The organism is Caballeronia catudaia (assembly GCF_001544755.2).
GTDB classification, from domain to species: domain Bacteria; phylum Pseudomonadota; class Gammaproteobacteria; order Burkholderiales; family Burkholderiaceae; genus Caballeronia; species Caballeronia catudaia.
This window is the reverse complement of the sequence record NZ_FCOF02000002.1, coordinates 282747-340417: the sequence shown is the minus strand read 5'-3', so window position 1 is coordinate 340417 and position 57671 is coordinate 282747. Positions and strand designations below refer to the sequence as shown.

General features: G+C 63.7%; 52 protein-coding genes and 1 other RNA gene (2 of these 53 cut by a window edge). 31 read left to right on the top strand and 22 right to left on the bottom strand.

Features of this window, described 5'->3' with window-relative positions:
- From rpsA to gyrA, 8 genes are all read right to left on the bottom strand, one after another.
- Positions 1-862, bottom strand: partial view of a 30S ribosomal protein S1 gene (rpsA, locus tag AWB75_RS03770; RefSeq protein WP_200822032.1) — the 5' portion only. Its footprint begins 869 nt before the window's first position; only the first 862 of its 1731 coding nucleotides appear in the window; it begins with the start codon at positions 860-862; its stop codon lies beyond the left edge, outside the window.
- Between the two features lie 104 nt (positions 863-966).
- Positions 967-1653, bottom strand: a complete 687-nt coding sequence (gene cmk / locus AWB75_RS03765) for a (d)CMP kinase (protein WP_061122761.1) — start codon at positions 1651-1653, stop codon at positions 967-969.
- A 61-nt stretch (positions 1654-1714) separates the two neighbouring features.
- On the bottom strand, positions 1715-3019 hold the full coding sequence (aroA, locus tag AWB75_RS03760) for a 3-phosphoshikimate 1-carboxyvinyltransferase (protein WP_061122716.1): 1305 nt from the start codon (positions 3017-3019) through the stop codon (positions 1715-1717).
- A gap of 15 nt (positions 3020-3034) precedes the next feature.
- Entirely contained in the window at positions 3035-3955 is a 921-nt protein-coding gene (locus AWB75_RS03755; RefSeq protein ID WP_061122715.1) for a prephenate dehydrogenase, read from the bottom strand.
- Between the two features lie 34 nt (positions 3956-3989).
- Positions 3990-5072: a prephenate dehydratase gene (gene pheA, locus AWB75_RS03750; protein WP_061122714.1), complete on the bottom strand. Its 1083-nt coding sequence runs from the start codon at positions 5070-5072 to the stop codon at positions 3990-3992.
- Positions 5073-5180: 108 nt separating this feature from the next.
- Positions 5181-6263, bottom strand: coding sequence for a 3-phosphoserine/phosphohydroxythreonine transaminase (serC, locus tag AWB75_RS03745; RefSeq protein ID WP_061122713.1), 1083 nt, complete (start codon positions 6261-6263; stop codon positions 5181-5183).
- A 199-nt stretch (positions 6264-6462) separates the two neighbouring features.
- Complete coding sequence (locus tag AWB75_RS03740) at positions 6463-7077, bottom strand: DUF2059 domain-containing protein (RefSeq protein WP_061122760.1); 615 nt, start codon at positions 7075-7077, stop codon at positions 6463-6465.
- A 185-nt stretch (positions 7078-7262) separates the two neighbouring features.
- Complete coding sequence (gene gyrA / locus AWB75_RS03735; protein WP_061122759.1) at positions 7263-9908, bottom strand: DNA gyrase subunit A; 2646 nt, start codon at positions 9906-9908, stop codon at positions 7263-7265.
- Between the two features lie 701 nt (positions 9909-10609).
- Between gyrA and ompA the strand changes: the two genes are divergently transcribed.
- The 4 genes from ompA to ssrA all read left to right on the top strand — a co-directional run bounded on the left by ompA (position 10610) and on the right by ssrA (position 13373).
- A complete protein-coding gene (ompA, locus tag AWB75_RS03730) occupies positions 10610-11269 on the top strand; it encodes an outer membrane protein OmpA (RefSeq protein ID WP_061122712.1) in 660 nt (219 codons plus the stop codon).
- Positions 11270-11465: 196 nt separating this feature from the next.
- Positions 11466-12164 carry a bifunctional 2-polyprenyl-6-hydroxyphenol methylase/3-demethylubiquinol 3-O-methyltransferase UbiG gene (gene ubiG / locus AWB75_RS03725; protein ID WP_061122711.1) on the top strand — a complete coding sequence of 233 codons (699 nt, stop codon included), beginning with the start codon at positions 11466-11468 and terminating at the stop codon, positions 12162-12164.
- A gap of 4 nt (positions 12165-12168) precedes the next feature.
- On the top strand, positions 12169-12933 hold the full coding sequence (gene gph / locus AWB75_RS03720) for a phosphoglycolate phosphatase (RefSeq protein WP_061122710.1): 765 nt from the start codon (positions 12169-12171) through the stop codon (positions 12931-12933).
- A gap of 81 nt (positions 12934-13014) precedes the next feature.
- Positions 13015-13373: a transfer-messenger RNA gene (gene ssrA, locus AWB75_RS03715) on the top strand.
- Between the two features lie 470 nt (positions 13374-13843).
- Here the strand turns inward: ssrA and AWB75_RS03710 are convergent.
- Entirely contained in the window at positions 13844-14113 is a 270-nt protein-coding gene (locus AWB75_RS03710; RefSeq protein ID WP_061122709.1) for a hypothetical protein, read from the bottom strand.
- Between the two features lie 131 nt (positions 14114-14244).
- A complete protein-coding gene (locus tag AWB75_RS03705; RefSeq protein ID WP_061122708.1) occupies positions 14245-15315 on the bottom strand; it encodes a substrate-binding domain-containing protein in 1071 nt (356 codons plus the stop codon).
- Between the two features lie 127 nt (positions 15316-15442).
- Here AWB75_RS03705 and AWB75_RS03700 point away from each other — a divergent pair, with 127 nt between their 5' ends.
- From AWB75_RS03700 to AWB75_RS03685, 4 genes are read left to right on the top strand one after another with little or no spacing between them, the layout of a single operon-like run.
- A complete protein-coding gene (locus AWB75_RS03700) occupies positions 15443-15931 on the top strand; it encodes an NAD(P)H-dependent oxidoreductase subunit E (RefSeq protein WP_061122707.1) in 489 nt (162 codons plus the stop codon).
- Positions 15928-17484 carry a formate dehydrogenase beta subunit gene (locus AWB75_RS03695; RefSeq protein ID WP_061122706.1) on the top strand — a complete coding sequence of 519 codons (1557 nt, stop codon included), beginning with the start codon at positions 15928-15930 and terminating at the stop codon, positions 17482-17484. Before AWB75_RS03700 ends, AWB75_RS03695 begins: the two co-directional genes overlap by 4 nt.
- A 12-nt stretch (positions 17485-17496) precedes the next feature.
- Positions 17497-20418: a formate dehydrogenase subunit alpha gene (fdhF, locus tag AWB75_RS03690; protein ID WP_061122705.1), complete on the top strand. Its 2922-nt coding sequence runs from the start codon at positions 17497-17499 to the stop codon at positions 20416-20418.
- Between the two features lie 3 nt (positions 20419-20421).
- On the top strand, positions 20422-20667 hold the full coding sequence (locus tag AWB75_RS03685) for a formate dehydrogenase subunit delta (RefSeq protein WP_061122704.1): 246 nt from the start codon (positions 20422-20424) through the stop codon (positions 20665-20667).
- A gap of 51 nt (positions 20668-20718) precedes the next feature.
- On the opposite strand, the gene AWB75_RS03680 is transcribed toward AWB75_RS03685, so the two are convergent.
- Genes AWB75_RS03680 through AWB75_RS03670 form a run of 3 tightly spaced genes read right to left on the bottom strand, consistent with a single transcriptional unit; the run spans position 20719 to position 23883 of the window.
- Positions 20719-22455 carry an FAD-dependent monooxygenase gene (locus AWB75_RS03680; RefSeq protein ID WP_061122703.1) on the bottom strand — a complete coding sequence of 579 codons (1737 nt, stop codon included), beginning with the start codon at positions 22453-22455 and terminating at the stop codon, positions 20719-20721.
- 42 nt (positions 22456-22497) lie between these two features.
- Positions 22498-23487, bottom strand: coding sequence for a cation diffusion facilitator family transporter (locus tag AWB75_RS03675; protein ID WP_061122702.1), 990 nt, complete (start codon positions 23485-23487; stop codon positions 22498-22500).
- A gap of 36 nt (positions 23488-23523) precedes the next feature.
- Positions 23524-23883: an ArsR/SmtB family transcription factor gene (locus tag AWB75_RS03670; RefSeq protein ID WP_061122701.1), complete on the bottom strand. Its 360-nt coding sequence runs from the start codon at positions 23881-23883 to the stop codon at positions 23524-23526.
- Between the two features lie 122 nt (positions 23884-24005).
- Here AWB75_RS03670 and AWB75_RS03665 point away from each other — a divergent pair, with 122 nt between their 5' ends.
- The 4 genes from AWB75_RS03665 to arsH all read left to right on the top strand — a co-directional run bounded on the left by AWB75_RS03665 (position 24006) and on the right by arsH (position 28261).
- On the top strand, positions 24006-25865 hold the full coding sequence (locus AWB75_RS03665) for a tetratricopeptide repeat protein (protein ID WP_061122700.1): 1860 nt from the start codon (positions 24006-24008) through the stop codon (positions 25863-25865).
- Positions 25866-25955: 90 nt separating this feature from the next.
- A complete protein-coding gene (locus AWB75_RS03660; RefSeq protein ID WP_061122699.1) occupies positions 25956-26288 on the top strand; it encodes an ArsR/SmtB family transcription factor in 333 nt (110 codons plus the stop codon).
- A 136-nt stretch (positions 26289-26424) separates the two neighbouring features.
- A complete protein-coding gene (arsB, locus tag AWB75_RS03655; RefSeq protein WP_061122698.1) occupies positions 26425-27486 on the top strand; it encodes an ACR3 family arsenite efflux transporter in 1062 nt (353 codons plus the stop codon).
- A gap of 19 nt (positions 27487-27505) precedes the next feature.
- Entirely contained in the window at positions 27506-28261 is a 756-nt protein-coding gene (gene arsH, locus AWB75_RS03650) for an arsenical resistance protein ArsH (RefSeq protein WP_061122697.1), read from the top strand.
- A gap of 14 nt (positions 28262-28275) precedes the next feature.
- Here the strand turns inward: arsH and tcuC are convergent, their stop codons facing one another.
- Positions 28276-29571 (bottom strand): MFS transporter, encoded by a 1296-nt coding sequence (gene tcuC / locus AWB75_RS03645; protein ID WP_061122758.1) that lies wholly within the window; start codon positions 29569-29571, stop codon positions 28276-28278.
- A gap of 97 nt (positions 29572-29668) precedes the next feature.
- On the opposite strand from tcuC, the gene AWB75_RS03640 reads away from it, so the two are divergent.
- From AWB75_RS03640 to AWB75_RS03630, 3 genes are all read left to right on the top strand, one after another.
- The gene (locus tag AWB75_RS03640) at positions 29669-30343 is read left to right on the top strand and encodes a GNAT family N-acetyltransferase (protein WP_407642114.1); all 675 of its coding nucleotides are present in this window, start codon (positions 29669-29671) and stop codon (positions 30341-30343) included.
- Between the two features lie 180 nt (positions 30344-30523).
- The gene (locus AWB75_RS03635; RefSeq protein ID WP_061122695.1) at positions 30524-31558 is read left to right on the top strand and encodes a hypothetical protein; all 1035 of its coding nucleotides are present in this window, start codon (positions 30524-30526) and stop codon (positions 31556-31558) included.
- Positions 31559-31632: 74 nt separating this feature from the next.
- Positions 31633-32352, top strand: coding sequence for a DUF2968 domain-containing protein (locus tag AWB75_RS03630; RefSeq protein WP_061122694.1), 720 nt, complete (start codon positions 31633-31635; stop codon positions 32350-32352).
- 100 nt (positions 32353-32452) lie between these two features.
- On the opposite strand, the gene AWB75_RS03625 is transcribed toward AWB75_RS03630, so the two are convergent.
- From AWB75_RS03625 to AWB75_RS03605, 5 genes are all read right to left on the bottom strand, one after another.
- On the bottom strand, positions 32453-33910 hold the full coding sequence (locus tag AWB75_RS03625; protein WP_061122693.1) for a gamma-glutamyl-gamma-aminobutyrate hydrolase family protein: 1458 nt from the start codon (positions 33908-33910) through the stop codon (positions 32453-32455).
- A gap of 152 nt (positions 33911-34062) precedes the next feature.
- Positions 34063-35820 carry a cation:proton antiporter gene (locus tag AWB75_RS03620; protein ID WP_061122692.1) on the bottom strand — a complete coding sequence of 586 codons (1758 nt, stop codon included), beginning with the start codon at positions 35818-35820 and terminating at the stop codon, positions 34063-34065.
- A gap of 146 nt (positions 35821-35966) precedes the next feature.
- Complete coding sequence (gene glnK, locus AWB75_RS03615; protein ID WP_008342452.1) at positions 35967-36305, bottom strand: P-II family nitrogen regulator; 339 nt, start codon at positions 36303-36305, stop codon at positions 35967-35969.
- Positions 36306-36384: 79 nt separating this feature from the next.
- Positions 36385-38070 (bottom strand): NAD+ synthase, encoded by a 1686-nt coding sequence (locus tag AWB75_RS03610; protein WP_061122691.1) that lies wholly within the window; start codon positions 38068-38070, stop codon positions 36385-36387.
- A 44-nt stretch (positions 38071-38114) separates the two neighbouring features.
- The gene (locus AWB75_RS03605; protein ID WP_061122690.1) at positions 38115-39257 is read right to left on the bottom strand and encodes a GNAT family N-acetyltransferase; all 1143 of its coding nucleotides are present in this window, start codon (positions 39255-39257) and stop codon (positions 38115-38117) included.
- A gap of 153 nt (positions 39258-39410) precedes the next feature.
- Here AWB75_RS03605 and AWB75_RS03600 point away from each other — a divergent pair, with 153 nt between their 5' ends.
- Positions 39411-39704: a GIY-YIG nuclease family protein gene (locus tag AWB75_RS03600; RefSeq protein WP_061122689.1), complete on the top strand. Its 294-nt coding sequence runs from the start codon at positions 39411-39413 to the stop codon at positions 39702-39704.
- 45 nt (positions 39705-39749) lie between these two features.
- Here AWB75_RS03600 and ppa read toward each other — a convergent pair whose 3' ends face one another.
- A complete protein-coding gene (ppa, locus tag AWB75_RS03595) occupies positions 39750-40277 on the bottom strand; it encodes an inorganic diphosphatase (protein ID WP_061122688.1) in 528 nt (175 codons plus the stop codon).
- A 220-nt stretch (positions 40278-40497) separates the two neighbouring features.
- Here ppa and AWB75_RS03590 point away from each other — a divergent pair, with 220 nt between their 5' ends.
- From AWB75_RS03590 to ureG, 15 genes are all read left to right on the top strand, one after another.
- Complete coding sequence (locus AWB75_RS03590; protein WP_061122687.1) at positions 40498-41937, top strand: aldehyde dehydrogenase family protein; 1440 nt, start codon at positions 40498-40500, stop codon at positions 41935-41937.
- A gap of 9 nt (positions 41938-41946) precedes the next feature.
- Positions 41947-42723, top strand: a complete 777-nt coding sequence (locus AWB75_RS03585) for an SDR family oxidoreductase (RefSeq protein ID WP_061122686.1) — start codon at positions 41947-41949, stop codon at positions 42721-42723.
- A gap of 175 nt (positions 42724-42898) precedes the next feature.
- Positions 42899-44215 carry an MFS transporter gene (locus AWB75_RS03580; protein ID WP_061122685.1) on the top strand — a complete coding sequence of 439 codons (1317 nt, stop codon included), beginning with the start codon at positions 42899-42901 and terminating at the stop codon, positions 44213-44215.
- Between the two features lie 231 nt (positions 44216-44446).
- Complete coding sequence (gene urtA / locus AWB75_RS03575) at positions 44447-45754, top strand: urea ABC transporter substrate-binding protein (protein ID WP_061122684.1); 1308 nt, start codon at positions 44447-44449, stop codon at positions 45752-45754.
- Positions 45755-45831: 77 nt separating this feature from the next.
- Positions 45832-47436, top strand: coding sequence for an urea ABC transporter permease subunit UrtB (urtB, locus tag AWB75_RS03570; RefSeq protein WP_061122683.1), 1605 nt, complete (start codon positions 45832-45834; stop codon positions 47434-47436).
- Between the two features lie 3 nt (positions 47437-47439).
- Positions 47440-48633, top strand: a complete 1194-nt coding sequence (urtC, locus tag AWB75_RS03565) for an urea ABC transporter permease subunit UrtC (RefSeq protein ID WP_061122682.1) — start codon at positions 47440-47442, stop codon at positions 48631-48633.
- Positions 48630-49499, top strand: coding sequence for an urea ABC transporter ATP-binding protein UrtD (urtD, locus tag AWB75_RS03560; protein WP_061122681.1), 870 nt, complete (start codon positions 48630-48632; stop codon positions 49497-49499). Before urtC ends, urtD begins: the two co-directional genes overlap by 4 nt.
- Before the next feature lie 689 nt (positions 49500-50188).
- The gene (gene urtE / locus AWB75_RS03555) at positions 50189-50881 is read left to right on the top strand and encodes an urea ABC transporter ATP-binding subunit UrtE (protein ID WP_061122680.1); all 693 of its coding nucleotides are present in this window, start codon (positions 50189-50191) and stop codon (positions 50879-50881) included.
- Between the two features lie 30 nt (positions 50882-50911).
- Positions 50912-51772, top strand: coding sequence for an urease accessory protein UreD (locus tag AWB75_RS03550; RefSeq protein WP_061122679.1), 861 nt, complete (start codon positions 50912-50914; stop codon positions 51770-51772).
- A 122-nt stretch (positions 51773-51894) separates the two neighbouring features.
- On the top strand, positions 51895-52197 hold the full coding sequence (locus AWB75_RS03545; protein ID WP_008342482.1) for an urease subunit gamma: 303 nt from the start codon (positions 51895-51897) through the stop codon (positions 52195-52197).
- Between the two features lie 4 nt (positions 52198-52201).
- The gene (locus tag AWB75_RS03540; RefSeq protein ID WP_061122678.1) at positions 52202-52507 is read left to right on the top strand and encodes an urease subunit beta; all 306 of its coding nucleotides are present in this window, start codon (positions 52202-52204) and stop codon (positions 52505-52507) included.
- Positions 52508-52528: 21 nt separating this feature from the next.
- Complete coding sequence (gene ureC, locus AWB75_RS03535) at positions 52529-54235, top strand: urease subunit alpha (protein ID WP_061122677.1); 1707 nt, start codon at positions 52529-52531, stop codon at positions 54233-54235.
- Between the two features lie 7 nt (positions 54236-54242).
- Complete coding sequence (ureE, locus tag AWB75_RS03530; RefSeq protein WP_061122676.1) at positions 54243-54830, top strand: urease accessory protein UreE; 588 nt, start codon at positions 54243-54245, stop codon at positions 54828-54830.
- Complete coding sequence (locus tag AWB75_RS03525; RefSeq protein ID WP_061122675.1) at positions 54817-55497, top strand: urease accessory protein UreF; 681 nt, start codon at positions 54817-54819, stop codon at positions 55495-55497. The genes ureE and AWB75_RS03525 overlap by 14 nt, the downstream gene beginning before the upstream one ends.
- 8 nt (positions 55498-55505) lie before the next feature.
- Positions 55506-56156: an urease accessory protein UreG gene (gene ureG, locus AWB75_RS03520; protein ID WP_061122674.1), complete on the top strand. Its 651-nt coding sequence runs from the start codon at positions 55506-55508 to the stop codon at positions 56154-56156.
- 17 nt (positions 56157-56173) lie between these two features.
- Here the strand turns inward: ureG and AWB75_RS03515 are convergent, their stop codons facing one another.
- Entirely contained in the window at positions 56174-56980 is an 807-nt protein-coding gene (locus AWB75_RS03515) for an FkbM family methyltransferase (RefSeq protein WP_061122673.1), read from the bottom strand.
- A 195-nt stretch (positions 56981-57175) separates the two neighbouring features.
- Positions 57176-57671: the 3' end of a lipid IV(A) 3-deoxy-D-manno-octulosonic acid transferase gene (gene waaA / locus AWB75_RS03510; RefSeq protein WP_061122757.1), read on the bottom strand. The gene runs 836 nt beyond the window's last position; 496 of the gene's 1332 nt are visible here — the last part of the coding sequence; its start codon lies off the right edge, out of view; it ends in the stop codon at positions 57176-57178.

Below are 57671 nucleotides of genomic sequence, written 5' to 3'. Positions count from 1 at the left end.
GGCGCGAGATGCCTTCCCACGGATCGTCGCCGAGTTGCTTGATGCCGAGCGAGACGCGGTTCTTCTCTTGGTCGAACTTGAGGATCTTGGCGGTGACTTCCTGGCCAACCGACAGGACTTCGCTCGGGTGACGCACGCGGCGCCATGCGATGTCGGTGATGTGCAGCAGGCCGTCGATGCCGCCGAGGTCCACGAACGCACCGTAGTCGGTGATGTTCTTGACCACGCCTTCGACGATCGCGCCTTCCTTCAGCGTCTCGAGCAGCTTCGCGCGCTCTTCGCCCTGCGTCGCTTCGATGACGGCGCGGCGCGACAGCACCACGTTGTTACGCTTGCGATCGAGCTTGATGACGCGGAATTCGAGCGTCTTGCCTTCGTACGGCGTCGTGTCCTTGACCGGACGCGTGTCGACGAGCGAACCCGGCAGGAACGCGCGGATGCCGTTGACCATCACGGTCATGCCGCCCTTGACCTTGCCCGTGATCGTGCCGGTCACGAGTTCGTTGTTGTCGAGCGCTTTTTCCAGCGACAGCCACGAAGCCAGACGCTTCGCCTTGTCGCGCGACAGGATGGTGTCGCCATAGCCGTTTTCCAGCGCGTCGATCGCGACGGAAACGAAGTCGCCCGCCTGCACTTCCACTTCACCCGCGTCGTTCAGGAATTCTTCGAGCGGAATATAGGCTTCGGACTTGAGACCAGCGTTGACGACCACGAAGTTGTGGTCGACACGCACGACTTCGGCGGAGATCACTTCGCCGGCGCGCATGTCCTGCTTGGTCAGCGACTCTTCGAACAGAGCCGCAAAGGATTCGGTATTCGGGGTGGAGGTTTGCAGGTCGGACATAAAAATCGATATTTGCACGGCCTTTGCGCGGTGGTCTCGGTATTGAGACCCGGTGAGGCGCAATGCCATACGGGGTTAAAGGGTTTAACACACGCCCTGCCTCCCGGCAGAGCACCTTTCTTCTACTGCACTACACGAATCTCGCTGTACCAGCCGATGATCTGCTCGACCGCTTGATCGATCGACAAACCGGAGGTGTCCAGCGTCTTCGCATCCGCCGCGGGCTTGAGCGGCGCGGCGCTCCGGTTCATGTCCCGGTCGTCGCGTGCACGCAAATCTCGCAGCAAGTCATCCATATTAGCAGAAAAACCTTTTTGCATCAATTGCTTATACCGTCTGGCGGCGCGCGCCTCGTCGCTGGCGGTCAAAAAGACTTTCAGCGTGGCGTCGGGGAAGATGACCGTGCCCATGTCGCGGCCATCGGCGACGAGGCCGGGGCGCTTGCGGAAGGCCCGCTGGCGCGCGACCAGCGCCTGGCGAACCTCGGGATGGACCGCGATCGCGGAGGCGCGGTTGCCGACTTCCTCGGCGCGGATTTCGCCGGAAACGTCCACGCCGTCGAGCTGGGCGCAACCTTCGCGGAACGTGATATGGAGCGCCTCGATCAGTCTTGCAAGGCCGGCCGCGTCGTCCTTCGCCACGTCGTAGCGCAGGCTCGCCAGCGCCGCGAGCCGGTACAGCGCGCCGCTGTCGAGCAGATGGAAGCCGAGCGTCGCCGCGACGATCGCCGCGACCGTGCCCTTGCCCGACGCCGTCGGCCCGTCAATGGTGATCACTGGAGTGGGGTCGTATGGACGGGTCGGTTTCATCGTGTCCTGGCGTTCTGGCCCGTTATTACGGTTGTTGAAGTCGATGGCATCGCGTTTCACGTCAGGCCTTCACGAGTGTGGCGAACCGGTCGAAATAGTCCGGGAAAGTCTTGTTGACGCACTTCGGATCGTTGATGCGCACCTGCACGCGTCCGAGGCTCACGAGCGAGAAGCACATCGCCATGCGGTGATCGTCGTAGGTGTCGATCGCGGCGTTCGCCGTCAGTTTCGCAGGCGGCGTGACGACGAGATAGTCCGCGCCGTCTTCCACCGTCGCGCCAACCTTGCGCAGTTCGGTCGCCATCGCGGCGATGCGGTCGGTTTCCTTCACGCGCCAGCTCGCGATGTTGCGCAGCGTCGTCGTGCCGCTCGCGAAAAGCGCGGCGACGGCGATCGTCATCGCGGCGTCGGGAATCAGGTTGAAATCCATGTCGATGGGCGCGAGCTTGCCGTCGTCGGACTCGACGCCGCGCACTTCGATCCAGTCCTCGCCCATCATCACGTTCGCGCCCATGCGATTCAGCGCATCGGCGAAACCGACGTCGCCCTGAATGCTCGCGCGCCCGACGCCTTCCACCCGCACCGGTCCGTGGCCGATCGCGCCCGCCGCGAGAAAGTACGACGCCGACGACGCGTCGCCTTCGACCATGATCGCGCCCGGCGACGTGTAGCGCGCGCCCGCCGCCACCGTGAACCGCGCCCAGCCGTCGCGCTCGACGGTCACGCCGAAACGCTCCATCAAGCGGATCGTGATGTCGATGTACGGCTTCGAAATGAGTTCGCCCTCGACTTCGACCGTAACCGGACCGTTGCGGCCTTCGATCACCGGCAGGCTCATCAAGAGCGCGGTGAGGAACTGGCTCGACACATCGCCGCGCACGCGAATGGGCTTGTCGACGGCGATCTTCGCAGCGTGAATCTTCAGCGGCGGAAAACCGTCGTTGAGCTCGTAATCGATGCTCGCGCCGATCTGCCGCAGCCCGTCGACGAGATCGCCGATAGGCCGTTCGTGCATGCGCGGCACGCCATGCACGCGATATTCGCCGCCGTTCACCGCGAGCGCCGCGGTCAGCGGACGCACCGCCGTGCCGGCATTGCCGAGGAACAGTTCCGCCGATTTCGACGCAAACGCACCACCCGTGCCGCCGACGATCACGCGCTCGCCGTCCTCACGGACATCGACGCCGAGCGTCTTGAGCGCGGCGATCATCACGCGGGTGTCGTCGGAATCGAGCAGATTGGTGATCGACGTTTCGCCCAACGACAAAGCCGCGAGCAGCAGCACGCGGTTCGAGATGCTCTTCGAGCCGGGCAGGCGCACCGTGCCGGACGCGCGGGAGAAAGGTCCGAGATCGAGATGTTCCATAGTGTTTCTGTTTCCTTATTTCGCAGCGACGTCATTGGAAGGCTTGATGCCGCCGCGTTCCTGCCATTCCTTGCGCGCGACGCGCGAGCGCGCAAACGCGGCTTCGAGCGCTGCGCCGTCCGATGCCTCGATCGCCGCTCGAAAACGCGCGAGCACAGCGGTGTAATCGTCGAGTTCGGCGAGCAGCGCGGCGCGGTTCGCGACACAGATATCGCGCCACATTTCCGGGCTCGACGCCGCGATGCGCGTGAAATCGCGGAAACCGCCCGCCGCGAACGAGAATTTCAGCTCCGCATCGGGCGTATCGAGAATCTGGTCGACGAGCGCGAACGACAAAACGTGCGGCAAATGGCTCACCGACGCGAACACGCGGTCGTGCTGCGCCTCGCTCATCTGACGCACGCACGCGCCGGTCGCGCGCCACATCGAGGCGATGCGCTCGACATCGTCGGCCGCGTTTTCGGGCAACGGACACAGCACGACATTGCGATCGACGTAGAGATCGGGCAGCGCCGCATCGACGCCGCTCGACTCGCGCCCGGCGATCGGGTGGCCCGGCACGAACTGCGCGACACGCGGGCCGAGCGTGCGCCGCGCCGCCGCGACGACGTCGCTCTTCGTGCTGCCCGCATCGGTGACGATGGTGCGCTCGCCGAGAAACGGCGCGATGCGCGCGAGCAGCGGCTCGGTCTGCGCGACGGGCGCGGCGAGCAGCACCACGTCCGCGCCTGCGAGCGCGTTGGCCAGCGCGGTGTCGTCGTCGAGCGCGGCGGCTTCGTCGATCACGCCGAGTTCGATTGCGCGCGCAACCGACGCCGCTGTTCGCCCGACGCCGACGACGCTGCCGCCAGGCCCCGCGCGCTCACGCAACGCGCGCGCGAGCGATCCGCCGATCAGACCGACGCCGAAGATAACCAGTTTGTTGAATGAGAACATCGATGCAGCCTGAAGCTGAAAACGAAACGGCCGCTCAACGCGCCCGCGGATACGAACCGAGAATCTTCAGGAACGCGGCTTTGCGCCCAAGCTCATCCAGGGCCGCGGCAACCGAAGCATCGTCGCGATGTCCTTCGATGTCGATATAAAAGTAGTACTCCCACGCGCCCGAGCGCGCCGGGCGCGATTCGAAACGCGTCATCGAGACGGCGTGATTGGCGAGCGGCTCCAGCAGCTTGAACACCGCGCCCGCTTCGTTCGTCACCGAGACGATGAGCGACGTCTGATCGTGACCGCTCGAATCGGTCGGCTGCTTGCCGACGATCACGAAGCGCGTGCGATTGTGCGGATCGTCCTGAATCTGCGAGAACACGATGCCAAGCTCGTAGTGCGTCGCGGCGCGGTCGCCGGCGACGGCCGCAACCGTCGGATCGTTGACTGCCATGCGTGCCGCTTCCGCATTGCTCGACACCGCCTGGCGCTCCAGATGCGGCGCATTCGCCGTGAGCCAGCGCTGGCACTGCGCGAGCGCCTGCGGATGCGCGCACACGCGCGTGACGCCATCGAGCGTGCCGGACGCGGTCAACAGATTGTGATGAATCGGCAATGCGAGCTCGCCGCCGATCAGCAGCGACGTCTGCAAGAGCAGATCGAGCGTGCGCGACACCGCGCCTTCGGCCGAATTCTCGACGGGCACGACACCGTGTTGCGCCGCGCCCGCTTCGACCGAGCGAAACACTTCATCGATGGACGGACACGGCAGCCCTTCGATCGAATGCCCGAAGTATTCGAACATCGCCTGTTCGCTGTACGTGCCGACCGGCCCGAGATAGGCGGCGCGGATGGTCTGCTCGAGCGCGCGGCTCGCGGCCATGATCTCGCGCCAGATCGACGCGATGTGCTCATCGGCGAGCGGCCCTTCGCTCATCTCCTGAAGGCGCGCAATGACCTGCAACTCGCGCTCCGGACGAAACACTGGCGCATTGAAATGCTTCTTCACCTCGCCGACTTCGAGCGCGACGGAAGCGCGCTGATTCAGCAGTGCGATGAGCTGCGCGTCGAGCACGTCGATGCGCTCGCGCAGCGGTTTGAGTCTTGAATTGAGATCGTCGTCCATGCGGTGCTTTGGTGTCTGATGCGGTTTAAGCGCTCGTGCGCTCGAATTCCTTCATGTAGTCGATCGAGCGTAGCGACGGGAGTTGGCGCTTTAGCGCTTACTCCCGTCTTATGCGCTTGTCCTCTCGAAATCTTCCATGTATTGGACGAGCGCCTTCACGCCCTCGACCGGCACCGCGTTGTAGATCGATGCCCGCATGCCGCCGACGGACTTGTGGCCCTTCAGTTGCAGAAGCCCGCGCGCCTTCGCGCCGGCCAGAAAATCGGTATTGCGCGATTCGTCGGCAAGGAAGAACGGCACGTTCATCCGCGAACGGTTTTTCCGCTCGACCTTGTTGACGTAGAAATCGCTGGAATCGATGGTGTCGTACAGCAGCTTCGCCTTCTCGACGTTACGCGCTTCGATTGCTGCCAGGCCGCCCTGCTTCTTCAGCCACTTGAAGACGAGCCCGGCGATATAGATCGCATACGTGGGCGGCGTGTTGTACATCGAGTTGTTCTCCGCGACGATCTTCCATTCGAATGCGGACGGGCAAATGGGCAGCGCGCGGTCGAGCAGATCCTCGCGCACGATCACGACCGTCACGCCCGCCATGCCGATGTTCTTCTGCGCGCCGCCGAAGAGCACGCCGTACTTGGCGATGTCCATCGGGCGCGACAGGATATGCGAAGAAGCATCCGCGACAAGCGGGATGTCGCCCAGATCGGGAATCTCGAAGGCCTCGACGCCGTCGATGGTTTCGTTCGAGCACAGATGCACGTACGCCGGATCGTCCGACAACTGCCATTCACTGAAGGCCGGCACGCGCGTGAAGCCCGCTTCGGTTTTGCCGCTCGCCGCGAGATGCGGCGTGCCGTATTTCTGCGCTTCCTTGAACGACTTGGTGGACCACGAACCGGTCACGACGAAATCGGCGGTTTGCTTCTTGCCGAGCAGGTTCATCGGCACGATGGCGTTTTCGCCGATGCCGCCGCCCTGCAAGAACAGAATTCGGTGCGACGCGGGGACCTTCAGCAACTCGCGCAGGTCGGTCAGCGCCGCCTCGTGTATCGACATGAACTCCGCGCCGCGATGGCTCATTTCCATCACGCTCATACCGCTGCCTTGCCAATCGAGCATTTCTTCGGCTGCCTGCTTCAGAACTTCTTCTGGCATGGCGGCGGGGCCGGCGGAGAAATTGAACACGCGCATCTGGAGATCCCGGAATTCCAATTGGCCAGGCGCGAAAGGAACGGCAGATGGAACGATGACCGCGTTTTTCACGCCCGAAAAAGAAATGGCTGCTTGCACTTGCGCGCAAACAGCCATTATCGCACTGTCCTGAAAACCCGCCAATGCACGGGGCGGTGAGCCCCGTCGGCGGATGTCCGTCAGGACGATATCACCGTGCTTACTTGCCCGGCCTGACGCTCGCCACTTCCTGATCGGCTTGCGTGCGCGTCGCCTTGATGGCTTGCGGCATGTACTTCTGCATCAGACCGTTCACGACGTCGCGGCCAACCTGGTCCTGAACCTGGATGAACTTGCGGCCGGTCGGGCTCTTGTAGAAGTTGGTCAGATCCTTGATCTCGTCGGTCGAGTAGTACTTCGCGTACGCGTCGAACTGAGCCTGCATTGCGTCCTTGCGGAATGCGTCGGTCGCGAACACCTGGCCAGCGGAATCTACCAGCTTCGGCACTGCGTTCTTCTGCAGCGCCGGAACGGCAGCCTGCTTCTGCTTGTCGTTCAGCGTCTTGTTCTCGGACAGTGCGTCCGAGAGGATCGCCGGCACGAGCTGCTTCGACTGCATTTGCGCGCTGTTACCGATCGCACCGACCAGCTTCTGTGCGTCGATCGCGTCGAGCAGATCCTTGATCGCGGCTTGCTTGGCCGGATCAACCGGTGCTGCTGCGGCCGGCGCCGGTGCGGCCGACTGTGCAGGCGCCTGATTCTGAAGCGACTGAGCCATCGCGAAAGTCGGCACGAAAGCGGCCAGCAACATCCACTGCTTGAAACGTCCTTGCATCATTACTCCCTGTAAAAAATATCCAGTTCAGCACTGGCGACGAGCTTTTGCATGTCCGTCCGATGCCGGCTTCGCCTGTTGCGAAGCACGAACAAGCACAAACGTCAGCAAGGCGCTCAGGTCGCGCAGCTTAACCAATTCAGGCTTTCAAAAGCGATAACGAGAGGTCCGTGACACAAAAAATATCAGGCGCTTTCTCCACCTTCACCATTCTCCGTGCCACCGTTCCCGCCCGCAGCATCGTCCGAACCGGCGTCGCCTTCGAGCTCGGCCTCGGCTTCCGCTTCGGCGATATGCTGCAGTCCCGACAACTTCGTTCCTTCGTCAAGGCTGATGAGTGTAACACCTTGAGTTGCACGGCCCATTTCGCGTATCTCTGAAACACGCGTGCGGATGAGCACGCCCGAGGTCGTGATCAGCATGATCTCGCTCTCCGGTTCGACGAGCGTCGCCGCGACGACACGGCCGTTGCGCTCGGAAGTCTGGATCGCGATCATGCCCTTCGTGCCACGGCCGTGGCGCGTGTACTCGTTGATCGGCGTGCGCTTGCCGTAGCCGTTCTCGGTGGCCGTGAGCACCGACTGGTTCTCGCCGCCCGCGACCAGCATTGCGATGACCTGCTGTCCGTCTTCGAGCTGCATGCCGCGCACGCCGCGCGCCTCGCGGCCCATCGCGCGCACGTCGTTCTCATCGAAACGCACGGCCTTGCCCGCGTCGGAGAACAGCATGACGTCGTGCTCGCCGTCTGTGATTGCCGCGCCGATGAGGTAATCGCCATCATCCAGGCCGACCGCGATGATGCCCTTCTTCATCGGACGGCTGAAGGCTTCGAGCGGCGTCTTCTTGACCGTGCCGAGCGCGGTCGTCATGAACACGTACTTGTCCGCCGAAAATTCGCGGATCGGCAGGACGACGTTGATCTTCTCGCCATCCTGCAACGGGAACATGTTGACGATCGGACGGCCGCGCGAGTTGCGCGAGCCCTGCGGCACTTCATACACCTTGATCCAGTACACCCGGCCGCGGTTCGAGAAGCACAGCATGTGATCGTGCGTGTTCGCGATGAAGAGCGTGTCGATCCAGTCGTCTTCCTTCATCTGCGTCGCCTGCTTGCCGCGCCCGCCACGCTTCTGCGCGCGATATTCGGAAAGCGGCTGCGACTTCACATAACCGGAATGCGACATGGTCACGACCATGTCCGTCGGCGTGATCAGGTCTTCGGTGTTGAGCTCCGTCGCGTTCATCTCGATGCGCGAGCGGCGCTCGTCGCCGAACTCGGCGCGCACCTGGCCCAGCTCCTCGACGATCATCTGGCGGATACGCTCCGGCCGCGCGAGGATGTCGAGCAGGTCGGCGATCTGCGCCATCACGTCGCGATACTCGCTGACGATCTTGTCCTGTTCGAGCCCGGTCAGGCGTTGCAGGCGCATCTGCAGGATTTCCTGCGCCTGGACGTCCGACAATTTATATAGACCGTCCGCCTGCAGACCGTACGCCGGATTCAGCCCTTCCGGACGATACGCCAGGCGCCCGCCCGAAGCCTCGGTCTCGGCGCGCGTCAGCATTTCGCGCACGAGCGACGAGTCCCACGGTTTCGCCATCAACTCCTGCTTGGCGATGGGCGGCGTGGGCGCGGCCTTGATGATCGCGATGAAGTCGTCGATGTTCGCGAGCGCGACCGCGAGACCTTCGAGCACGTGCCCGCGATCGCGCGCCTTGCGCAGTTCGTATACCGTGCGCCGCGTCAGCACTTCCCGTCGATGCGACAGGAAGCACTCGATCATTTCCTTCAGGTTCAGCAGCTTGGGCTGGCCGTCGACGAGCGCGACCATGTTCATGCCGAACGTGTCCTGAAGCTGCGTCTGCTTGTACAGGTTGTTCAGAATGACTTCCGGCACTTCGCCGCGCTTCAGTTCGATCACGACGCGCATGCCGCTCTTGTCGGATTCGTCGCGAATGTCGGAAATGCCTTCCAGCTTTTTCTCGTTGACGAGTTCGGCGATGCGCTCGAGCAACGTGCGCTTGTTCACCTGATACGGAATCTCGTCGACGATGATCGCCATGCGCTGGCCGCGGTCGATCTCCTCGAAGTGCGTGGTCGCGCGCATCACGACGCGCCCGCGCCCCGTGCGATAGCCGTCGCGCACGCCCGCGACGCCGTAGATGATGCCGGCCGTCGGGAAATCTGGCGCAGGCACGATCTCGATCAGTTCGTCGACGGTCGCTTCGGGCGTGTTCAGCAGATGCAGACAGGCGTCGACGATTTCGCGCAGATTGTGCGGCGGAATGTTGGTCGCCATGCCGACCGCGATGCCCGCCGAGCCGTTGATCAGGAGATTGGGGATGCGCGCCGGGAGGACGAGCGGCTCGCTTTCGCTGCCGTCGTAGTTCGGGCCGAAGTCGACGGTTTCCTTGTCGATGTCGGCCAGCAACTCGTGGCCGATCTTCGCCATGCGGATTTCGGTGTACCGCATCGCCGCGGCATTGTCGCCGTCGACCGAGCCGAAGTTGCCCTGACCGTCCACCAGCATGTAGCGCAGCGAGAACGGCTGCGCCATGCGAACGATCGTCTCGTAGACGGACGCGTCGCCGTGAGGATGGTACTTACCGATGACATCGCCGACGATACGCGCCGATTTCTTGTACGCGCGGTTCCAGTCGTTGTTCAGCTCGTGCATCGAGTAGAGCGCCCGGCGATGCACCGGCTTCAGGCCATCGCGGACATCGGGAAGCGCGCGCCCGACGATCACGCTCATCGCGTAATCGAGATACGAACGGCGCATTTCCTCCTCGAGGGAGATTGGCAGAGTCTCTTTGGCGAATTGATCCATTATCCGTGTCTTGAACTTGCAGCGGCGACACGGCAACGCGCGGCGATGTGGCAGGATCTTCCGCCAGCCGCGCGACATGCGCCGGCGTGGCGCATAGCCGACGTACGCTGCGCGCTGCATGTGCAGCGCATGCATTTATTATGTGCTGCGAACGCAGCGCATCAGAAGATTCTACCATGCGCGACTTTCGCGCCCGATGCCTGCTGTATACATACAGTGCAAGCCGAAAAAACCTGCCTGCGATCCGCTATGCGCGCGGATACTTCGCGATGCGCAACGCTGTACCAATTACTTACAAAAACTGGGGAACGTATTCCGTCAATTCGTCATCCGGGCGGGCTATCATGCCGCCTCGTCGTTTTGCCAGACAAGGAAAGTACCGCGATAAAAACACGCAGGAAACCGCTTTTAGGCACGCAATGTGCGCGATTTTCGCGCCTTCTTTGCGGCCTGGGCGTCTCCTGTCCCCTTCTTGTTGCGCATGCACCACATAAGGTTGCGGGCGTACAGCGTGCGGGGATATTTTTATCGTTGCAAGGGAACGATATGGCAAAATGCCAACGCACAAAGTTAGACACTGCTCGAAGTCTATACAGCGCGTTTTGTTCCGCGGGAATGTTATACTTCGAGCAATGTATGACTTGTCTTCGTCTACAGGCTCGCAGTAAACCTGCGGTAATCTCAATTTCGAGAGGAGAAATATGAATAAACTTTCAAAGCTCGCGTTCATTGCAGCTACCGCAGTTATGGCTGCATCGGCCTCGGCACAATCGGTGCCGGCCTCGCGACAAGCCGTGAATGACAACTGGGTGAACGGTACGGGCGAGTATGTGTGGATGAACGGCACGAACGAACTGTGCTGGCGCGACGCATTCTGGACGCCGGCTACGGCAAACGCAAAGTGCGATGGCGCGCTGGTCGCGCAAGCACCGACGCCGCCGGCACCGGTCGCTCCGCCGCCTGCTATCACGAGCCAGAAGGTTACCTATCAGGCTGACGCTCTGTTCGACTTCGACAAGGCTGTCCTGAAGCCGGCTGGTAAGGAAAAGCTGGACGATCTGGCATCGAAGATCGGCGCGCTGAACCTCGAAGTCGTGGTTGCAACGGGTTACACCGACCGCATCGGTTCGGACGCTTACAACAATCGTCTGTCGCTGCGCCGTGCGCAAGCTGTGAAGGCTTACCTGGTCAGCAAGGGCATCGAAGCCAACCGCATCTACACGGAAGGCAAGGGCAAGCGCGACCCGGTTACGGGCGGCAAGTGCACGCAGAAGAACCGCAAGCAACTCATCGCCTGCCTCGCACCGGATCGTCGCGTGGAAGTCGAAGTTGTTGGCACGACGCGTCAGCCGCAGCAGTAATAGCGAGCTGGATTGCCGCAGATCAAACCCCCGCCTCGGCGGGGGTTTTTTTATGCCCGAAGCCCTCCGGGCTTTCGCTTGCCGAAGGGCCAATTCAGGCAGACCGACGCCTTCCGGCTTTTGCCCACCCCTTGCTGCGCTGCGCCTATATACTCGGTCCTAATCGATTCACGACTCAAACAAGGCACCTCAGAACATGACCAATGTCGATCCCCACGAATTGCAGAAATTCAGCGAGCTCGCGCATCGCTGGTGGGACCCGAACGCCGAGTTCAAGCCGTTGCACGAACTGAACCCGGTGCGGCTCGACTGGATCGACGCGCACGCGCATCTGATGAACAAACGCGTCCTGGACATCGGCTGCGGCGGGGGCATTCTTTCCGAGTCGATGGCGACACGTGGCGCGAACGTGAAAGGCATCGATCTGTCGTCGAGCGCGCTCGGCGTCGCGGATCTGCATAGCCTCGAGAGTGGCGTCGAAGTCGCCTACGAGGAAATTTCCGCGGAAGCGCTCGCCGCGCGCGAGCCCGGTTCGTACGATGTCGTCACGTGCATGGAAATGCTCGAACACGTGCCGAATCCGGCGGGAACCGTCGCCGCGTGTGCAGCGCTCGTGAAACCGGGCGGCTGGGTGTTTTTCTCCACGCTGAACCGCAACGCGAAGGCCTACCTGTTCGCCGTCATCGGCGCGGAATACATCGCGCGCATGCTGCCGCGCGGCACGCACGATTACGCGCGCTTCATCAAGCCGTCGGAGCTCGCGACGTTCGCGCGCATGGCCTCGCTCTTGCCCGTCGATATCAAGGGCATCACTTATCGGCCGATTTCCAAGCACTTCGGCCTGTCGAACGACTCGAGCATCAACTACATGATGGCTTGCCGCCGCGAAGCCTGACGCCATGACCAACGAAGATCCCTTGTCCACGGGTACCATCGACACCAAGCCCCTTCCCGAAGAGACCACGCCCCTGCCGCAGCGCGTAGCCGAACGCGACGGCCTCGGGTTGTGTCAGGCCGTGCTGTTCGATCTGGACGGCACGATCGCCGATACCGCGCCCGATCTCGTCGCCGCGGTGAACAAGATGCGGCACGATCGCGGCCTGGAGATGCGTCCTCTCGAAACGCTGCGGCCATTTGCGTCGGCGGGCGCGCGCGGACTGCTGGGCGGCGCCTTCGAGATCGGGCCGGAGCATCACGACTTCGCGTCGATGCGCGACGAGTTCCTCGCCAACTACGAAGCCGACCTGTGCATCGAGACGACGCTCTTTCAGGGCATTGCAGAGATACTCGATGAGCTCGATGCGCGCGGTGTGCGCTGGGGCATCGTCACCAACAAGGTGACGCGTCTCGCGGCTCCGCTCGTCGCCTTGCTCGGTCTCGACACGCGGGCGGGCTGTCTCGTTTGTGGCGACACCACGCCGCATTCGAAGCCGCATCCGGCGCCGCTTCTGCACGCGGCTGAGTTGCTCGATGTCGCGCCTGAGCGCATCGTCTATGTCGGCGACGATCTACGCGATGTGCAGGCGGGCTTCGCAGCCGGCATGATCACCGTGGCGGCCGCCTACGGCTATTGCGGCGACGACATTCCGCCGCGCCGCTGGCACGCCAATCACGTGGTCGATTCAACCGACGAGTTGCAGCAACTGCTGCGCGACATCGCGTGAGTCGTGGGGCGAGACCGGCACCTTGATTTGCGCGCCATTCGCCTCATATGGTTTTTCGTGGGATAATTTCAGTTCCGTTTCGGGGGCGACCTGGTTTCGACAGTGGTTGTGAAGCGGTCAGGGCATACCGAGGACCCGTCACCTCGTTAATCAATGGGAAAAACGTAACTGCAAACGACGATACGTTCGCACTGGCAGCCTAAGGGCTAGCCGTCCTCTCACTAATTCGCTGACGGGTTAGGGTAGCAATACCACGAGAGGTCATATACGTCAGATAAGCCTTTGCGGCGTCACGACGCCAAGGTCGAAAATTTAGTGAATCGCCGAAACGCAGCGTGTTCGTCCGCGTCGTTGCGGTTAAATCAAATGACAGAACTAAGTATGTAGAACTGGTCGTAGAGCGCTTCTGGACGCGGGTTCGATTCCCGCCGCCTCCACCAAAACACCCTAAGGAGCCCGCGATTGCGCAAGCATCGCGGGTTTTTCTTTTGCACGCAGCAGGACGCAATCCCCCCGGCACCAAAAAAAAGCCCCGCACGGGGCGGGGCAAACATCCTTGAGAGACGTAGCGAGGACAGAGACAGCCTTCACTACGTCCGAGAGAATAGGCGTACCCGCGGATTGTTCGTATCAGACCGGTCCGAATGCTATTGCCTCATGTCAATTATCAACTGATCTTCATGTTGTGGCCGCAGCCATCCGTTTGGAATCGTTGTCTCAGAAAGCTCCGATTCTTTACCATCGATGGGGCTTTTATCCTTCCATCGCACCTCGAGCCGTTGCCTCCGTTCTGCGGCGGATCGAGTGCCATTCCAAGTACTTTGACCTCGCCTTGTGCGAGGTCTTTTTTTTCGGAGCAGGAAAGAGATGCGCTGCAGCAGCGCGAAGGCGAGACCAAAGTCGAACGATGTCAGTTCGTGCCGTCCTTCGGACACTTCAGATTGCAGCCGTCAGGATCGCCGTTGTCGCCGCGGCGGCGCATCGACGACTTTCCGTTCTGGTACTTGTCCGACGGCGCGGACGCGGCGTACTGAAGCTGCGGATGTTGGTTGAGACGGAACTGATCCTGCAAAATGCCGCCCGGCATGCCCGGGGAATTCTGAGCGAAAGCAACAGGAATCAGATACATCACGCCGGCGACGAGCGCCGCGGAAGAACAGGCGAGCAACGGAAGTTTCATGACGGTATATCGGGCGTAGAGCCAATAAGTCGACAGCAAACCGTTAGGTTATCCCAATTTGACGCCAATCGCAGCCTGAGACCCGCCCCGCTCTTTTACCGCATGTTTCGAGTCTTCGTCACGCCTTTATTTCAACCGCGTAATCCTTCGTCGATATCCACGAGCGAGCCGCAACGCGCGGGATCGTAGCCTTCGAGATGGGAGACGCTGTCCGTGAAGCCCTCGCTGCGAAGAATGCGCAACACGGAAGCGAGCCGCGCCTCGTCGAGCCGCGCGCGTTCGCAGGCGAAGAAGTAGTCCTCGGCGATGATCGGAATGAAGTCGAGCGCAAAATGCTGCGCGGCCGGCTGCACGCCGAAACCGAGATCGGCCATGCCGCTCGCGACGAACGCGGCGATCGCCGAATGCGTGAGCTCGGTCGTCGCATAGCCGTTGATCTGGTCCGGGTCCACGCCCACGCGCCGCAACGACAGATCGAGCAGCATGCGCGTGCCCGAACCCGGCTGGCGATTGACGAAGCGCACGTCGCTGCGCGCGAGATCGCGCAAACCAGAGATATGCTTCGGATTGCCTTTCGGCAGAAAAAGCCCTTGCGTGCGGCGCGTGAGGCGGATCAGCTGATGCTTGTTCCGGTCCAGATACGGTCGATAGATATCCGCGCAGGTCGAGCGAAATTCGCCGATCGGCAAATGGAAACCCGCCAGCTCGCATTCGCCGCGCGCGAGCGCGCTCACCGCTTCGGCACTTTCGCGGTATTTGATGTCGACCGGCACGCGCTGATCGCCAAGGGCGCGCACGAGCGTAGCGACGGCGTAACCGTGCGACGCATGAATCCGCACCTGGCTGACCCCGCCCGCGAGACGCCGGTTCAGCTCGACGGCCACGTCGTTCGCGACCGCCTGCAGCGGCGCCTCGAGCCGGTCGCCGCAGACCCGTTGCGCGCGCAGCACGGACTCACCCAGCTCGGACAGCACCGAGCCGCGCCCGCGCGATTTGGTGATGAGCGCACCGCCCAGACGCGCTTCGATTTCGCGCAACAGCCCCCACGCATGCCGATAGGACAAACCCTTAGCGTTCGCCGCATTCGCGATGCTGCCTGTCTGAGCGACAAGCTGTAAAAGCGGCACAACCGCGCTGAGACTGGTTTCCCGGCCATCGGCGTCCCGCAGGACCAGCTCGGCCCGGCATTCGACGTCTACCATATGAACTCCCCCATCCTATTGCCAAGATATATCACGACGCCTATTGTTCTTTTACCGGCTCGGCACCGTAATTATATCGACTCAAATATGTACCGACAAAGCATATGCCGAGTGTTGGAGGAGCCCCATGACACACACGCAGCTATCCGCCGCTGCATCCGTTGAACTCGTGCGTCGCCACGCGGTACAAGGCGCGACGTTGATGACCATTCTCCACGCCATCCAGGACGAAACCGGCTATGTGCCGGGCGAGGTCGTCGCGCCGCTCGCGCAGACGCTTTCGCTGTCGCGCGCCGAAGTGCATGGCGTCATCACTTATTACCATCACTTCCGGAGCGCGCCGCCCGCGCGCGTGACCGTGCAGCTCTGCCGCGCGGAAGCGTGCCGCAGCATGGGCACGGAAGCGTTGAAGGATCACATCGAAGCGCACACGGGCTGCCGCTTCGACAACGGCCACGCCGAGGACACCGAGCTCGAATCGGTCTATTGCCTCGGCCAATGCGCGCTGTCGCCGTCGATGATGATCAACGGCGAACTTCACGCGCGCGTGACACCCGCGAAGTTCGATCGCCTTTTCGCCGCGGCGCAAACCAAAGTCGCGGAGGTGACGGCATGACGCGCATCTACGTTCCCATCGATTCCGCGGCGCTCGCGCTCGGCGCCAATGCCGTGGCCGAAGCCGTCGCGAATGAAGCGCAGAAGCGCGGCCTCGACGTGCAGATCGTGCGCAACGGCTCGCGCGGCCTCTTCTATCTCGAACCGCTCGTCGAAGTGGAAACGGACGGCGGGCGCATCGGCTATTCGAACGTCGAAGCCGAAGACGTCGCCGCGTTGTTCGATGCCGGCTTTCACGAAGGCCGCGCGCACGAGAAAAGCGTCGGCGTCGTCGACGAGATTCCGTATCTGAAGAACCAGCAGCGCCTGACGTTTGCGCGCATCGGCATAACCGACCCGCTTTCGATCGGCGATTACACCGCCCTCGGCGGCCTGCAAGGCCTGCGCAACGTGCTCGACATGAACGGCGACGCCGTCTGCGAAGCGCTGCTCGACTCCGGCCTGCGCGGCCGCGGCGGCGCGGCGTTCCCCGCGGGCATCAAGTGGAAGACGGTGCGCGCGGCGCTCGCGGATCAGAAATACATCGTCTGCAATGCCGATGAAGGCGACTCGGGAACCTTCTCCGACCGCCTCGTGATGGAAAGCGATCCGTACATGCTGATCGAAGGCATGATCATCGCCGGCGTCGCCACGGGCGCGACCAAGGGCTACATCTATGTGCGCAGCGAGTATCCGCATTCGATCGACACGCTGAACCGCGCCATCGACCGCGCGCGCGACGCGGGCTGGCTCGGCGCGAGCGTGCTCGGCACGTCGCATGCGTTCGAACTGTATGTGGCGAAGGGCGCGGGCTCGTATGTGTGCGGCGAGGAAACGGCGCTGCTGGAATCACTCGAAGGCAAGCGCGGCATCGTGCGCGCGAAGCCGCCGGTGCCCGCTTTGGTCGGCCTGTACGGGAAACCCACGGTCATCAACAACGTCATCACGCTCGCGACGGTGCCGGTCATCTTCGCGAAGGGCGCCGCGTTCTATCGCGACTACGGCATGGGCCGTTCGCGCGGCACGCTGCCCTTCCAGGTCGCGGGCAACGTGAAGCAAGGCGGACTCGTCGAGCTGGCGTTCGGCGTCACGCTGCGCGAACTGATCTACACCTACGGCGGCGGCACCGCGAGCGGACGTCCGGCGCGCGCCGTGCAGGTGGGCGGGCCGCTCGGCACGTATCTGCCGGAAAGCCAGTGGGACATTCCGCTCGACTACGAGGAATATGCGAAGGTCGGCGCGGTGGTCGGCCACGGCGGTCTCGTGATCCACGACGACACATCGAATCTCGCCGAGCTCGCGCAATACGCGATGCACTTCTGCGCGATCGAATCGTGCGGCAAGTGCACGCCGTGCCGTATCGGCTCGACGCGCGGTGAGGAAGTCATCGCGAAGATCCGCGAGGGCGATACGTCGGTGAAGCAGATCACGCTGCTGCGCGAACTCTGCGACACGATGATCGCAGGCTCGCTCTGCGCGATGGGCGGCATGACGCCGTTCCCGGTGGTGTCCGCGCTCGATCATTTCCCTGAAGACTTCGGCCTGCCGCGCTCGCCGGCACAGAAAGCGGCATAAGGAGACAAGACAATGTCCAACACCATCAACGGCTGCGGCTCCGGCAACTGCGCGTGCAAGAGCGCGGCATCGGTGCAGCGCCGCGATCCGTTCGACGAGACCGATTACGGCACGCCGCTGCGCCACGCCGACATCGACGTGACGCTGGAAATCGACGGTCAGCCCGTCACGGTTCCCGCGGGCACGTCGGTGATGCGCGCCTCGATCGAAGCCGGCGTCAACGTGCCCAAGCTCTGCGCCACCGATTCGCTCGAACCGTGGGGTTCGTGCCGTCTGTGCCTGGTGGAGATCGAAGGCAAGCGCGGCTATCCGGCATCGTGCACGACGCCCGTCGAAGCGGGCATGAAAGTGCGCACGCAAAGCGACAAGCTGCAATCGCTGCGTAAGAACGTGATGGAGCTCTACATCTCCGATCACCCGCTCGATTGCCTCACCTGCCCCGCCAACGGCGACTGCGAACTGCAGGACATGGCGGGCGTCGTCGGCCTGCGCGAAGTGCGTTACGGCTACGAAGGCGCGAACCATCTGAAGGACGCAAAGGACGAATCGAATCCGTACTTCACCTACGATCCGTCCAAATGCATCGTCTGCAATCGCTGCGTGCGCGCGTGCGAAGAGACGCAAGGCACCTTCGCGCTGACCATCGCCGGACGCGGTTTCGAATCACGCGTCGCGGCGAGCGAGAACGTGCCGTTCATGGAATCGGAATGCGTGTCGTGCGGCGCATGCGTCGCCGCGTGCCCGACCGCGACGCTGCAGGAAAAGAGCGTCATCATGCTCGGCCAGGCGGAGCATTCGGTCGTGACGACGTGCGCGTATTGCGGCGTCGGCTGCTCGCTGAAGGCGGAGATGAAGGGCGACACCGTCGTGCGCATGACGCCGAACAAGAACGGCCAGGCGAACGAAGGCCACGCATGCGTGAAGGGCCGCTTCGCGTGGGGCTACGCGACGCACAAGGACCGTATCAAGAAGCCGATGATTCGCGCGAAGATCACCGATCCGTGGCGCGAGGTGTCGTGGGACGAAGCGATCAACTATGCGGCAAGCGAGTTCCGCCGCATTCAGGACAAGTACGGGCGCGATTCGATCGGCGGCATCACGTCGTCGCGTTGCACGAACGAAGAAACGTACCTCGTGCAAAAGCTCGTGCGCGCCGCGTTCGGCAACAACAACGTCGATACCTGCGCGCGCGTGTGCCACTCGCCGACCGGTTACGGCCTGAAGACGACGCTCGGCGAATCCGCCGGCACGCAGACCTTCGCTTCGGTCGAGAAATCCGACGTGATCATCGTGATCGGCGCGAATCCGACCGATGGCCACCCGGTCTTCGGCTCGCGTCTGAAGCGCCGCGTGCGTGAAGGCGCGAAGCTGATCGTGATCGATCCGCGTCGCATCGATATCGTCGATACGCCGCACGTGAAGGCGCAGTATCACCTGCCGTTGCGGCCGGGCACGAACGTCGCGATGCTCAACTCGCTTGCGCACGTGATCGTGACGGAAGGCTTGCTGAAGGAAGACTTCATCGCGGAACGCTGCGAGACGCGCGCCTTCGGTCAATGGCGCGAGTTCGTCGCTCGCGAAGAGAATTCGCCCGAAGCGATGGAAGCGACCACCGGCGTGCCCGCGCACGCGGTCCGCGAGGCCGCGCGCGTCTACGCGACGGGCGGCAACGGCGCGATCTACTACGGCCTCGGTGTCACCGAGCACGCGCAGGGGTCGACGGCCGTCATCGGCATCGCGAACCTGGCGATGGCCACCGGCAACGTCGGCCGCGAGGGTGTCGGCGTGAATCCGCTGCGCGGCCAGAACAACGTGCAGGGCTCGTGCGACATGGGCTCGTTCCCGCACGAGCTGCCGGGCTATCGCCATATCGGCGATGCGGCCGTGCGCTCGCTCTTCGAAGAAGCGTGGGACGTGAAGCTGCAGCCGGAGCCGGGCCTGCGCATTCCGAACATGTTCGACGCCGCCATGCACGGCACCTTCATGGGCCTGTATTGCCAGGGCGAGGACATCGTCCAGTCGGACCCGAACACGCAGCACGTGGCGGATGCGTTGTCGTCGATGGAATGCATCGTCGTTCAGGACATCTTCCTCAACGAGACGGCGAAGTACGCGCACGTGTTGCTGCCGGGCTCGACGTTCCTCGAAAAGGACGGCACCTTCACCAATGCCGAGCGCCGCATCTCGCGCGTGCGCAAGGTGATGCCGCCGCTCGCGGGCTACTCCGACTGGGAAGTGACGATCATGCTCTCGCGCGCGCTCGGCTATGAGATGAACTACGCGAATCCGTCCGAGATCATGGACGAGATCGCGCGCCTCACGCCGACGTTCCACGGCGTCTCGTACGAGCGCATCGAGGAGCTCGGCAGCATCCAGTGGCCGTGCAACGAGAAGGCGCCCGACGGCACGCCGACGATGCACATCGACGAATTCGTGCGCGGCAAGGGACGCTTCGTCATCACCAAGTTCGTCGCGACGCCGGAGAAGGTCACGCGCAAGTATCCGCTCCTGCTCACGACCGGGCGCATCTTGTCGCAGTACAACGTCGGCGCGCAGACCCGCCGCACCGAAAACTCGCGCTGGCACGAAGAGGACCGGCTGGAGATTCATCCGGTGGATGCGGAGGATCGCGGCATCAAGATGGACGACTGGGTCGGCATCGAGTCGCGTGCGGGGCAGACCGTGTTGCGCGCGAAGATTTCCGAGCGCATGCAGCCGGGCGTCGTCTACACGACGTTCCACTTCCCGGAATCGGGCGCGAACGTCATCACGACGGATTCGTCCGACTGGGCGACCAACTGTCCGGAGTACAAGGTGACGGCGGTCCAGGTGATGCCGGTCGAGCAGCCGTCGCAATGGCAGAAGGACTACTCGCGCTTCAACACGCAGCAGCTCGAACTGCTCAACCTCGCCACGACTTCTTCAGGAAAGTAAAAAATGGATGTCGATAACCTGATCGAGATGGCGAACCGCATCGGCGAATTTTTCGATTCGATGCCGGACCGCGCCGAAGCCGTCGATAGCGTCGCGGATCATATCCGCCGCTTCTGGGAGCCGCGCATGCGGCTCGCGATTCTCGCCGCGCTGGACAATCCGGAAGCGAGCGCAACGATGGCGCCGATCGTGCGCGAGGCCCTCAACCTGCACAAAGCGGACCTTCAGCCGAAGACGGCGCCCGCATGAAACCGTTCATCGCATCGTCTTGAACCGAAGCCCTGCACCGCAGGGCTTTTTTCAGTCTTCGCGATATTCGCGCTCGACGTGCCGCTCCGTGCTCGTGTCGTGCGCGCCGAACCACGTTTCGCAGTGACGCAGGAGCGCTTGCACATCCGACGGCGCACGTCCGCGCGCCGCGATATAGCCATCCGGACGCACGAGATAGAACGCGGGGCGCGTGCGGCCGTAGTTGTCGGTGAGCGAATGCGCGCCCTCGCCGCTCGTATCGGTGATGCGCCACACGCGCACGGCGTTCGGCATGATCGTTTCGATGGAGGCAGCGAGGCCGTCGAGGTCCGGCTCGCCGATCGCGTGCGCGACGGTGATGGTCGCGGGCGCAAGCGCGATGTCGTCCTCGCCCGACGGATTCAGGAGCAGAAAGAGCGAGAAGCAGCCGGGATCGTGCAGATCGTACAGACAGCCGACGCCCGGCAGACGCCCGAGCGGACCGTCGATGACATGCACGCGTGCATCGGGCGCGCGCTCGCCTGCGCGCGGGCCGCCGTCGAGCAGGCGTTCGAGCGTGAGCGGGCTCTTGCGGTAGTTGATCGACAGCTCGCTCACCGTCCGCCGCATCGCGTCGCGCAGCGGGCCGATCGCGGCGAGCGCGGGCATCACGTGCTCGCGCATCAGCTTCATCGGGCCGTGCTCGGCGCCGGCCATCTGCGTGAGCATGCTGGATTGCCTGAGCACGTCGCGCTCGATCGGATGACGCTCCGCGTGGTAGGTGTCGAGCAGCCGCTCTGGCGCGCCGCCCGCGAGCATGCGCGCGATCTTCCAGCCGAGATTGAACGCTTCCTGAATGCCGGTGTTCATGCCCTGCGCGCCGGCGGGGCTGTGCACATGCGCCGCATCGCCGGCGAGAAACACGCGCTCCATGCGCAGCCGGTCGACCATGCGGCTGTTCAGGTGAAAGTACGACGACCACGTGAGATTCGACAACGTCACGCGATGATGCACGCGCCGCGCGATGAGCGCCCGGCATTCATCGAGCGTCGGACCTGTCTTCAATTCGGCGGCGTTGCCCGCGCTCGCGACCGGCGCGGGCAGATCGGCGATAAGGCGCGCGCGGTCGCCGCCCATCGGAAAGAGCGCGGCGAGGCCTTCGCCCGACGCGAAGATATGGAACTCGTCGTCGGGCCAGTCGGAGTCGGCCTGGAGATCGGCGAGCAGAAAGGTTTGCTCGAAGGTCTTGCCGTCGAAGCCGATTCCGAGCCGATGCCGCACGAAGCTGTGCGCGCCGTCCGCCGCGATCAGATATGACGGCCGCAGCAGTTCGTCGCGTCCGTTCGGATGGCGCAGCGTGGCCTGCAAGCCGGCCGAGCCCTGCGAGACATCGACGAGTTCGACACCGCGCTCGACATTCACGCGATAGCCCGCCAGGTGCGCCGCGAGCAGGCGTTCGGTCTGCGATTGTTCGAGAAAAAGCAGATACGGATAACGCGTCTGCAGCGGATCGAAGTCGAGGCGCGCGAGGCGCTGCCCGTTCGAATAGAGGTTCGCCACCCGCGCACGATGACCGAGTTCGAGAAACGGCTTGACGACGCGATGCTGCTCGAAGAGTTCGAGCGTGCGCGCCTGTATGCCGATCGCGCGTGAATACGGCGAAGGCTCGCGCGCCTTATCGACCAGCCTGACCGGGATGTGCGCGCGCGCGAGGCTCATCGCGGCGGCGAGGCCCGTGGGACCGGCGCCTGCGATCAGAACGGGCGCGACGTCCAGCTTGTCGTTCGGATTCAGCTTTGGCGCGAACATCGGTCGGTCCTCCCGAAAGTCACGCGCTCTAGTGTACGCCGCTCAATGCCCGTGGCCGCGCTCGTTCAGCACGCACGCCTGGCACGCTTCGCCGAACTCGACCTGCACGGTCGCGTGATGCATCGCGTATTCGCGGCGCAGCGTCCCGACGACGCCCTGCACGAACTCATCGCCGGGATGGCCTTGCGGCATCACCAGATGCACGGTGATTGCGTTTTCGGTCGTCGAGAGCGCCCAGACGTGCAGGTCGTGGACGTCGCGCACGCCGGGCAACGCCGTCAGATAGCTCGTGATGCGCGTCATGTCCACGCCCGGCGGGACCGCGGCCATCGCGAGGCGCATTGCATCGCGGCCGAGTCCCCACGTGCCGTAGACGATCACCGACACGACGACCAGGCTCATCAGCGGATCGAGCCAGCTCGCGCCCGTGAACAGGATGATGAGGCCGCTCACCGCGACGGCCGCGGAAATCGCGGCATCGGCGGCCATGTGCATGAAGGCGCCGCGCACGTTGAGGTCTTCCTTGCTGCCGCGCATGAAGAGCCATGCGGAAAAACCATTCACGACCATGCCGATGGTCGCGACGATGAACACGTCGAGGCCCGCGACGGGCGCCGGATTGATGAGCCGCTGGACCGACTCGAGCACGATCGCGCCGCACGCGAGCAGCAGCAGCGCGGCGTTGGCGAGCGACGCGAGAATCGATGAACTGCCGAGCCCGAACGTATAGCGCGCGTTCGGCCGGCGCGCGCCGAGCCAGAGGGCGCCCCACGCGAGCAGCAGGCCGAGGACGTCGGAGAGATTGTGGCCGGCATCGGCGAGCAGCGCGGTCGAATGCGCGAGGAAGCCGTAGACGGCCTGCACGACGACGATCAGGACGTTCAGCCCGACCGCGAGCGCAAATGTGCGGCCCTGCCCTTCCTGCGGCGCATGGTGATGATGATGGCCGCCCGAGGCGTGGTCATGGCCTTCGTGCCCGCCATGCGCGTGATCGTGCCGATGTTCGTGTTCTTCGTGTCGATGGGTGCTCATGGCGTGTTCATCGTGGTGCGCGTGGTTTGATGGTGGTCATTCGATATCCGTGGCTTCGGCCTGCGGCTCGGCGACGTGCTCGAGCATTTCGCCGAGCATCGCGCTGATGTGGCGGTCGGCGGCGACGTAGAACACCTGCTTACCCTGGCGCTCGGCGCGCACGATCCGCGCCGCGCGCAGCAGACGCAGATGATGGCTCACCAGCGACGCCGACAGCCCGAGCAATTCCGCAATCGCTCCGACCGCGCGCTTCTGTTCGACGCACGCGAGCACGATGCGCAGGCGCGTGGGATCGCCGAGCAGGCGAAACAGATCGGCGAGCGGCACGACGCGGTCGTCGGACGTGTTTGCGCCAGTGGAGGATGCGGAATCGGATGACACGGTTGGGACTAACATATGAATAACTGTTCATATGTTAAGTGCCTTCGCCGCAACATGTCAACCGCGCTTCTGAAGGACCGGTGCCGCCGATGTGGGAAAATGCGGGGTTTGCTTTTCCGGCCAGAAGTTTTTCCGTCATGGACACCGTATTCGCCCGCGGTTTCGCGGCCCATCGTGACGGCCGCCTGACCGACGCGGAGCGCGACTATCAGGCCGCGCTCGCCGCCGAACCTCACCACGTCGACGCACTGCACTACCTCGGCGTGCTGCGCCATCAACAAGGCCAGCACGCGGAGGCGGCCGAGCTCGTGCGCCGCGCCGTCGACCTGCGCCCGACCGATGCCGGCCTTCAACTGAATCTCGGCAATGCGCTGAAGGCGCTCGGCCGCCTCGACGACGCCATCGAGCGCTTTCGCAACGCGCTGACGCTCGCGCCGGGCTTCCCGATCGCGCAGTACAACCTCGGCAACGCGTACACGGCGGCCGGCCGTCACGAAGACGCCGCCGATGCGTTCGAGAAGACGCTGCGCCTGCAGCCCGACGATCCGGCCGCGTGGAACAACTTCGGCAATGCGCTCTCGTCGCTGCGCCGCTTCAAGGATGCCGCGCACGCCTTCAGGCGTACGCTCGCGCTGCGTCCGCGCCATGCCGGCGCGCACAACAACCTCGGCATGGCGCTGAACGCGCTCGGCGACACGCTCGGCGCGATCGCGCACTTTCGCGCCGCGCTCGACGTCGAGCCGAACTACGCCGCCGCGCATTTCAATCTCGGCAATCTGCTCGATGCGAACGGTCATCCGGACGACGCGCTGCCCGTACTGCGCAAGGCCGTGGCGCTGCAACCGCATTTCGCGCCGGGGTATTTCGGGCTCGGGCACGCGCTCGCCAAACTCGGCCGTCACGACGAAGCCGTGCCGCACTTCGAGCGCGCGGTCGGGCTCGATCCGAAATACGGCGTCGCGTGGCTTTGTCTCGGCAATACGCATCTCGCGCTCGGCGCGCACCGCGCGGCGCTGCGCGCGTTCGATCAGGCATTGCGTATCGATCCCGCGATGCCCGCCGCGCATCTGAACCGCGCCCTCGCGCTGCTGACCATCGGCGACTACGCCCGCGGACTTTCCGCCTACGAGTGGCGTCTGCAGACGCCGGGCAGCGAACCCGCACCGCGCTTGCCGCGCTGGAACGGCGAGCCGATGCCGGGCCGCACCTTGCTCGTGCGCGCCGAGCAGGGATTCGGCGATACCCTGCAGTTCGCGCGCTTCGTGCCGTTCGCGGCGAAGCTCGCCGGCAAGCTGGTTCTGGAAGTGCAACCCGCGCTCGTGCCGCTGCTCGCGCCTGCCGCGCATGCGGCGCGCGTCGAACTGAAAAGCAAGTCGGATGGCGTCCCGACGCCCGCCGACGCCTTTTGCCCGCTGCTCAGCCTGCCGCTCGCACTCGGCATGACCTCGCCCGATGCGATTCCGGCGCGCGCGCCGTATCTCGTCGTGCCCGCCGATTACCGCAGAAAATGGCGCGGCTCGATCGGCGGCCAGGCACGGCGCAAGATCGGCATAACGTGGTCGGGACGGATGCAGCCGGGCGAGACGCGCTCCGTCGAAGTCACCGAGTTGGGGCCGCTGTTCGCTCTCGAAGGTATCGACTGGGTCGTGCTCCAGCCGTTCGTCACCGACCGCGAGCGCGACGTGCTGCGCGCGCATCGCAACACGAAGTCGATTCACCTGCTCGAGGCACGTCTCGAGAACTTCGCGGACACGGGCGCGATCGTCGACCGGCTCGACGCGGTGGTGTCCGTCGATACGTCCGTCGCGCACCTCGCGGGCGCCCTCGGCAAACCGGCATGGGTGATGCTGCCCTTCGCCGCCGACTGGCGCTGGGGCGTCGATGCGGACGCAACCGTGTGGTATCCGCGCGCGCGGCTCGTGCGTCAGCGCGCGCCGGGGCAATGGCGCGAGGTCATCGAAGCAACGGCGGCGGCGCTGGCTTCGGTTCCGGCTTAACGTTTATCGCGCGCCGTGCGGCTCATCGAACGCACAGCGTCATTTCGATATTTATTGAAATATAAAAGCGAGCGCGTTATCGTTGCGAGCATGGACTCCAAACTCGTTGTTCGCGCGCTCGGCGCGCTCGCTCATGAATCGCGTCTCGCGATCTTCCGAACGCTCGTAGTGGCCGGCCACGAGGGCATGGCCGCTGGTGACATCGCACAGCAAGTCGGGCTTGCACCGTCGAGCCTCTCGTTCCATCTCAAGGATCTCTCGCACGCGGAGCTCGTCAGCGCGCGGCAGGAAGGCCGATACGTTTTCTACACCGCAAATTTCGAAGCCATGAGCAACCTCTTGGGCTTCCTCACGGACAACTGCTGCGCGGGCGCGCCTTGCGCGGCGAGCGGCTCATCGAACTGCTGCGGAGATTCGGCATGAAGCGCATTCATATTCACGTGTCGGTTCAGGATGTGTATGGACAGTCGCGCGATCGAGCTTCGGAGGCCACCGCATGTTGTTCGCCCGCCGCCAATCTGGATACGTGCGGTCCGCAAGCCACCCGTCGGGAAATCCGGTGAGCACGACGGACACCGCGCGTATCGACGCAACACCGTCGATCGGCCTTTTCGAGCGCTATCTGACGATCTGGGTCGCGCTGTGCATCGCTGCAGGCATCGGACTGGGACAGCTTTTTCCGGAGCTTTTTCACGCGATCGGCGGCATGGAAATCTCGCAGGTCAATCTGCCGGTCGGCGTGTTGATCTGGGTGATGATCATCCCGATGCTGATCAAGATCGACTTCTCCGCCCTCGCGCAAGTCGGCAGCCACTGGCGCGGCATCGGCGTGACCTTGCTGGTGAACTGGCTCGTCAAGCCATTCTCGATGGCGCTGCTCGGCTGGATCTTCGTGCGGCATGTGTTCGTTGGCTGGCTACCTGCCGATCGACTGGACAGCTACATCGCGGGCCTGATTCTGCTGGCGGCCGCGCCTTGCACGGCGATGGTCTTCGTATGGTCGCAACTGTGCAAGGGCGATCCGTACTTCACGCTCTCGCAGGTCGCGCTCAACGACGCGATCATGGTGGTCGCGTTCGCTCCGCTGGTGGCGCTGTTGCTCGGGCTATCCTCGATCACGGTGCCGTGGGGCACGCTGATCGTCTCGGTCGGCCTGTACATCGTCATTCCCGTGTTGCTCGCGCAATGGCTGCGCAAGCGTCTGCTCTCGCGCGGCGAAGGGCGTTTCAGGCGCACGGTCGCGCGCCTGGGACCGTGGTCGATCGCCGCGCTGCTCGCGACGCTCGTGCTGCTGTTCGGATTTCAGGGCGAAGCGATTGTCAGGGAGCCTTTCGTGATCGCGATGCTCGCCGTTCCGATCCTTATCCAGGTGTTCTTCAATTCGGGGCTCGCTTACCTGCTGAACCGCCGCCTGGGTGTTGCGCACTGCGTCGCGGGGCCGTCGAGCCTGATCGGCGCGAGTAATTTCTTCGAGCTCGCGGTCGCCACCGCGATCAGCCTGTTCGGTTTTCACTCGGGTGCGGCACTCGCGACGGTCGTCGGCGTGCTCATCGAAGTGCCGGTCATGCTGCTGGTCGTAGGCGTCGTCAATCGATCGCGACGTTGGTACGAAACCGCCTGACTGCTCCGCATACATCTCCATGTTTTCGAATCTTCCCAATCTGAGCGCGGTCCACGTCGACATTCCCGACAGCGGGAAGCTGCAGCCGGCCTCCGTGTCCACGCACGCGCCACGGATACTGCTGCTGTACGGCTCGCTGCGTCCGACTTCATACAGTCGCTTGCTCACGCTGGAGGCCGAGCGCCTGCTGCAGGCATTCGGCGCCGAGACGCGCGTGTTCGATCCGCACGGCTTGCCGATGGTCGACAGCGTGCCGCCCGATCACCCGAAGGTGGCCGAGCTGCGCAAGCTTTCCGAGTGGTCCGAAGGACAGGTGTGGTGCAGCCCCGAGCGTCACGGCACGCTCACATCGGTGTTCAAGAATCAGATCGACTGGCTGCCGCTCGAAGCGGCGGGTGTCCGGCCCACTCAGGGCCGCACGCTTGCGGTCATGCAGGTATGCGGCGGATCGCAATCGTTCAATGCGGTGAACGCGCTGCGCGTGCTTGGCCGTTGGATGCGGATGGTCACCATTCCCAATCAGTCCTCTGTCGCGAAAGCCTGGCAGGAGTTCAACGGAAACGGCCGGATGAAACCCTCCGCCTATTACGATCGTGTCGTCGACGTGATGGAGGAGCTCGTCAAGTTCACGCTGCTCGTGCGCGATCGCTCGGATTACCTCACGAATCGCTACAGCGAGCGCAAGGAAGCAGCGCCGGAGCAGGCCACCGCGCTCGCCGAGACCGCGATGGACCACGAAATCAACGCCGACACCGACGACAGCGAAGCGCAGTAGACGGCGTCGCTGCGTCAGGCCGTCTTGTACTGATTACGCGCCTCGGGCGAGCGATACAGGACGAGCGTCGCGATCAGGCCACAGATCGCGGCCAGTCCCATCCACAAACCGGGCGCGGCCTTGTTGCCGGTCGCGTGGATCAGATACGTGGAGATCGCGGGCGTGAAACCGCCGATCGTCGTCGCGAGACTGTAGGCCATCGAGAAACCCGTCGTACGCACGTCGGCCGGCATGACTTCGGTCAGCGCGACCACCATCGCGCCGTTGTAGCTGCCGTACAGGAACGAGAGCCACAGCTCGCACATCAGCAGGCGCACGAACGACGGGTCCGCCACGAGCCACTGCACCACCGGATACGACGTCAGAATGGTGAGGATCGTGAACACGAGCAGCACCGGGCGGCGGCCGACGCGATCGGACACCGCGCCCATCAGCGGCAGCCAGACGAGGTTCGAAAGGCCGACGCACACGGTGACGACGAGCGCGTCGATGGATGAGAGCTTCAGCACTTCCTTGCCGAAGGTCGGCGTGTAGGCGGTGATCATGTAAAACGACACGGTCGTCATGATGACCATGCCCATGCCCGCGAGCACGACGCCCCAGCTTTGCGCGATCGAGCGCGCGATCTCGCCCATGCTCGGCCGATGCTTCTTCGCGAGGAACTCGTCGGTCTCCCGCAGCGAGCGGCGGATGATGAAGAGAAACGGCACGATCAGACAGCCGATCAGGAACGGCACGCGCCAGCCCCAGGCGGTCATCTGATCGGGCGGCAGCAGGCGGTTCATGATGACGCCGATCAACGCGGCAAACACCACGGCGACTTGCTGGCTGCCGGACTGCCAGGAACAATAAAAGCCCTTGTTGCCCTTGGTCGCGATCTCGGACAGATACACCGATACGCCGCCCAGCTCCACGCCGGCCGAAAAGCCTTGCAGCAGGCGCCCGCCCAATACGACGACCGGTGCGAGCACGCCGATGGTCGCATAGCCCGGCACGAGCGCGACGCACGCCGTGCCGACCGCCATCAACGCGAGCGTAAGGATGAGGCCCTTGCGCCGCCCGTGATGGTCGATATACGCACCGAGCACGATCGCGCCCACCGGCCGCATCAGGAAGCCCGCGCCGAACACGGACAGCGCGAGCATCAGCGAGGCGAACTCGTTGCCGCTTGGGAAATAGGTCTTGGCGATCGCCGAAGCGTAATAGCCGTAGACCATGAAGTCGTACATTTCAAGGAAGTTTCCGCTGACGACGCGAAAGACCGTCTTGAACCTGGATTCGTTGGCGGGTGTTACGTGGCTTGTGGACATGACTTTCTCGAAAAGCTGTGGGCGCATTTCGGTTCTGCGCGGGAGCGCGGAACCGTGCACGGCCGTACCGACGATCGGCCGTAACGAACGCGGCTGAATGTTTCTTTTTTCAAAATGCGATGCCGCCGATTTTAACGCCTCCCCGCTCGTGCCCGACGCAACTTCGTTCAATTCCGACCAATTGACCATTAAAATCCGCTTACATATGCCTAACTCTAAGCCAACATCCGAACAGAAACTCGACAGCGTGTCGCTGCGCATCGCGACCTTGGCGGACACCGGGCTCATCGCGTCGATGCACGCGCGAAGTTGGGCGTCGGCGTATCGCGGGATACTGCCGGACCGCTATCTGGACGAACTGCCAAGTGAGCGCGCCGCTCATTGGGACGCGCGCATGAAGGGAATTGCCGGCGGCGCGGGGTGCGTGCTGATCGCGGAGCACGAAGGCGAGCCGGTCGGCTTCATGTGCCTGGTCGAGCCGGACGAAACGGGCAGCGTGCTCGTCGACAATCTGCATGCGCTGCCGGGCCATCGAGGTCTCGGCACGGGCAGCGCGATGCTCGACGAAGCGGCGCGCTGGGCCCGCTCGCGCGGCGCGCGGCAGTTGCATCTTTCCGTGCTTGAGCAGAACGCGGCGGCGATCGGCTTCTACGAATCGCGCGGCTGGAAGTTTGCCGCACGTGAGGCGGACCATATGGCGGGCATCGATCTGTTTGCGTTGCGCTACGTCCTCCCGCTCGACCAAGCACAAGAACACCGAATTGGTCAATAAGCAATCCTGTTAAAAATCAATAATAAGATTCGTCTGGTCGTCGGGTTCGTGACCGTTTCGTATGATCGCGGGTCGAAATTTCAGCCATCTCGCGCCGAGCCTCGGTGCTATCTGTTGCACCACGGAGGTCCGGGCGGGCTGTCCCGTTGTCCGTTCCGGACGCATGCATGTGGAACCCTCATGACCGAAGACTTGATCGAAGTGGAAGGCAATCTGCGTCTGCCTACGCTGCGCGCGCTGATGGACCCGCTCTTGAACTACGGTCGCGAGTGGTCGCCCGCATTCTCGCGCCCTCTTCAATCCGGGTCCGAGTTCGCGCTCTTCGCCGCGCAATTCAGGACCGCCTACGTCCCCGCGTTGAGTCTGTCCGATACGAATTCGCCCTATGGCGCCACGAGCCTCTGGGGTGTCTTCGCCAAGGAGCACATTCCCCGTGCGATGCTGCGCCTGATGGAAGGCAAGCACCCGGACGAGGCCGGCATCGATCGCGCCGCTCCCGTCCATCTGAACGTCGGCGCGCCGATGGCGCCAGGCGCGGGGAAGCGCTACTTCAGCAAGCCCGTCGCGGCGCTCACCGCTGTGGCGTGCGCGGCGCTCATCGCGTGGCTGTTCTTCGAATATGATCGCGACGCGCCGGGCAACTCGCGGGCTGCCCCGGCAATGGAAGTCAGAGTGCAAAGCCCCGAGCCTGATGTCAATACGCAACCGGACCGCCCCGAGTCGTCGTCGGCGGCGGCAGCGGGCATCGCTGCGGTCGAGACGGGCATTGCGGCTCGACCGGCGAACGACATTCAGCCATCTCAGGCGGCGACGCCGCCAGAACCAGCGAGCGCGAATGCCAATGTGATCGCGAGCGAGAACGCCCCCGCCGCGACGAAGCGCGAGGCGTCGGGCGTGCATCTCATCGCCGAAACGACAGTCCGCCGGCGCAACGGCCGCGTAAGCGCCGTGCTCGCTCCGCGCACGCAGCAAACCGCCGCAGTCCGTGCTCCTAAAGCCGACAAGCCTGCAACCGACAAGCACTTCGCGAAGCGTGAAACTGCGGCGCATGCACGCGCGCCATCGGCCCGGGTTCATGCAGACCGTGCATCGAAAATTTCGGATCCGATGAACGCCGCCGCGCTTTACGCAATGCTCCAGCATTCACCGACACTCGATAGCAACGCAGGCGGCGCATCCAGCCGCGGCGGCGCGAAAACCCAGAACGCGCGCTGAAAGACGAACCGCGCGCGACGCATCCGCGAGCACGCTCAGCCCGCCCGATCAACCATTCCGGCCGAGACGCCACTATGACGCAACACCGATATATCCGTTACGCGACGCTCACGCTCGCCTTGTCCCTCTGCGGCGTGCTCGCGCCGTTCTCGAGTGTATTCGCCGCATCCGCAAAGGCGGACGCCGCGCAGACACCTGCGGCAAGCGCACCCGCGCAGGCCGCCCCCGAAGACCTGTCCGACCTGAACGCCGATTCGAACGCGCCGCGCGTCGAAGGCAACATCGCCGAATTGCAGAACCTCGTGCAGGCCGGCAGCCTCACGGAATTGCGCGCGACGCACAACGGCAGCTACGGCGCGAAGCTCTTCTTCCTCGCACAGGAGATGCTGTACTACGTCGCGCTGTCGCAGGACGCCCGCTGGTGGCGCGTCGTGAAGACGCAGGACGTGGCGCGCGCGGAATCGATCTACGCGCAGTTCTCGCGCAAGAGCTACGAACTGGCCGATGGCGAAATCCGCCGCATGCAATTGCAGGCGCAGAAGGCGCTGCTCGATCGCGTGATCGCGAAGTCGGCGGATCGCGCGAACCGTCTCTCCGCCGATCTCGCGCTTTCGCAGCAGCAGGATTCCCAGGTCACGCAGCGTCAGCAGCAGTTGCAGGCCGAGTCGGCGGCGCTGCAGACGGACAAGCTCGAAGCGGAACGCAAGCTGCGCGCGCTGCAATTGCAGGTCGAACAGCTTCAGAAGCAATCGGAAGCCGGACTCGCGCCGGTGAGCACGGCGCCATCGCGTTGATGCCGGCAGTACATGCCTGAAAACAACGAAGGCCCGCTCGAATCGAGCGGGCCTTCTCGTTTTGCGTCGTATCGCGATGCGCTCGGGCTCGGAAGCAAGCTCAGAAGCGCGTCTCGCGCGCGACGCGCAGGAACGTATCGAGCAGCGGCGTGCAATCGAGCAACTCGGCGCCGCCCGCGCGATGAAACTCCGGATGCCACTGCACGCCGACGACGAATGGCGACTTGCGATACCGCACCGCCTCGATGATCCCGTCCGACGCCGACACCGCCTCGATGTTCAGATCGCGGCCGAGCGTCTTCACCGCCTGATGGTGAATCGAGTTGACGATCGCGTCGCGCTGATTCGGGAACATGTTGACGAGCGTGGAGCCTTCGGGGAAGCGGATCGAATGCCGGTGCTGGTCGTAATGCTCGTTGACGTGGATGCCGGCCGTCGGCACGTCGGTGGCGATATCGCCGTAGAGCGTGCCGCCGAACGCGACGTTGATCAGCTGACAGCCCCGGCACACGCCGAGCACCGGCTTGCCCGACTCGACGAACTCGTGCAGCAGCTCCAGCTCGTACATGTCGCGCACGCGGTCGCCCGGCCATTCGGGCCGCGTCGTGCGCTCCTCGTAGGACTGCGGAGAAACGTCGGCGCCGCCTTGCAGCAGGAGACCGTCGAGATGCTTCGCGTAGTCGCGCAGACGGATATTGCTCGGATGCAGCATGCCCTGCTGGCCGACCGTCGGAATCATGAATACGAGCACGTCGCGCGACATGACCCAGTGCGCGATCGATTCCTCGAGATATTGCAGCGTCTTGCCTCGCAGCCCTTTCGCGCCCGGCTCCGGATGAAAGATGCGCGCCGACACGCCGATACGCAGCGTGCGCTGCGTGATGCGCTGCCCCGCGCGGTCGAAAATCTGACGCGCGCGCGCCGCGACGATGCGGCCGAACACGGACCACGCCGAATCCGACTGCTTGAGATAGGCGGGTGGCGCCGGTGCCGCGGCCTGTTCGGGCGGCGGCAATGGCGGCGGATTGAGCGTGCCGAAGTCCGGCGCCTCGCTGATGCTGGGCGGCAGGCCGACGGCAGGCGACGGCGCGGCGCGGCCGGTCGGTGAATCGGACGAGGCGGATTGCGCGTTGGCCGTGCTCGCGGCTTCCGCTTCCGTCGCGGCTTCGAAATTCTCGGCGAGGCTCGCCCTGGGTTTCGCCGATGCAGGTTGCTTCGCACGCACCGCGGCTTCCTGCGCGGCGGTCGCGCTCGCCGCCGATGCGCGCGCGTCGCGAGCCTCCTGCCTTGCGGCGTCGCGCCGGGTCTGCGCTGCATCGACCGGTTCGACGTTCGATGCGCTCGAAGGCCCGTCTGTCGATGCCCGTTCGGTCGCGCTTGCGTCGGGACCGGGCGCCGCAGCCGCCGCGGCTGCTTCGGGCGGCGCCGTGGGATTCGCGCCGCCTGCCGCATCGTGCCTGGATGTCTCGTTTCGCGAATAACCCGCGGCTGAGGAGTCGGCGCCGCTTCGGCGTGCGTCGGTGCTGCTTGCGTCGTTGGACGTTTTGTTATCGCTCATTCCGGTTTCAAGCGCTCGCGCGCCGTAAGGAGAATGCACAAGCCCTAAATTATCCGCCTGTCGACAGGACGGGGCAAACGAGCACACATTTGGTCACATTATCGCGAGAAGCGGTCATGCGTCGCTGTCAGGGCTATCCCGCGAAGAAGCCGTCAATGATCGCGCGGTTCCTCGAAGGTCTCGCGCAGTGCGATCTGCATCGTCGCGTGGATTTTGACGCACCAGCGCCACAGCACCGTGAGCAGCAGCGCCGCGCACAGCAGCACGCCGACCATCAGGCCGAACGGCGGCAGGATGCCGCCCGACAACGCCGCAACAAGTAGAAAGACGCCGAACATCGCGACGATCGGAATCAGCCCGGAAACGCCTAATCGAATCGCGCGCGTGAAGCGCCCCGCTTTCGCGGGCTGCACGCTCACTTCGGCGAGCAGAAGCGCGAGCGATTCGAGCTTGCGATACACCGCGACCAGAAACGGCAGCGCGACGACGAGCGCCGCGCTCCACAGCACGACGCGCCGCGCGTTGTCGGTGTCGAGCCAGCGCGCGAGATAGCCCGACGCGAACGGCGCCGCATACGAAGCGCCTAAAAAAATCGCCGCGACGAGCGCGAGATTCACCGCGATCTGCAGCACGATGCGCCGGGTCATCGAGAAGAGCGTCGGGCCGCCGGACGCGGGCGTGAGGCTCGCGAGCCACTGCGAATAGAGACCGAAAGTGTGCGCGAGCGGCGCGGGCATCGCGCGCGAAAGGCGTATCGTGGCGGGATCGGCGGCGCGGATCAGATACGGCGTGAAGAGCGTCGTGAGCGCTGATACCGCGACCGCGATCGGATAGAGAAAGGGGCTCGTCACTTTCAGCGACAACCCGAGCGACGCGATGATGAACGAGAACTCGCCGATCTGCGACACGCTCATGCCGACGCGCATCGCGGTGCGCCCGTCCTTGCCCGCGAGAAACGTGCCGAGCCCGCACGACACGATCTTGCCCGCCACCACCGCGATCGTGATGACGGCGATCGGCCACGCATAATCGACGAGCACCTTCGGATTCAGCAGCAAGCCGATGGTCACGAAAAAGATCGCCGAAAACATGTCGCGCACCGGCGCGATCAGATGCTCGATGCGCGCGAGATGCTTCGACTCCGCCATGATCGCGCCGATCAGGAACGCGCCGAGCGCGATCGAATAATCGAGCTTCACGACGAGCAGGCAAAAACCGAAGCAGAAACCGAGCACGGTGACGAGCAGCATCTCGTCGCTCTTCGCGCGCGCGACGTAATTGAGCGCGCGCGGCACCGTGAGAATGCCGACGACCAGCGACACGGTCATGAAAAGCAGCAGCTTGCCCAGCGTCACGACCGCGACGCCCGCGCTCACCGAACCCGTCTGCGCGATGCCGGACAGCAGCACGAGCATCGCGATGGCGAGAATATCCTCGACGATCAGAATGCCGAACACGATCTGCGCGAAGTGCTCGCCTTTCATGCCGAGCTCGGACAGCGCTTTCACGATGATGGTCGTCGACGAGATCGCGAGCATCGCGCCGAGAAAGAGCGAGTCCATGACGGTCCAGTCGAACCAGCGCCCGATCTCGTAGCCGATCCAGATCATCAGCACGATTTCCGAGAGCGCCGCGACGAACGCCGTCGCGCCGACCTTGAACAGCTTGCGCAGGCTGAACTCGAGCCCGAGCGAGAACATCAGGAACACGACGCCCAGCTCGCCGAGCGTCTGGATGGTCGCCTCGTCGTGGATCAGATTGAACGGCGGCGTGTACGGCCCGATGATCACTCCCGCGGCGATATAGCCCAGGACGACCGGCTGTCGCAGACGGTGAAACAGCACCGTCACGACGCCCGCGATGGCCATGATCACCGCGAGATCCTGAATGAAGCCGATCGCGTGATGCATCAAACAGTTCCTTACAAAGAAATAACGAGATTTCGATGTTACCGCACGGATGAGAAACGCTTGCGTTCAGGCAGGAAATGGCGTGAAAAAAAAGAAAGGCCCGCGCGAACGGCGGGCCCGGGAAAAAAGCGCAAAAAAGCGGACGCTCAGACAGCCGCTTCGTTTTCCTCGCCGGTGCGGATACGGATCACGCGCTCGACGTCGGCGACGAAAATCTTGCCGTCGCCGATTTTGCCGGTGCGCGCCGCGCCGATGATCGCGTCGATCACCTGATCGGTTTGATCGTTCGCGACGACGACCTCGATCTTCACCTTCGGCAGAAAGTCGACCACATACTCTGCACCACGATAGAGCTCGGTATGTCCTTTCTGGCGTCCGAAGCCCTTCACTTCCGTGACCGTCAGCCCGGTCAGACCGACTTCGGCCAGCGCTTCGCGGACTTCGTCGAGCTTGAACGGTTTGATGATGGCGGTGATGCGTTTCATGGCGTGCCTCGCTTCGATGTGAATGGATGTCCCGGATGGACGGATTCGGAGAGATGCTTTCGATTCTAGTCGCGTTTGATCAAGCCAGTGATTCATTGAAGCGCGAGGTGATCGGATAGCGCCAGTCGCGGCCGAACGCGCGATGCGTCACGCGAATGCCGATCGGCGCTTGCCGGCGCTTGTACTCGTTGATCTTGATGAGGCGCGTCACGCGCGCGACGTCGTCCGCGTCGTAGCCCGCAGCGACGATCTCCGCGAGCGAGCGGTCTTCCTCCATGTACATGCGCATGATCGCGTCGAGCACGTCGTAGGGCGGCAGGCTGTCCTGATCGGTCTGGTTGTCGCGCAGCTCCGCGGAAGGCGCGCGCGTGAGAATGCGCTCGGGAATCACATCGCGTGCGCCGTACGCATCGGTCGCGTTGCGGTAGTGGCAGACCTTGTAGACGAGCGTCTTCGCGATGTCCTTGATGACGGCGAATCCGCCCGCCATGTCGCCATACAGCGTGCAATAGCCGACCGCCATTTCGCTCTTGTTGCCCGTCGTGAGGACGATCGAGCCGAACTTGTTCGACAGCGCCATCAGGAGCGTGCCCCGAATGCGTGCCTGCATGTTCTCTTCGGTCGCGTCTTCCGCGCGGCCCGCGAACTCTTGCGCGAGTGCGCCGCGGAACGCCTCGAACATCGGCGCGATGGCGATCTCGTCGTACTTCACGCCGACGCGTTGCGCCATGTCGCGCGCGTCGGTCGCGGAGATGTCGGCGGTATAGCGCGAGGGCATCATCACGGCGCGCACGCGATCCGGGCCGAGCGCATCGCAAGCGACGGCGAGCACGAGCGCCGAATCGACGCCGCCCGACAAGCCGATGATCGCGCCCGGAAACCCGTTCTTGCCGATGTAATCGCGCACGCCGACGACGAGCGCCTTGTACACCTGCGCTTCGAGCGGCAAGTCCGGCGCGACACTTCCACGCACCGGCGTGGTGCCGTCGAACTCGACATAGCCGATGGCCTCGTCGAACTGCGCCACTTTCGTGACGAGCTCGCCGTTCGCATCGAGCACGAAGGAGCCGCCGTCGAAGATCAGTTCGTCCTGCGCGCCCGCGAGATTCACGTAGACCATCGGCATGCCGGTCTCGCGAATGCGCGCGCGCAAAATGTCGAAGCGCACCGATTCCTTGTTGACATGAAACGGCGAGCCGTTCGGAATCAGCAGCACTTGCGCGCCCGCCGCCTTCGCGAGCTGCGCCGCCGATGCGTGCCACGCGTCCTCGCAGATCACGACGCCATAGCGCACGCCGTCGAGATCGAACACGAACGGACGCGGATCGGTGGCGAAGTAGCGCTTCTCGTCGAAGACTTCCGTGTTGGGCAGATCCTGCTTCAGATAGGTGCCGGCGATGGCGCCATCGACGATCAGCGATGCCGCGTTGTAGGTATCGCGCGGCGGCACGCCACGCGCGATCGGTGCGTTCATGTCGGCGCCGTCTTCCTGCGCGCGATGCGGATGCCCGACGAGCACATGCAGGCCCGCGAACGCTTTGAGTTGCGCGGCGAGAGCGTCGAGCGCTTCCGCACTCGCGCGATAAAACGCCGGACGCAGCAGCAGATCTTCCGGCGGATAACCCGAGAGCGCCAGTTCCGGCGCGATCATGAGCCGTGCGCCATGCTCGTGCGCGGCGCGCGCGGCATTGACGATGCGCGCGACGTTGCCGGCGAAATCGCCGACGGTGACGTTGATCTGGGCCAGTGCAATGCGGGTTTTCATGTCGATGCAATATTGAGGGTGCGATGACGGCGGGAATTATCGCATCAAGCTTTCTTCCTGAACGGCGTATGCGCTTCGAGTTCCTCGATGTGATGATCCATCGCTTCGGTTTCGGCATCGAGAAACTCGGCGATCGCGTGGGCGAAACGCTGATCCGCGATCCAGTGCGCGGACCATGTCGGCGTCGGCAGAAGACCGCGCGACATCTTGTGCACGCCCTGCGCGCCGCCTTCGAAGCGCGCGAGCCCGTGCTCGATGCAATACGCGATGCCCTGCATGTAGCACGTCTCGAAGTGCAGCCCCGAGATGAACTCGCGCGTGCCCCAGTAGCGGCCGTACATCGTGTCGCCGCCGATCATGTTGAGCGCGCACGCGAGGCGCTCGCCGTCCGCTTCGGCGATCACGAGCAGGATGCTGTCGGGCGCGTCGGCGTGAATCTGGCCGAAGAATTCGCGCGTCAGATACGGCGCGTTCCAGTGCTCGCGATACGTGTTCTCATAGCAGTCGTAGAAGAAGTCGAGCGCGCCCTGATCGATCTGCGCGCCGCGCAGCCACGTGTAGCTGACGCCCGCTTCCGTCACGCGCCGCCGGTCCTGCTTCACCTTCTTGCGCTTGTCATGGCTCATCGTCGCGAGGAAGGCGTCGAAGCTCGCGAAGCCGTCGCCGGGCAGATTTTCCCAATGAAACTGCACGCCTTCGCGCAGCATGTAGCCCGCGTCCGTCAGCGCCTCGACGTCCTGCGCATGCGGAAACAATACGTGCAGCGATGAAAGTTCGAGCCTGCGTGTGAGCTCGATCGCACCACGCGCGAGCAGCACGCGATCTTCGTGGTGCGCGGCGATGAGGCGCGGGCCCGTCACCGGCGAAAACGGCACCGCCGCGAGCGCTTTCGGGTAATAGCGCAGACCGTGGCGCTCGAAGGCATCGGCCCATGCGTGATCGAACACGTACTCCCCGCGCGAGTGCGACTTCAGATAGAGCGGCATCGCCCCGGCGAATTCTCCACCGCGTTTCAGTATCAGATGATGCGCGCGCCAGCCGGTGCGCTTCACCGCGCAGCCCGTCTCCTGCAGCGCCGACAGAAACGCGTGACGCACGAACGGGTTGTCGCCCGCGAGCCGGTTCCAGTCGCCGGCGGGGATGTCGGTGAGCGCATCGACCACATGAATTTCGATCTCGCGATTCAACAGGCTACCTCGCTGAAATATCGATGGACGCATTCAAGAACCGCGCCCGAAAGCGGCTATTCTCGCGCAAGTCGTTGAATGACGCCCGCGCGTTCCCGCGCCCTGAGACGGTGCTTTCAGCGATAATGCGCGGCAAATCATCGACACGCGCTCATGGCCTGGTTCCTCTATCTGATCGAATGCGACGACGGCAGCCTGTACACGGGCATCGCCACGGACGTCGAAGCGCGCTTTGCCGCGCACGCGAGCGGCAAGGGCGCGCGATATACGCGCGCGAAGAAGCCGTTGCGTGTGCTGGCGTCGTTCGAATTGGCGGGGAAATCGGAGGCGTTGCGGGCGGAATATCGCGTGAAGCGCTTGTCGCCGATGCAAAAACGCGCGCTGATCGCGGGGAAAAGAACGCTGGAATCGGTGTTGCCCCAGACCGAGGCAAGCGAAGAAGAATGAAGCGCCGCCGCGCGAGAAGCGTGCAGCGGCGCTTGTTCGCGGAACTTACTTCTTATAGTTCGCGACGCCTTCCGAAATTTCCTTGTGCGCGGCATCGATGCCCGCCCAGCCTTCGACCTTCACCCACTTGCCCTTTTCGAGCGCCTTGTAGTTCTCGAAGAAGTGCTTGATCTGGTCCTTCAGGAACTCGGGCACGTCGTCGATCGACTTGATGTTCGCCGTCATCGGGCAGACCTTGTCGTGCGCCACGGCGATCAGCTTCGCATCCACGCCCGATTCGTCCGTCATCTGCAGCATGCCGACCGCGCGCGCGCGCACGACCGAGCCGGCCAGCAGCGGATACGGCGTGATGACGAGCACGTCGACCGGGTCGCCGTCGCCCGAAAGCGTCTGCGGGATGAAACCGTAGTTGGCCGGATAGCGCATGCCGGTGCCGATGAAGCGGTCGACGATGAGCAGGCCCATGTCCTTGTCGGCTTCGTATTTGACCGGATCGCTTTGCGCGGGAATCTCGATGATGACGTTGAAATCCTGCGGAAGGTCCTTGCCGGGAGGTACGTTATTGAAGCTCATGAGCACTCTCTGGAGAAGTTGAGAAGGGAGAAGGAATCGCACGGACGGACGGTCTTCGAGGCACCGCCGCGGCGCGCGTGCGGCGCTTGTGCGTGATCACGCCATTATAGCCAATCGCGCCCTGCGCCTTTGTGCGCAAGGCACGCGCCGCGCGTTGGCGTGATAATCGAAAGACCAGATCGAATTCCGGCACAGGAAGCCCCGATTTCAGGAGACATGCATGGAAGACGCGAAGCATTTCATCAACAACCACTGGGTCGCGGCATCGGGCGGCGAGACGATTCCGGTGGTCGATCCGTCGGACGGCCAGATTTTCGCGCAGATCGCGCGCGGCAATGCGGGCGACATCGACCGCGCGGTCGCCGCCGCACGCGCCGCCTTCGACGGCCCGTGGGGCACGACGAGCGCCGCCGAGCGCGGACGCATCCTCGCGCGCCTGTCGATGCTGATCGCCGCGTGTCACGAGGACATCGCGCAGGTGGAGGCGCGCGACACCGGCAAGCCGCTCAAGCAGGCGCGCGCCGACGCGACCGGCATCGCGCGCTATTTCGAGTTCTACGCGGGCGCCGCCGACAAGCTGCACGGCGAAACCCTGCCCTATCAGTCCGGCTACACCGTGCTGACGATCCGCGAAGCGCATGGCGTGACCGGCCACATCGTGCCGTGGAACTATCCGCTGCAGATTTTCGGGCGCAGTGTCGGCGCGGCGCTCGCGACCGGCAACGCGTGCGTCGTGAAGCCGGCGGAGGACGCGTGCCTGTCGCTGTTGCGCATCGCGGAGCTCGCGGCGGAAGCGGGCCTGCCCGATGGCGCGCTCAATATCGTCACCGGCTACGGGCACGAAGCGGGCGCGGCGCTGGCGCGGCATCGGGGCATCGATCACATCTCGTTCACGGGTTCCCCCGCGACGGGCGCGGCCGTCACCAAAATGGCCGCCGACAACCACGTGCCCGTCACGCTGGAACTCGGCGGCAAGTCGCCGCAGATCGTTTTCGCCGATGCCGACCTCGACGCGGCGTTGCCCGTGCTCGTCGCCGCCATCGTGCAGAACGCGGGACAGACGTGCTCGGCGGGCAGCCGCGTGCTGATCGAGCGCTCGGCTTACGAGCCTTTGCTGGAGCGTCTCGGGCAAGCGTTCGCCGCTTTGCGGGTCGGCCCGAGCAAGCTCGATCTCGACTGCGGCCCGCTCATCAGCGCGAAGCAGCAGCAGCGCGTGTGGGACTTCCTGTCCGACGCGCAGCACGACGGCATTCCGATGGCCGCGCACGGCGAAGTCGTCGGCGATGCGCCAGAAACCGGCTTCTATCAGGCGCCGACGCTCCTGCGCGACGTCCCGCCGACGCACCGGCTCGCGCGCGAGGAAGTGTTCGGTCCGGTCCTTGCCGCGATGCCCTTCGACGACGAAGCCGAGGCGCTGAAACTCGCCAACGGCACCGACTACGGACTGGTCGCGGGCATCTGGACACGCGACGGCGCGCGCCAGATGCGCCTCGCGCGCCGCGTGCGCTCGGGGCAGGTGTTCATCAACAACTACGGCGCGGGCGGCGGCATCGAACTGCCGTTCGGCGGCGTGAAGCATTCGGGACACGGGCGGGAGAAAGGCTTCGAGGCGCTGTACGGCTTCACGACGCTGAAGACCATCGCAATCAAACACGGATAAGGAGACACCATGCGACTGCAAGGGAAGACGGTGATCGTGACGGGCGGCGGCTCGGGTTTCGGCGAAGGCATTGCGAGGACGTTCGCGCGCGAGGGCGCGAATGTCGTCGTGAACGATCTGAACGGGCCGGCCGCCGAGCGTGTGGCGAGCGAGATCGCGCTCGCGTCGTCGCCCGAAGTGAAGCACGGCCGCGCGATCGCCGTAGCGGGCGATGTCACGAAGCGCGCCGACTGGCAAACCCTCTTCGATGCGGCCATTCAGGACTTCGGCAGCGTGCAGGTCGTCGTCAACAATGCGGGGACGACGCACCGCAACAAGCCCGTCATGGATGTGACCGAGGCCGAGTTCGACCGTGTCTACGCGGTGAACGTGAAGAGCATCTACTGGAGCGTCGAGCAGTTCGTGCCGTATTTTCGCGAGCGGGGCGGCGGCGCGTTCATCAACATCGCGTCGACGGCGGGCGTGCGGCCGCGCCCCGGCCTCGTCTGGTACAACGGCAGCAAGGCGGCGGTGATCGTCGCGAGCAAGGCGCTCGCGGTCGAGCTGGGCGCGGACCGCATCCGCGTGAACTGCATCAATCCGGTGATGGGCGAAACCGCCCTGCTCTCCGAGTTCATGGGCATGGAAGACACGCCGGAGAACCGCCGCAAGTTTCTCGCGACGATTCCGCTGGGCCGTTTCTCGACGCCGCAGGATGTCGCGAACGCAGCGCTCTATCTCGCCTCCGACGACGCCGAGTTCATCACCGGCGTCGCGCTCGAAGTGGATGGCGGGCGCTGCGTCTGAGCGTCGGGCGCACGCCGCGCGGCGCTTGCGGCGTGCGCTCAAACATCGGGGCTTTCCCTAGCGAAAACACGCGTTTGGCGTGGTTGCCGAAGGGCTAGAATCCTTACGCGTCCGTAAACATGAGCGGGCCCATCCGCTCGGCTTCGTGCGTTAAAAACTAGAGGAGACAAGCAACATGGCCAGCACCGCCAACCCGGCGCCCCGCCCCGCCGCGGGCGCCAATTCCGCCTTCGAAGAGGCCACTTACCGCAAGGTCGTCTGGCGGCTCGCGCCGCTTCTGCTGATCTGCTATATCGTCGCGTATCTGGATCGCGTGAACGTCGGCTTCGCCAAATTGCAGATGGCCGCCGACCTGCAGTTGTCCGACACCGTGTACGGCTTCGGCGCGGGCATCTTCTTCTTCGGCTATTTCATCTTCGAGATTCCGAGCAACATCATCCTGCATCGCGTCGGCGCGCGCGTGTGGATCGCGCGGATCATGATCACGTGGGGCATCATTTCCGCGCTCACCATGTTCGTCAAGACGCCGACGATGTTCTACGTGATGCGCTTTCTGCTCGGCGCGGCGGAAGCGGGCTTTTTCCCCGGCATCATTCTTTATCTGACGTACTGGTTTCCGGCGCGCCGGCGCGCGCGCATCACGACGCTGTTCATGACCGCGATCGCGCTGTCGGGTTTGATCGGCGGGCCGATCAGCGGCTGGATCATGGACGCTTTCCACATGAAGAACGGCTGGCATGGCTGGCAATGGCTGCTGCTGCTCGAAGGCATTCCGTCGATCATCGTCGGTATCGTCGTGCTGATGAAGCTCGATGACCGCATCGCGAAGGCGAAGTGGCTCACCGCGGAAGAACGCGATCTGCTCGAACGCAACATCGCGGCGGATAACGTCGAGAAGGAAGATCATTCGATCGGCAAGATTCTGTCGAGCCCGAAGGTATGGCTGATGAGCCTGATCTACTTCTCGTTCGTGATGGGTCTGTACGGCGTGAGCTTCTGGCTGCCGACGATCATCAAGTCGATGGGCGTCTCCAATGCGCTGCACGTGGGCCTGTTGTCCGCGATTCCGTATGGCGCGGCGGTGATCGGCATGCTGTACGCTGCGCGCAGCGCGGATCGCAGCGGCGAGCGGCGCTGGCATATTGCGATTCCGGCTTTCCTGGGCGCGATTGGATTGGTGCTGTCGGTGATCTGGTCGTCGAACACGACGCTTGCGATGCTCGGGCTCACGCTTGCGACGATGGGCATTCTCACGACGCTGCCCTTGTTCTGGAGCCTTCCGACGGCGTTTCTCGCCGGGACGGGCGCGGCGGCGGGTATCGCGATGATCAACTCGCTCGGGAATCTTGCTGGTTTTCTAAGTCCTTATCTTGTGGGGTGGTTGAAGCAGGCAACTGCTTCCAATTCCAGTGGGATGTATATGCTTGCTGGCTTTCTCGTGCTCGGTGCTTTGCTCGTTTTGAGCGTGCCGGCGCGGACGGTTAATCGCTAAGCGTTTTTGGGGCGGCGGTGCTTTGGGCTTTTTCCATAAGAGCACCTTCGCACCGCAACGATGCACAAAAGCCCCTCTGTGCACCAAAACCCCGCCGCGCATCGAACACATCAAACCCAAAACCACGACGAAACCCGCACGGCTAGTGCATCCCCGCCAATTGGCACACCCCTTGCAAAACAAACCGAGGAACCTGCTCAAACAAACCAAATCGGCAAGGGGAACGTAAAAATGAAACGACGCAGTCTGCTGAAGTTCGGCTCCATGTCGAGCGCGCTGGCCCTCGCAGGCCAGCTTCCGATCACGAAAGCCCACGCCGCCGATACCGGCCCGATCAAAGTCGGCATCCTGCATTCGCTCTCAGGCACGATGGCGATCTCCGAGACGTCGCTGAAAGACACGGCGCTCATGACCATCGCCGATATCAACAAGAACGGCGGCGTGATGGGCCGCCAGATTCAGCCCGTCGTCGTCGATCCTGCCTCCAATTGGCCGCTCTTCGCCGAAAAAGCCCGCCAGCTTCTCACGCAGGACAAGTGCGCGGTCGTGTTCGGCTGCTGGACCTCGGTGTCGCGCAAGTCGGTGCTGCCCGTCTTCGAAGAACTCAACGGCCTGCTCTTCTATCCCGTGCAATACGAAGGTGAAGAGATGTCGCGCAACGTCTTCTATACAGGCGCGGCGCCCAACCAGCAAGCGATTCCCGCCGTCGAATATCTGATGGGCGCGGAAGGCGGCAGCGCCAAGCGCTTCTTCCTGCTGGGCACCGACTACGTGTATCCGCGCACGACCAACAAGATCCTGCGCGCGTTCCTCCATTCAAAGGGCGTCAAGGATGCAGATATTCAGGAGGTCTATACACCGTTCGGACACAGTGACTATCAGACCATCGTCGCGAACATCAAGACCTTTTCCCAAGGGGGAAAGACGACCGTCATCTCTACGATCAACGGCGATTCGAACGTACCGTTCTACAAGGAACTCGGCAACCAGGGCCTGAAAGCGACCGACGTGCCCGTCGTCGCGTTCTCGGTCGGCGAGGAAGAACTGCGCGGCATCGATACGAAACCGCTCGTCGGCCACCTCGCCGCATGGAACTACTTCATGTCGGTGAAGAACCCGAACAACTCCAAGTTCGAAAAGGAATTCCTCGCGTACGCGAAAGCGCAGAACCTGCCCGGCGGCGACAAGCGCGTCACCAACGATCCGATGGAAGCGACCTTCGTCGGCATCCACATGTGGAAGCAGGCAGTCGAAAAGGCGAAGAGCGCCGACGTCGACAAGGTCCGCACCGCGATGCCCGGTCAGACCTTCGCCGCGCCCTCGGGCTTCACGCTGACGATGGACGGCAACCATCATCTGCACAAGCCCGTGATGATCGGCGAGATTCGCGGCGACGGCCAGTTCAACGTCGTGTGGAAGACCAAGACCGCGATCCGCGCGCAGCCGTGGAGCCCGTATATCGCAGGCAATCAGGGCAAGCCGGATGTGGTCACATCGATTCCCGCGTTCCTGCGCCGTCAGCGCGTGCGCATGGCCTGACGCATTGATGCCGTGAAGTCATGGCCGCGCGCCAATGGATGACGCGCGGCCGTTCGAGTCATACAAGAAAGGCCACCATGACCGGTTCCTTCGTGCGCGTTCTGCTCGCACTATGCATTGCGCTGACGTCGCTCGCGGCCCATGCGCTCACCAGCGACGATCTCGCCCCGCTCGCCGGCGACGATTTCGAAGCGAAGTCCGCAGCCATCGACAAGCTCATCGCCAGCGCCGACGCATCTTCGGTCGCCGTGCTCAACGCCTTGTCCGATGGCTCGCTCGTCGCGACCGATGATGGCCACGTCACCATTCAAACCGATGAAGGCAACAAGGACCCGGTAACCGGCAAGATCGTCGAAGCGCCGGAGGCGCAGCCGATCACCCTCTCCAACATCCTGCGCACGAAAGTGGCGGGCGCGTTGTCGGGCCTGCAACTCGCATCGACCGATATCGCGAAGCGCCGCGAAGCAATCATTGCGCTGCTGAGAAACCCGGACGCATCGATGAAACCGATGATCGATCGCGCCCGCGCCATCGAACGCGATCCCGATTTGAAGAAGCGCCTGGACACGCTCTGGGCGATGACCGCGCTGCATGATCCCGACGTGAACAAGCGCCTCGAAGCCGCGCAACTGGTGGCCGCGCGGCATGACCTGGACATGTACGAACTGCTGCGCCCGATCGTCGCGAAGAATTCCGATGGCGCGTTCAACGAGCCCGACGCGCGCGTGCGCAACGTGGCGCAGGAAGGCCTCTACGCGCTGGACTCGCTTCAACGCCGCAGCGAAGTCTTCGGGACGATCTTCGCAGGCCTGTCGCTCGGCAGCGTGCTGCTGCTCGCCGCGCTCGGGCTTGCGATCACGTATGGACTGATCGGCGTCATCAACATGGCGCACGGCGAGTTCCTGATGATCGGCGCCTATGCGACTTATGTCGTGCAGAACCTCGTGCAGCATTACGCGCCCGCCGCGTTCGACTGGTATCCGCTCTTCGCGGTGCCCGCCTCGTTCGTCGCGGCGGCGCTCGTCGGCATCGTGCTGGAAAGGCTCGTGTTGAAGCATCTCTATGGACGCCCGCTCGAAACGCTTCTGACGACCTTCGGCGTCAGCCTGATCCTCATTCAGGCGACGCGCACGCTCTTCGGCGCGCAGAACGTGCAGGTGACGAATCCTTCATGGATGAGCGGTGGCGTCGCGGTGATGCAGAACCTCATCCTGCCGTACAACCGTTTGACGATCCTCGCGTTCTCGCTCGCCGTCGTCGCGATCGCGTGGGGCGTGCTCACGAAGACGCGTCTCGGCCTTTTTGTCCGCGCCGTGACGCAGAATCGGCGCATGGCCGCGTGCGTCGGCGTGAAGACGGCGCGCGTCGATTCCTATGCGTTCGCGTTCGGCGCGGGGATCGCGGGGCTCGGCGGCTGCGCGCTTTCGCAGATCGGCAATGTCGGGCCGGATCTCGGGCAGAGCTACATCATCGATTCGTTCATGGCGGTCGTGCTGGGCGGCGTCGGCCAGCTTGCGGGCACGGTGATCGGCGGCTTCGGGCTCGGGCTCGTCAGCAAGACAGTCGAGCCGTTCTGGGGCGCGGTGCTCGCGAAGATCGCGGTGCTCGTGCTGATCGTGTTGTTCATCCAGAAGCGACCGCAGGGCATGTTCGCTCTGAAGGGCCGCAGCGCGGAGGCGTGAGTCATGACCGCATCGACCAATTTCCCCGCGAATCTCGACGTCACGCCGCAGCCCGATGCGAGCGCCGCGCGCGCCGGCTTCGCGCTCGGCCTTCCGCCGCGCGCCGCATTGCTGCCGCGCAATGGCTGGATCGCGTTGATCGCGCTCGTCGTTGCGATGGGCGTCCTCGTGCCGATATCAGCGCTCGTGTTGCCTGAGACGAGCGCGTTCCATCTGTCTGCTTACGCGATGACGCTCACGGCCAAGCTCATGTGCTACGCGATTGGCGCGCTCGCGCTCGATCTCGTGTGGGGATACTGCGGCATCCTAAGTTTAGGTCACGCGCTCTTTTTCGCGCTCGGCGGCTATGCAATGGGCATGTACCTGATGCGTTCGATCGGCCGCGAGGGCGTGTACAAGAGCGATCTGCCCGACTTCATGGTGTTTCTCGACTGGCATGCGCTGCCGTGGTACTGGCAAGGCACGGAGCATCTCTGGTACGCGCTGCTGCTCGTCGTGCTCGTGCCTGGCGTGCTCGCGTGGGTGTTCGGCTTCTTCACGTTTCGCTCGCGCGTGAAGGGCGTGTATCTGTCGATCATCACGCAGGCGATGACTTTCGCCGCGATGCTGCTTTTCTATCGCAACGAAACGGGTTTCGGCGGCAATAACGGCTTCACGGATTTCAAGCGTATCGCGGGCTTTTCCGTCACGCATCCGGGCACGCGCACCGTCCTCTTCCTCATCACCTTCGCGGTGCTTGTGCTCGCGTTTCTCGCGGCGCGCCGGATCGTCACGTCGAAGCTCGGGCGCGTCGTCACCGGCGTGCGCGATGGCGAGACGCGTCTCATGTTCCTCGGCTACAGCCCGCTCGCGTACAAGCTGTTCATCTGGACGGTGTCGGCCGTGCTATGCGGCATTGCGGGGGCGTTGTATGTGCCGCAGGTCGGCATCATCAATCCGGGCGAAATGTCGCCGGCGAATTCGATCGAAATGGCGATCTGGGTCGCCGTCGGCGGACGCGGCACGCTGATCGGGCCGATCCTCGGCGCGTTCGCCGTGAACGGCGCGAAGAGCTTTTTCACCGCGCATTTCGCGGAGTACTGGCTGTTCTTCCTCGGCCTCATCTTCACGCTGGTGCCCTTGCTTTTGCCGAACGGCATCATGGGACTCATTGATCTCGCGCGCCGCGGGAAGGCTCATGGAGACGCAGCGGAATGACCGCACACAACGCATTGATTGTTGATCTGCCGCCGCTTCCGCCTCTTGAAGAGCAACTCAATCTCAATGGCGTTGCGGGTCTGGGCCATGTGCTGGCGCCCGGGGAGATCGATGTATCGCACGGCGCGATTCTTTATCTCGAGGACGTGACCGTGAGCTTCGATGGCTTTCGCGCGTTGAACGCGCTCACGCTTTCCATCGACGTGGGCGAGTTGCGCTGCGTGATCGGCCCGAACGGCGCGGGCAAGACCACGATGATGGACGTCATCACGGGCAAGACGCGGCCCGATGCCGGCCGCGTGTTTCTCGGGCAGACGCTGGATCTCACGCGCATGTCGGAGCCGGTGATTGCGCGCACGGGCATCGGACGGAAGTTTCAGAAGCCGACGGTGTTCGAGAATCATCCGGTGTGGGAGAACCTCGAGCTCGCGATGAAGACCGATAAGCGCTGGTTTGCGTCGTTGCGTGCGCGGCTGGATGCGCAGGCGCAGGCGCGCATCGAGGAAACGTTGGAGTTGATTCGCCTGCAGCACGAGGCGACGCGGCTTGCGGGGGAGCTGTCGCATGGACAGAAGCAGCGGCTGGAAATCGGCATGTTGTTGATGCAGCAGCCTGCGTTGCTGTTGCTCGATGAGCCTGCTGCTGGCATGACGGATCATGAGACGATGGAACTCGCCGATCTTCTCAACAAGCTGCGTGGCTCGTGTTCGATGATGGTCGTCGAGCATGATATGGAGTTTGTTGCTGCTCTTGCGGGGGCTTTTGGGAAGGTTACTGTGATGGCCGAAGGTAGGGTGCTTGCTGAAGGCTCGTTGGATGAGGTCAAACGCGATGACGCGGTTATTGAGTCTTATCTGGGGCGGTGAGGGTTTTTTGTCGGGGAATGCCTGTTTTCGTGTCGGTCTATTAGCGTTGCCCCTGTGCGGGGCGGCAGTCACTTTCTTTGCTGCTGCAAAGAAAGTGACCAAAGAAACAGCTATCCCCAGCCTAAGCACTTCACGCCGGCCGCGGCACAGGCGATTGGCTGAATGGAACCCAGAGTAGCGAGTGTTCCCATTGTTGAGCCGGGCGTGGACCGCGCACGGTCTGACAAGCTAGTACCCGAAGGACCCTGGTTCAGCACGAAATAGCATCGGCACAGCGCTATGCGCTGCCGCCGGGTATGCAAGGGAAACCAGCGGTGGGCGTAGCAATACGCAGGCTCACGCAATCCCGATTGACCGGTCGGCCGCGAAGCGGGCTGGAGCTATAAGGTGCTGAACCAGTGTGTTATGCGGTGCGATGTGACGGACCGTGCGCGATCCAAGCCCGATTAGACCTTTGATTGCACTCGCTATTGCCGGACCACGAGAGTAGTTCTGTGCCGCGGCCGGTGTGAAGTGCTTAGGCTGGGGATAGCTGCTTTCTTTGGTGACTTTCTTTGCGTCGACCAGAGTTGGCGCTTTAGCGCTTACTCTGGTCCCGAGCAAAGAAAGTTACCCCCGCCCCGGGGAGGGGCAGTGCCAATAGACCGACACGAAATCAGGATTCCATAGAAGAAAGCGAACCACGAAACATGCTAAACATAGAAAACCTGAACCAATACTACGGCGGCAGCCACATCCTCCGCGGGGTAAAGCTGACCATCCCCGAAGGGAAACTGACGGTACTGCTAGGCCGCAACGGCGTCGGCAAGACGACACTCCTACGCTGCCTGATGGGCGTAGTCCCAACAAAAACCGGCACGATCACCTGGCGCGGCAGCAAAATCTCCTCACTGCCAACGCATGCACGCGTTGCCACCGGCCTCGCCTACGTCCCCCAGGGCCGCGACATCTTCCCTCGTCTCTCCGTCGAAGAAAATCTGCTCGTAGGCGCAGCGAGCCGAGCCGCACCAAAAGAAATCCCCGACCATATCTACCGCCTCTTCCCCGTGCTGAGAGACATGAAACACCGAAGAGGCGGCGATCTCTCCGGCGGCCAGCAACAGCAACTCGCAATCGCCCGCGCGCTGATGAGCGAGCCGCAACTGCTCATCCTCGATGAACCCACGGAAGGCATCCAGCCATCCATCATTCGGGACATCGGCCGAACACTAAGACAGCTCGTCGACGAAATGGGCATGACAGTGCTGCTCGTCGAACAGTATTACGACTTCGCACGCGAGCTCGCTGACCACTATTGGGTGATGAGCCGCGGCGAAATCGTCGCTGGCGGCGCGGGATCGGACATGGACGCGCATGGAGTGCGCGAATTGATCGCCGTATGATGACGGCTTGTCATCGATCGCGACCCAGTCATGCATCATGAATCACACACGGCGCTCGCCGACGCGGAAATCTGGCGCGGCGCGCTCGAACTCGGCTACGCGCGCCAGCACGGCCGCACGGTCTGCGTTCATCGCAAGCACGAAGGGCCGCTGCGACTGCAACGGCCGCTCTATCCCGAAGGCGATATCTGTCACTCGGTGATCGTGCATCCACCAGGCGGCGTCGCGGGCGGCGACCGTCTGTCCATCGACGTTCGATTGCAGGAGAGCACGCACGCCGTCATCACGACGCCAGGCGCGACCAAGTGGTACAAGGCCAACGGCAGGCTCGCGACGCAACGCATCGATATCCGCCTCGCGCCGCACGCGAAGCTCGACTGGCTTCCGCAAAACAACATCGTGTTCGAAGCGTCGAACATCGAGCTCGAATTCAATCTCACGCTCGATGAAAGCGCCACTGCGATCGGCTGGGACGCGATGCTGCTCGGCCGCGCCGCAGCAGGCGAGAAATGGACGCACGGACATATCAGGGCGAGCTCGCGTATCGCACATCGCGATGGCCGCACGCTCTGGTTCGAACGCACGCTGCTCGATGCAGCCGATCCCCTGCGCGATGGCGCTCAAGGGCTCGCAGGCTTTCCCGCCTACGGCACACTCTGGGCAATCGGCCCCGCCTGCGACGATGCGCTCGCCGAAACGCTCACGGCCCGGTTGCCATTCGACGATGCCCTGCGCGCGGCTGCATCGTGCGTCGCGCCCGGCGTATTGATCGTGCGTGCAATCAGCCGTTCGATGGAGCCGCTGCAACGCGCGCTCACCGAGTGCTGGACGCATCTGCGGCCAATCGTGCATCACGTCGAGGCCCAGCCCTTGCGCTTATGGACGACGTAGTTACGCACCAACCTGATGCGCGCATCTGCCCCGACATGGTGCGCACACGAGCCGAAACGCATAGAAACAGCCGTTGGCACGACTCTCGCTAGGGAGCATCGGCCGATCAAAACAACGAACTCATGAAACTCACGCCTCGCGAAAAGGACAAGCTGCTGATCTTCACCGCAGCCTTGCTCGCAGAACGCCGCCGCGCACGCGGCCTGAAACTGAATCATCCGGAAGCGGTCGCTTTCATTTCCGCAGCCTTGATGGAAGCGGCGCGCGACGGCAAGACCGTCGCCGAAGTCATGCACTACGGCACGACGCTCCTCACCCGCGACGACGTGATGGAAGGCGTGCCCGAGATGATTCCCGACATCCAGATAGAAGCGACGTTTCCCGACGGCACGAAGCTCGTCACGGTTCATCATCCGATCCCCTGAAAACATGATCCCCGGCGAATATTTCATCGATGACGGCGAGCACGAGCTCAACGCGGGCCGCGATACCGTGACGGTCGTCGTCGCGAATCATGGCGACCGCCCCGTGCAGGTCGGCTCGCACTACCACTTCTACGAAGTCAACGCCGCGCTGAAGTTCGAGCGCGAGAAGGCGCGCGGCTTTCGCCTGAACATCGCGGCGGGCACGGCGGTGCGCTTCGAGCCGGGACAGGAACGCACGGTCGAGCTCGTCGCGCTCGCGGGCGATCGTCGCGTGTATGGCTTCAACGCGCTCGTCATGGGCCCGCTTTAATTCGGAATCCAAAGGAATACTATGACACTACGCATCGGCCGCCGCGCTTATGCGGAAATGTTCGGCCCGACCACCGGCGACCGCGTGCGCCTCGCCGATACCGATCTCATCATCGAAGTGGAGCGCGACTTCACGACCTACGGCGAAGAAGTAAAGTTCGGCGGCGGCAAAGTGATTCGCGACGGCATGGGCCAGTCGCAACGCCCCGCCGCCGATGTGGTCGATACCGTCGTGACCAATGCGCTGATCCTCGATCACTGGGGCATCGTGAAAGCCGATATCGGCATCAAGGGTGGACGCGTCTTCGCAATCGGCAAGGCAGGCAATCCGGACATTCAGCCGAACGTGAACATCGCCATCGGCGCGGCGACGGAAGTGATCGCGGGCGAAGGAATGATCGTCACCGCGGGCGGCGTCGATACGCATATCCACTTCATCAGCCCGCAGCAGATCGACGAAGCATTATCGAGCGGCGTCACGACGATGCTCGGCGGCGGCACCGGGCCCGCCACCGGCACGAACGCGACGACCTGCACGCCGGGTCCGTGGCACATGGAGCGCATGTTGCAAGCCGCCGATGGCTGGCCGATGAATCTCGGCTTTCTCGGCAAGGGCAACGCGAGCCTGCCCGCGCCGCTGATCGAACACGTGAAAGCGGGCGCGATCGGTCTGAAGCTGCACGAGGACTGGGGCACGACGCCCGCCGCGATCGACAATTGCCTCTCTGTCGCCGATGACACCGATACGCAAGTCGCCATTCACACCGATACGCTGAACGAAGCGGGCTTCGTGGAAACGACCATCGCCGCGTTCAAGGGCCGCACGATCCACACGTATCACACTGAAGGCGCGGGCGGCGGGCACGCGCCGGACATCATCAAGGTCGCGGGCGAACCGAACGTGCTGCCCTCTTCGACCAACCCGACGCGCCCGTACACCGTCAACACGCTCGACGAGCATCTCGACATGCTGATGGTGTGCCATCACCTCGATCCGTCGATTGCGGAAGATATCGCGTTCGCGGAATCGCGCATTCGCCGCGAGACCATCGCCGCCGAGGACATTCTTCACGATCTCGGCGCGCTGTCGATGCTTTCATCCGATTCGCAGGCGATGGGCCGCGTCGGCGAAGTCATCATCCGCACGTGGCAGACGGCGCACAAGATGAAAGTGCAGCGCGGCACGTTGCCCGAAGACGGCGCGCGCAACGATAACTTTCGCGCGAAGCGTTACGTCGCGAAGTACACGATCAATCCGGCGATCACGCATGGCATCGCGCATGAAGTCGGATCGATCGAAGCGGGCAAATGGGCCGATCTCGTGTTCTGGGAGCCGGCGTTCTTCGGCGTGAAGCCATCGCTGATACTCAAGGGCGGCATGATCGCGCTCGCGCAGATGGGCGACCCGAACGCATCGATTCCGACGCCGCAGCCGGTGCATTACCGCGAGATGTTCGCGACGCGCGGCGGCGCGCTCGGCAAGACATCGCTCACGTTCGTATCGCAACTGGCGATGGACGCGCGCGTCGCGGATCGCTATGGCCTGCACAAGCAGATCGTCGCGGTGAAGAACTGCCGCCATGTGACGAAGGCCGACATGATTCACAATGCATGGCAGCCGTCCATCAGCGTCGATCCGCAGACCTATCAGGTGATCGCCGATGGGCAATTGCTCACCTGCGAACCCGCCACCGTTCTGCCGATGGCGCAGCGCTATTTTCTGTTCTGATTCCCTCATGCGTACCATCGACAAACGTCTGACCGCAAAGCTCGCGCCCGTGCTCGTCAAGCGCGCGCCCACCCTGACTCTGCCCTTCGATGCGCGCAGCAAGAGCCGGCTCGCCGCCACGCTCGACAACGGCGAGGAAGTGGCGCTCGTGATGCCGCGCGGCACCGTGCTCGCTGACGGGGACATGCTCGTCGCGGATGATGGCGGTTTCGTGCGCGTCATGGCGGCGGCCGAAGACGTGCTCGTCGTGCGCGCGCCGAGCGTGCGTCTGCTCACGCGCGCCGCCTATCATCTCGGCAATCGCCATACGCCCGTCGAAGTCGGCGCGGACTATCTGAAGCTCGAAGCCGATCCCGTGCTCGAAGGCATGCTGAAGCGTCTAGGCGTGGTCGTCGCGCATGAATCGCAGCCGTTCCAGCCCGAAACAGGCGCGTATGGCGGCGGTCACAAGCACGGCCACGACGAAACCTTCAGCGAAGACCATGCGCTCGCGCAAAAGGTCTTCGACGAGCATCACGGGCACGATCACGCGCATGACCACGATCATTCGCAGTGCGGCCACGATCACCACCACCACGGCCATGCGCATCGCTGAGCTGACGGCGCTTCTGCATCTCGCGTCGCCGGCGCTGCCGATCGGCGCGTTCAGTTATTCGCAGGGGCTCGAAGCGGCGATCGAGCACGGCCTGATCCACGACGGCGACAGCGCGCGCGACTGGATCGCGAACGGTTTGACGAATGTGCTCGCGCGCGGCGAATTGCCGTTCATCGCGCACCAGATGCGACGCTGGCATGCCTGCGACGAAGCCGCGTTGACAGCCGCAAACGACGAATACATCGCGAGCCGCGAATCGGCGGAACTGCGACGCGAAACCGAGCAGATGGGCTGGTCGCTCGCGCAGCTTTGCGCATCGCTCGAATGGGGCGACGCCGCCCGCCGCGCGACGCTCGCCACGATCAGGCCCATCGCGCAGCCGACCGCCTTCGCGTTCGCCGCGTTCGCGCACGATGCGGCGCCGGACGCGGCGCTCGCGGCCTACGCATTCAGTTGGGTCGAGAATCAGGCGGCCGCCGCGCTGAAGGCCGTGCCGCTCGGACAGCTCGCGGGGCAGCGCATCATCGTCACGTTACGCGGGCCGATCGATGCCGCCGTGCGCCGCGCGCTCGATACATCGCCCGACGCCATCAACACGTTCGCGCCGCAGCTCGGCATTCTGTCGGCGCGGCACGAATCGCAATATTCACGACTCTTTCGCTCCTGACTCGCACGATGAACGTTCCCGCCTATTCCGCCGCCGCCCGCCGAACCAAGAAACTGCCCCCGTTGCGTGTGGGCGTCGGCGGGCCGGTCGGCTCCGGTAAGACCACGCTGCTCGAAATGCTCTGCAAGGCGATGCGCGATCAATACGATCTCGTCGCCATCACCAACGATATCTACACGAAGGAAGATCAGCGCCTGCTGACGGTGGCGGGCGCGCTGCCGGCCGAGCGCATCATGGGCGTCGAAACGGGCGGCTGTCCGCATACGGCGATTCGCGAAGACGCATCGATCAATCTCGAAGCCGTCGATCGCATGGTGTCGAAGTTTCCGGATGTCGATATCGTGTTCATCGAATCCGGCGGCGATAACCTCGCGGCGACGTTCAGTCCCGAGTTGTCCGATCTGACCATCTATGTGATAGATGTCGCGGGCGGCGAGAAGATTCCGCGCAAGGGCGGGCCGGGCATCACGAAGTCGGATCTGCTCGTCATCAACAAGACGGATCTCGCGCCGCATGTGGGCGCGAATCTCGACATCATGGCAAGCGACGCAAAAAAGATGCGCGGCGAGCGGCCGTTCGTAATGTGCAATCTGAAGGCGCTCGATGGCCTCGATGAAGTCATCGGCTTCATCGAGAAGAAAGGGCTGCTGCTCGCCTGAGACGCAACGTAGAACCGCTACGACAGCGCGATCGAGTTCGATATGGAGATCGCGTTCTCGCCCATCTGCACGAAGTCGCGCTTCATCTCGACGTGCCATTGCAGGAAGTTGCGGCTATTGGATTCGCCGGGCAGCATCCAGTCGTGCAGCTCGATCACGACGAGCGGAAACGTGTTCAGCACTTCGCTATGCCGCGAGAACAGGTCCGACTCCGCGCCTTCGATATCGATCTTCAGGATGAATGGCGTCACGCCGGGCGGGATCACGTCTTCGAGCGTGAGCGCGTCGACGGCATAACCTTGGTCGACAGGCTGCTCGGCCGTCCGGAACGCCCACTCGCCGCCGCCGGGATCGTTGAGATAGAGCGTGCCGTGCTTCGCCGCGATCGCAGCGTTCAGCGGCGTGATCTGCGGGAACGACGCAGCGTTGCGTTTGAGCAGCGCGAAGTTCGATATGTCAGGCTCGATGGCGACGACCTTCGCCTTCGGATAGGTCAGCGCATACCACACGGCGGACGCGCCGATATTGGCGCCCGCATCAATGATCAACGGATTTTCGCAAGCCTCGTAGAACGCCGCGATTTCCTTCGCGCGCCAAAGCGTATCGGTGGCGTAGGAGCGGAGAAAGAAGATCTGCTTGCAGACGCCGCGATCCGCGACGCAGGGCCGGTATTCGAAGCGCCGGTTGCCCGGCAGCACAAGACTGCCGTGCAAGCCCCATCGGGCGCTGCCCCACGCATCGGTCGGTTCGTTGGATGGCTTCAGCAGGCGGAAAAGCCGGGGCGGCATTACATCTTTGACGAGGTGCTTGATGAGATCTTGCATGCGGGTCCTCAATGTCAAACTGAAAACGCATTCGCAGGCATCCGGCCGCTTGTCCGCGCGGTCGGCTCGGGGCGATCAGTATCCCTCTTACGTCCGACACGTTCAACCCTCGTTAACGTTCGACATATAGGGTGGCAACGTTCGGAGAACGAGCTTTTATCAGACGAAATGGACGCGCCCGGCAAGCCGCAGACTTCACTTCGCCGCGTCGCTTTCCGCTTCGAGCAGCGCGCCCAGCACGCTCACCGTTCTTTCCGTCGCGCCGCGATGACGCGCCGCGAATGCCGAGGCCGCCGCGCTCATCGCGAGGCGTCTGGCTTTGTCGTCGAAGATTTCACGCAGCCCGCGCGCGAGAGCCTGCGGGTCCTGCACGCGCAGCGCGGCGCCGGCCGCGATGGCGTCGTTGGTCGCCTGCGTGAAGTTGAACGTGTGCGGCCCGATCAGCACCGGCACGCCCGCCGCGCACGCTTCGATCAGATTCTGCCCGCCGAGCGGCAGCAGACTTCCGCCGATGAACGCGAGATCCGCCGCCGCGTAATACGCGCCGAGTTCGCCCATCGAATCGCCGAGCAACACCTGCACGTTCGCCGGTAACGGCTCCGGCACGTCCGCGCCCGAACCCGCCGCGACAGGCTTCGGCGCCCATACCGAGCGGCGCGCGCTCGTGAGCCCGAGGCTCGCGATCAACGCG

Excerpts from the sequence above, each read along its gene's own strand:
- cmk (WP_061122761.1), bottom strand. The coding sequence starts at position 1,653 with ATGAAACCGACCCGTCCATACGACCCCACTCCAGTGATCACCATTGAC.
- aroA (WP_061122716.1), bottom strand. The coding sequence starts at position 3,019 with ATGGAACATCTCGATCTCGGACCTTTCTCCCGCGCGTCCGGCACGGTG.
- AWB75_RS03755 (WP_061122715.1), bottom strand. The coding sequence starts at position 3,955 with ATGTTCTCATTCAACAAACTGGTTATCTTCGGCGTCGGTCTGATCGGC.
- pheA (WP_061122714.1), bottom strand. The coding sequence starts at position 5,072 with ATGGACGACGATCTCAATTCAAGACTCAAACCGCTGCGCGAGCGCATC.
- serC (WP_061122713.1), bottom strand. The coding sequence starts at position 6,263 with ATGCGCGTGTTCAATTTCTCCGCCGGCCCCGCCGCCATGCCAGAAGAA.
- AWB75_RS03740 (WP_061122760.1), bottom strand. The coding sequence starts at position 7,077 with ATGCAAGGACGTTTCAAGCAGTGGATGTTGCTGGCCGCTTTCGTGCCG.
- gyrA (WP_061122759.1), bottom strand. The coding sequence starts at position 9,908 with ATGGATCAATTCGCCAAAGAGACTCTGCCAATCTCCCTCGAGGAGGAA.
- ompA (WP_061122712.1), top strand. The coding sequence starts at position 10,610 with ATGAATAAACTTTCAAAGCTCGCGTTCATTGCAGCTACCGCAGTTATG.
- ubiG (WP_061122711.1), top strand. The coding sequence starts at position 11,466 with ATGACCAATGTCGATCCCCACGAATTGCAGAAATTCAGCGAGCTCGCG.
- gph (WP_061122710.1), top strand. The coding sequence starts at position 12,169 with ATGACCAACGAAGATCCCTTGTCCACGGGTACCATCGACACCAAGCCC.
- AWB75_RS03710 (WP_061122709.1), bottom strand. The coding sequence starts at position 14,113 with ATGAAACTTCCGTTGCTCGCCTGTTCTTCCGCGGCGCTCGTCGCCGGC.
- AWB75_RS03705 (WP_061122708.1), bottom strand. The coding sequence starts at position 15,315 with ATGGTAGACGTCGAATGCCGGGCCGAGCTGGTCCTGCGGGACGCCGAT.
- AWB75_RS03700 (WP_061122707.1), top strand. The coding sequence starts at position 15,443 with ATGACACACACGCAGCTATCCGCCGCTGCATCCGTTGAACTCGTGCGT.
- AWB75_RS03695 (WP_061122706.1), top strand. The coding sequence starts at position 15,928 with ATGACGCGCATCTACGTTCCCATCGATTCCGCGGCGCTCGCGCTCGGC.
- fdhF (WP_061122705.1), top strand. The coding sequence starts at position 17,497 with ATGTCCAACACCATCAACGGCTGCGGCTCCGGCAACTGCGCGTGCAAG.
- AWB75_RS03685 (WP_061122704.1), top strand. The coding sequence starts at position 20,422 with ATGGATGTCGATAACCTGATCGAGATGGCGAACCGCATCGGCGAATTT.
- AWB75_RS03680 (WP_061122703.1), bottom strand. The coding sequence starts at position 22,455 with ATGTTCGCGCCAAAGCTGAATCCGAACGACAAGCTGGACGTCGCGCCC.
- AWB75_RS03675 (WP_061122702.1), bottom strand. The coding sequence starts at position 23,487 with ATGAGCACCCATCGACACGAAGAACACGAACATCGGCACGATCACGCG.
- AWB75_RS03670 (WP_061122701.1), bottom strand. The coding sequence starts at position 23,883 with ATGTTAGTCCCAACCGTGTCATCCGATTCCGCATCCTCCACTGGCGCA.
- AWB75_RS03665 (WP_061122700.1), top strand. The coding sequence starts at position 24,006 with ATGGACACCGTATTCGCCCGCGGTTTCGCGGCCCATCGTGACGGCCGC.
- AWB75_RS03660 (WP_061122699.1), top strand. The coding sequence starts at position 25,956 with ATGGACTCCAAACTCGTTGTTCGCGCGCTCGGCGCGCTCGCTCATGAA.
- arsH (WP_061122697.1), top strand. The coding sequence starts at position 27,506 with ATGTTTTCGAATCTTCCCAATCTGAGCGCGGTCCACGTCGACATTCCC.
- tcuC (WP_061122758.1), bottom strand. The coding sequence starts at position 29,571 with ATGTCCACAAGCCACGTAACACCCGCCAACGAATCCAGGTTCAAGACG.
- AWB75_RS03640 (WP_407642114.1), top strand. The coding sequence starts at position 29,669 with ATGTTTCTTTTTTCAAAATGCGATGCCGCCGATTTTAACGCCTCCCCG.
- AWB75_RS03635 (WP_061122695.1), top strand. The coding sequence starts at position 30,524 with ATGACCGAAGACTTGATCGAAGTGGAAGGCAATCTGCGTCTGCCTACG.
- AWB75_RS03630 (WP_061122694.1), top strand. The coding sequence starts at position 31,633 with ATGACGCAACACCGATATATCCGTTACGCGACGCTCACGCTCGCCTTG.
- AWB75_RS03625 (WP_061122693.1), bottom strand. The coding sequence starts at position 33,910 with ATGAGCGATAACAAAACGTCCAACGACGCAAGCAGCACCGACGCACGC.
- AWB75_RS03620 (WP_061122692.1), bottom strand. The coding sequence starts at position 35,820 with ATGCATCACGCGATCGGCTTCATTCAGGATCTCGCGGTGATCATGGCC.
- glnK (WP_008342452.1), bottom strand. The coding sequence starts at position 36,305 with ATGAAACGCATCACCGCCATCATCAAACCGTTCAAGCTCGACGAAGTC.
- AWB75_RS03610 (WP_061122691.1), bottom strand. The coding sequence starts at position 38,070 with ATGAAAACCCGCATTGCACTGGCCCAGATCAACGTCACCGTCGGCGAT.
- AWB75_RS03600 (WP_061122689.1), top strand. The coding sequence starts at position 39,411 with ATGGCCTGGTTCCTCTATCTGATCGAATGCGACGACGGCAGCCTGTAC.
- ppa (WP_061122688.1), bottom strand. The coding sequence starts at position 40,277 with ATGAGCTTCAATAACGTACCTCCCGGCAAGGACCTTCCGCAGGATTTC.
- AWB75_RS03590 (WP_061122687.1), top strand. The coding sequence starts at position 40,498 with ATGGAAGACGCGAAGCATTTCATCAACAACCACTGGGTCGCGGCATCG.
- AWB75_RS03585 (WP_061122686.1), top strand. The coding sequence starts at position 41,947 with ATGCGACTGCAAGGGAAGACGGTGATCGTGACGGGCGGCGGCTCGGGT.
- AWB75_RS03580 (WP_061122685.1), top strand. The coding sequence starts at position 42,899 with ATGGCCAGCACCGCCAACCCGGCGCCCCGCCCCGCCGCGGGCGCCAAT.
- urtA (WP_061122684.1), top strand. The coding sequence starts at position 44,447 with ATGAAACGACGCAGTCTGCTGAAGTTCGGCTCCATGTCGAGCGCGCTG.
- urtB (WP_061122683.1), top strand. The coding sequence starts at position 45,832 with ATGACCGGTTCCTTCGTGCGCGTTCTGCTCGCACTATGCATTGCGCTG.
- urtC (WP_061122682.1), top strand. The coding sequence starts at position 47,440 with ATGACCGCATCGACCAATTTCCCCGCGAATCTCGACGTCACGCCGCAG.
- urtD (WP_061122681.1), top strand. The coding sequence starts at position 48,630 with ATGACCGCACACAACGCATTGATTGTTGATCTGCCGCCGCTTCCGCCT.
- urtE (WP_061122680.1), top strand. The coding sequence starts at position 50,189 with ATGCTAAACATAGAAAACCTGAACCAATACTACGGCGGCAGCCACATC.
- AWB75_RS03550 (WP_061122679.1), top strand. The coding sequence starts at position 50,912 with ATGCATCATGAATCACACACGGCGCTCGCCGACGCGGAAATCTGGCGC.
- AWB75_RS03545 (WP_008342482.1), top strand. The coding sequence starts at position 51,895 with ATGAAACTCACGCCTCGCGAAAAGGACAAGCTGCTGATCTTCACCGCA.
- AWB75_RS03540 (WP_061122678.1), top strand. The coding sequence starts at position 52,202 with ATGATCCCCGGCGAATATTTCATCGATGACGGCGAGCACGAGCTCAAC.
- ureC (WP_061122677.1), top strand. The coding sequence starts at position 52,529 with ATGACACTACGCATCGGCCGCCGCGCTTATGCGGAAATGTTCGGCCCG.
- ureE (WP_061122676.1), top strand. The coding sequence starts at position 54,243 with ATGCGTACCATCGACAAACGTCTGACCGCAAAGCTCGCGCCCGTGCTC.
- AWB75_RS03525 (WP_061122675.1), top strand. The coding sequence starts at position 54,817 with ATGCGCATCGCTGAGCTGACGGCGCTTCTGCATCTCGCGTCGCCGGCG.
- ureG (WP_061122674.1), top strand. The coding sequence starts at position 55,506 with ATGAACGTTCCCGCCTATTCCGCCGCCGCCCGCCGAACCAAGAAACTG.
- AWB75_RS03515 (WP_061122673.1), bottom strand. The coding sequence starts at position 56,980 with ATGCAAGATCTCATCAAGCACCTCGTCAAAGATGTAATGCCGCCCCGG.